At 70.0% G+C, this 57,671-nt stretch carries 42 protein-coding genes (2 of these 42 only partly in view); 27 read left to right on the top strand and 15 right to left on the bottom strand.

All coding sequences use genetic code 11. The features are described 5' to 3' along the window. The 6 genes from ACFU5V_RS16515 to ACFU5V_RS16490 form a co-directional block, all read left to right on the top strand. On the top strand, window positions 1-258 hold the 3' end of the coding sequence (locus ACFU5V_RS16515; protein ID WP_378700623.1) for a carbohydrate ABC transporter permease. 630 nt of this gene lie to the left of the window's left edge; the window shows 258 of its 888 coding nt (coding positions 631-888); its start codon lies off the left edge, out of view; it ends in the stop codon at window positions 256-258. Between the two features lie 90 nt (window positions 259-348). After that, window positions 349-1,554, top strand: a complete 1,206-nt coding sequence (locus tag ACFU5V_RS16510; RefSeq protein WP_378700620.1) for a low temperature requirement protein A — start codon at window positions 349-351, stop codon at window positions 1,552-1,554. Window positions 1,555-1,678: 124 nt separating this feature from the next. Beyond that, window positions 1,679-2,929, top strand: a complete 1,251-nt coding sequence (locus tag ACFU5V_RS16505; RefSeq protein ID WP_378700617.1) for a molybdopterin-dependent oxidoreductase — start codon at window positions 1,679-1,681, stop codon at window positions 2,927-2,929. Between the two features lies 1 nt (window position 2,930). Next, window positions 2,931-3,443: a hypothetical protein gene (locus ACFU5V_RS16500; protein WP_378700615.1), complete on the top strand. Its 513-nt coding sequence runs from the start codon at window positions 2,931-2,933 to the stop codon at window positions 3,441-3,443. 11 nt (window positions 3,444-3,454) lie between these two features. Further along, complete coding sequence (locus ACFU5V_RS16495; protein ID WP_378437320.1) at window positions 3,455-4,099, top strand: methyltransferase domain-containing protein; 645 nt, start codon at window positions 3,455-3,457, stop codon at window positions 4,097-4,099. 86 nt (window positions 4,100-4,185) lie between these two features. After that, window positions 4,186-4,854 (top strand): hypothetical protein, encoded by a 669-nt coding sequence (locus tag ACFU5V_RS16490; protein ID WP_378437318.1) that lies wholly within the window; start codon window positions 4,186-4,188, stop codon window positions 4,852-4,854. Between the two features lie 36 nt (window positions 4,855-4,890). Here ACFU5V_RS16490 and ACFU5V_RS16485 read toward each other — a convergent pair whose 3' ends face one another. Further along, window positions 4,891-6,297, bottom strand: a complete 1,407-nt coding sequence (locus ACFU5V_RS16485; protein WP_378700613.1) for a hypothetical protein — start codon at window positions 6,295-6,297, stop codon at window positions 4,891-4,893. Between the two features lie 20 nt (window positions 6,298-6,317). On the opposite strand from ACFU5V_RS16485, the gene ACFU5V_RS16480 reads away from it, so the two are divergent. From ACFU5V_RS16480 to ACFU5V_RS16460, 5 genes are read left to right on the top strand one after another with little or no spacing between them, the layout of a single operon-like run. Beyond that, window positions 6,318-7,124, top strand: a complete 807-nt coding sequence (locus ACFU5V_RS16480; RefSeq protein ID WP_378700611.1) for an S-methyl-5'-thioadenosine phosphorylase — start codon at window positions 6,318-6,320, stop codon at window positions 7,122-7,124. Next, complete coding sequence (locus ACFU5V_RS16475; protein ID WP_378700609.1) at window positions 7,121-8,188, top strand: NAD-dependent epimerase/dehydratase family protein; 1,068 nt, start codon at window positions 7,121-7,123, stop codon at window positions 8,186-8,188. The genes ACFU5V_RS16480 and ACFU5V_RS16475 overlap by 4 nt, the downstream gene beginning before the upstream one ends. After that, the gene (locus ACFU5V_RS16470) at window positions 8,181-8,843 is read left to right on the top strand and encodes a glycosyltransferase family 2 protein (protein WP_378700607.1); all 663 of its coding nucleotides are present in this window, start codon (window positions 8,181-8,183) and stop codon (window positions 8,841-8,843) included. Before ACFU5V_RS16475 ends, ACFU5V_RS16470 begins: the two co-directional genes overlap by 8 nt. Next, window positions 8,840-9,514 carry a DUF2064 domain-containing protein gene (locus tag ACFU5V_RS16465; RefSeq protein ID WP_378700605.1) on the top strand — a complete coding sequence of 225 codons (675 nt, stop codon included), beginning with the start codon at window positions 8,840-8,842 and terminating at the stop codon, window positions 9,512-9,514. The genes ACFU5V_RS16470 and ACFU5V_RS16465 overlap by 4 nt, the downstream gene beginning before the upstream one ends. 46 nt (window positions 9,515-9,560) lie before the next feature. Beyond that, window positions 9,561-10,730: an alpha/beta fold hydrolase gene (locus ACFU5V_RS16460; RefSeq protein ID WP_378700603.1), complete on the top strand. Its 1,170-nt coding sequence runs from the start codon at window positions 9,561-9,563 to the stop codon at window positions 10,728-10,730. Here the strand turns inward: ACFU5V_RS16460 and ACFU5V_RS16455 are convergent. Together ACFU5V_RS16455 and ACFU5V_RS16450 are read right to left on the bottom strand one after the other, a co-directional pair. Next, the gene (locus tag ACFU5V_RS16455; RefSeq protein ID WP_378700727.1) at window positions 10,699-11,598 is read right to left on the bottom strand and encodes a phosphatase PAP2 family protein; all 900 of its coding nucleotides are present in this window, start codon (window positions 11,596-11,598) and stop codon (window positions 10,699-10,701) included. The genes ACFU5V_RS16460 and ACFU5V_RS16455 overlap by 32 nt on opposite strands. Window positions 11,599-11,628: 30 nt before the next feature. Then, the gene (locus ACFU5V_RS16450) at window positions 11,629-12,414 is read right to left on the bottom strand and encodes a crotonase/enoyl-CoA hydratase family protein (RefSeq protein ID WP_378700601.1); all 786 of its coding nucleotides are present in this window, start codon (window positions 12,412-12,414) and stop codon (window positions 11,629-11,631) included. 79 nt (window positions 12,415-12,493) lie between these two features. Here ACFU5V_RS16450 and ACFU5V_RS16445 point away from each other — a divergent pair, with 79 nt between their 5' ends. The 3 genes from ACFU5V_RS16445 to ACFU5V_RS16435 are packed head-to-tail and all read left to right on the top strand — an operon-like array spanning window position 12,494 to window position 15,749. Further along, window positions 12,494-13,105, top strand: a complete 612-nt coding sequence (locus ACFU5V_RS16445; protein ID WP_378700599.1) for a TetR/AcrR family transcriptional regulator — start codon at window positions 12,494-12,496, stop codon at window positions 13,103-13,105. Beyond that, window positions 13,102-14,739, top strand: a complete 1,638-nt coding sequence (locus ACFU5V_RS16440) for an acyl-CoA dehydrogenase family protein (RefSeq protein WP_378700597.1) — start codon at window positions 13,102-13,104, stop codon at window positions 14,737-14,739. Before ACFU5V_RS16445 ends, ACFU5V_RS16440 begins: the two co-directional genes overlap by 4 nt. Next, entirely contained in the window at window positions 14,736-15,749 is a 1,014-nt protein-coding gene (locus ACFU5V_RS16435; RefSeq protein ID WP_378700595.1) for a crotonase/enoyl-CoA hydratase family protein, read from the top strand. The genes ACFU5V_RS16440 and ACFU5V_RS16435 overlap by 4 nt, the downstream gene beginning before the upstream one ends. A 79-nt stretch (window positions 15,750-15,828) precedes the next feature. Here ACFU5V_RS16435 and ACFU5V_RS16430 read toward each other — a convergent pair whose 3' ends face one another. Then, window positions 15,829-16,086, bottom strand: coding sequence for a hypothetical protein (locus ACFU5V_RS16430; RefSeq protein WP_378700593.1), 258 nt, complete (start codon window positions 16,084-16,086; stop codon window positions 15,829-15,831). Window positions 16,087-16,223: 137 nt separating this feature from the next. Here ACFU5V_RS16430 and ACFU5V_RS16425 point away from each other — a divergent pair, with 137 nt between their 5' ends. Then, window positions 16,224-18,047 (top strand): NAD(P)-binding domain-containing protein, encoded by a 1,824-nt coding sequence (locus ACFU5V_RS16425; RefSeq protein ID WP_378700591.1) that lies wholly within the window; start codon window positions 16,224-16,226, stop codon window positions 18,045-18,047. 99 nt (window positions 18,048-18,146) lie between these two features. Here the strand turns inward: ACFU5V_RS16425 and ACFU5V_RS16420 are convergent, their stop codons facing one another. After that, the gene (locus ACFU5V_RS16420; protein ID WP_378430100.1) at window positions 18,147-18,581 is read right to left on the bottom strand and encodes an SRPBCC family protein; all 435 of its coding nucleotides are present in this window, start codon (window positions 18,579-18,581) and stop codon (window positions 18,147-18,149) included. Window positions 18,582-18,590: 9 nt separating this feature from the next. Continuing rightward, window positions 18,591-18,890, bottom strand: a complete 300-nt coding sequence (locus ACFU5V_RS16415; RefSeq protein WP_005248611.1) for a DUF4193 domain-containing protein — start codon at window positions 18,888-18,890, stop codon at window positions 18,591-18,593. A gap of 460 nt (window positions 18,891-19,350) precedes the next feature. Between ACFU5V_RS16415 and ACFU5V_RS16410 the strand changes: the two genes are divergently transcribed. Further along, window positions 19,351-20,361, top strand: a complete 1,011-nt coding sequence (locus tag ACFU5V_RS16410; RefSeq protein WP_378700589.1) for an iron-siderophore ABC transporter substrate-binding protein — start codon at window positions 19,351-19,353, stop codon at window positions 20,359-20,361. A gap of 4 nt (window positions 20,362-20,365) precedes the next feature. Here the strand turns inward: ACFU5V_RS16410 and ACFU5V_RS16405 are convergent, their stop codons facing one another. The 4 genes from ACFU5V_RS16405 to ACFU5V_RS16390 form a co-directional block, all read right to left on the bottom strand. Next, window positions 20,366-22,750: a glutamate--cysteine ligase gene (locus tag ACFU5V_RS16405; RefSeq protein WP_378700586.1), complete on the bottom strand. Its 2,385-nt coding sequence runs from the start codon at window positions 22,748-22,750 to the stop codon at window positions 20,366-20,368. 135 nt (window positions 22,751-22,885) lie between these two features. Further along, window positions 22,886-24,856 carry a gamma-glutamyltransferase gene (ggt, locus tag ACFU5V_RS16400; RefSeq protein WP_378700584.1) on the bottom strand — a complete coding sequence of 657 codons (1,971 nt, stop codon included), beginning with the start codon at window positions 24,854-24,856 and terminating at the stop codon, window positions 22,886-22,888. A gap of 37 nt (window positions 24,857-24,893) precedes the next feature. Continuing rightward, the gene (locus ACFU5V_RS16395) at window positions 24,894-26,384 is read right to left on the bottom strand and encodes an FUSC family protein (protein WP_378700724.1); all 1,491 of its coding nucleotides are present in this window, start codon (window positions 26,382-26,384) and stop codon (window positions 24,894-24,896) included. A 221-nt stretch (window positions 26,385-26,605) separates the two neighbouring features. Beyond that, window positions 26,606-27,043, bottom strand: a complete 438-nt coding sequence (locus ACFU5V_RS16390) for a hypothetical protein (protein WP_378700581.1) — start codon at window positions 27,041-27,043, stop codon at window positions 26,606-26,608. Window positions 27,044-27,128: 85 nt separating this feature from the next. Between ACFU5V_RS16390 and ACFU5V_RS16385 the strand changes: the two genes are divergently transcribed. After that, window positions 27,129-27,803: a helix-turn-helix transcriptional regulator gene (locus tag ACFU5V_RS16385; protein WP_378700579.1), complete on the top strand. Its 675-nt coding sequence runs from the start codon at window positions 27,129-27,131 to the stop codon at window positions 27,801-27,803. A 28-nt stretch (window positions 27,804-27,831) separates the two neighbouring features. On the opposite strand, the gene ACFU5V_RS16380 is transcribed toward ACFU5V_RS16385, so the two are convergent. Further along, window positions 27,832-28,620 carry a putative protein N(5)-glutamine methyltransferase gene (locus ACFU5V_RS16380; RefSeq protein ID WP_378700577.1) on the bottom strand — a complete coding sequence of 263 codons (789 nt, stop codon included), beginning with the start codon at window positions 28,618-28,620 and terminating at the stop codon, window positions 27,832-27,834. A 236-nt stretch (window positions 28,621-28,856) separates the two neighbouring features. Here ACFU5V_RS16380 and ACFU5V_RS16375 point away from each other — a divergent pair, with 236 nt between their 5' ends. The 3 genes from ACFU5V_RS16375 (at window position 28,857) to ACFU5V_RS16365 (ending at window position 41,060) form a co-directional block, all read left to right on the top strand. Next, complete coding sequence (locus ACFU5V_RS16375; RefSeq protein ID WP_378700574.1) at window positions 28,857-39,431, top strand: SDR family NAD(P)-dependent oxidoreductase; 10,575 nt, start codon at window positions 28,857-28,859, stop codon at window positions 39,429-39,431. A 94-nt stretch (window positions 39,432-39,525) separates the two neighbouring features. Continuing rightward, a complete protein-coding gene (locus ACFU5V_RS16370) occupies window positions 39,526-39,939 on the top strand; it encodes a DUF732 domain-containing protein (RefSeq protein ID WP_378430092.1) in 414 nt (137 codons plus the stop codon). Window positions 39,940-40,094: 155 nt separating this feature from the next. Then, window positions 40,095-41,060 carry a pirin family protein gene (locus ACFU5V_RS16365; protein ID WP_378430091.1) on the top strand — a complete coding sequence of 322 codons (966 nt, stop codon included), beginning with the start codon at window positions 40,095-40,097 and terminating at the stop codon, window positions 41,058-41,060. Window positions 41,061-41,135: 75 nt separating this feature from the next. Here the strand turns inward: ACFU5V_RS16365 and ACFU5V_RS16360 are convergent, their stop codons facing one another. Together ACFU5V_RS16360 and ACFU5V_RS16355 are read right to left on the bottom strand one after the other, a co-directional pair. Further along, the gene (locus ACFU5V_RS16360) at window positions 41,136-41,486 is read right to left on the bottom strand and encodes a hypothetical protein (RefSeq protein ID WP_378439418.1); all 351 of its coding nucleotides are present in this window, start codon (window positions 41,484-41,486) and stop codon (window positions 41,136-41,138) included. Between the two features lies 1 nt (window position 41,487). Next, on the bottom strand, window positions 41,488-42,513 hold the full coding sequence (locus ACFU5V_RS16355) for a hypothetical protein (protein ID WP_378700572.1): 1,026 nt from the start codon (window positions 42,511-42,513) through the stop codon (window positions 41,488-41,490). A 204-nt stretch (window positions 42,514-42,717) separates the two neighbouring features. On the opposite strand from ACFU5V_RS16355, the gene leuA reads away from it, so the two are divergent. The 4 genes from leuA to ACFU5V_RS16335 all read left to right on the top strand — a co-directional run bounded on the left by leuA (window position 42,718) and on the right by ACFU5V_RS16335 (window position 52,889). Further along, window positions 42,718-44,526: a 2-isopropylmalate synthase gene (leuA, locus tag ACFU5V_RS16350; protein WP_276137407.1), complete on the top strand. Its 1,809-nt coding sequence runs from the start codon at window positions 42,718-42,720 to the stop codon at window positions 44,524-44,526. 170 nt (window positions 44,527-44,696) lie between these two features. After that, on the top strand, window positions 44,697-46,436 hold the full coding sequence (gene ctaD, locus ACFU5V_RS16345; protein ID WP_378439423.1) for a cytochrome c oxidase subunit I: 1,740 nt from the start codon (window positions 44,697-44,699) through the stop codon (window positions 46,434-46,436). Between the two features lie 416 nt (window positions 46,437-46,852). After that, window positions 46,853-52,339, top strand: coding sequence for a biotin carboxylase N-terminal domain-containing protein (locus tag ACFU5V_RS16340; protein ID WP_378700570.1), 5,487 nt, complete (start codon window positions 46,853-46,855; stop codon window positions 52,337-52,339). 169 nt (window positions 52,340-52,508) lie between these two features. Then, window positions 52,509-52,889 (top strand): SHOCT domain-containing protein, encoded by a 381-nt coding sequence (locus tag ACFU5V_RS16335; protein WP_378438087.1) that lies wholly within the window; start codon window positions 52,509-52,511, stop codon window positions 52,887-52,889. Between the two features lie 58 nt (window positions 52,890-52,947). Here ACFU5V_RS16335 and ACFU5V_RS16330 read toward each other — a convergent pair whose 3' ends face one another. Further along, on the bottom strand, window positions 52,948-53,841 hold the full coding sequence (locus ACFU5V_RS16330; RefSeq protein WP_378700568.1) for a LysR family transcriptional regulator: 894 nt from the start codon (window positions 53,839-53,841) through the stop codon (window positions 52,948-52,950). 72 nt (window positions 53,842-53,913) lie between these two features. Here ACFU5V_RS16330 and ACFU5V_RS16325 point away from each other — a divergent pair, with 72 nt between their 5' ends. Genes ACFU5V_RS16325 through ACFU5V_RS16315 form a run of 3 tightly spaced genes read left to right on the top strand, consistent with a single transcriptional unit; the run spans window position 53,914 to window position 56,813 of the window. Continuing rightward, window positions 53,914-54,831: an EamA family transporter gene (locus ACFU5V_RS16325; protein WP_378700566.1), complete on the top strand. Its 918-nt coding sequence runs from the start codon at window positions 53,914-53,916 to the stop codon at window positions 54,829-54,831. Window positions 54,832-54,856: 25 nt separating this feature from the next. Then, the gene (locus tag ACFU5V_RS16320) at window positions 54,857-56,110 is read left to right on the top strand and encodes a MurT ligase domain-containing protein (RefSeq protein ID WP_378438081.1); all 1,254 of its coding nucleotides are present in this window, start codon (window positions 54,857-54,859) and stop codon (window positions 56,108-56,110) included. Then, window positions 56,103-56,813 (top strand): type 1 glutamine amidotransferase, encoded by a 711-nt coding sequence (locus ACFU5V_RS16315; RefSeq protein WP_378700564.1) that lies wholly within the window; start codon window positions 56,103-56,105, stop codon window positions 56,811-56,813. Before ACFU5V_RS16320 ends, ACFU5V_RS16315 begins: the two co-directional genes overlap by 8 nt. A gap of 84 nt (window positions 56,814-56,897) precedes the next feature. Here ACFU5V_RS16315 and ACFU5V_RS16310 read toward each other — a convergent pair whose 3' ends face one another. Further along, on the bottom strand, window positions 56,898-57,671 hold the 3' portion of the coding sequence (locus ACFU5V_RS16310; protein ID WP_378700562.1) for a type IV toxin-antitoxin system AbiEi family antitoxin domain-containing protein. Its footprint extends 57 nt past the window's final position; 774 of the gene's 831 nt are visible here — the last part of the coding sequence; its start codon lies off the right edge, out of view — the gene reads right to left on this strand; the stop codon is at window positions 56,898-56,900.

Below are 57,671 nucleotides of genomic sequence, written 5' to 3'. Positions count from 1 at the left end.
GCACCGGGACTGTTCACCACCGCGATCCTCGCCTTCATCGCGTCGTGGAACGAATACCTGATCTCCAGTCAGCTGTCCAACGACATCACCCAGCCGGCCACCGTCGCCATCGCACAATTCGCGGGAAGCAAACCGCACGAGGAACCGTTCACGTCCGTGATGGCCGCGGGAACGGTCGTGACCATCCCGCTCGTCATCACCGTGCTGCTCCTGCAGCGCCGCATTGTGTCGGGCCTCACCGCGGGCGGCGTCAAGTAGAGCACCCGTGAGTACTTGTTAACCACCGGCGGTTAACAAGTACTCACGGGGGGTTTTGCCGCGCCGCGTTCCGGTGGCAGCATTCTTCCCGTGACCTTCGCCCATCGTCTGCGTCCCCGTCTCGTCGAAGAGCGAGCGTCGGTGTCGCCGCTCGAACTGTTCTTCGACCTCGTCTTCGTCTTCGCGCTCACCCGTGTCACCGACCTGATGGCCGAGGACCCCACCGGCGTCAATCTGCTGCGCGGCGCCCTCGTGATGGCCGTGCTGTGGTGGAGCTGGGTGGGGTACGCCTGGCTCTGCAACCTCGTGCGCGCCGACGAGGGCATCGTACGGGTCGTGATGTTCGGTGCGATGGGCGCCATGTTCGTCACCGCGCTGACCATCCCCGAGGCCTTCGACGACCTCGCGGGCGGACTCGACGGACCCGTCATCTTCGCCCTCGGCTACTTCGTCGTCCGGCTCCTGCATCTGGTGATGTTCTGGGTGGTCAGCCGCGAGGACCCGCAACTGCGCGGCCAGGTGCTCCGCTTCGCGCCCAGCATGCTGACCGGCACCGTGTTCCTGCTCGTCGCGTCGCAGCTCACCGGCACCGCGCAGACCGTCATGTGGATCCTGGCCCTCACCGGCGACTACCTCGGGACACTGGTCGGCGGGACCGACTGGCGATTGCGGTCGGTCAGCCACTTCGCGGAGCGGCACGGGCTCATCGTCATCGTCGCGCTGGGCGAGTCGATCGTGTCGATCGGCATCGGCGTCGCGAGCCTGCCGATCTCGTGGGCGATCATCGTCGCGTCCCTGCTGGGGCTCGCGGTGTCGGGACTGCTGTGGTGGTCGTACTTCGACGTCACGTCCCTGGCGGTGGAGCACGCGTTCGAGGAGGCAACCGGTGCACGTCAGATCAAGATCGCCCGCAACTGCTACAGCTTCATCCACCTGCCGATGGTGATCGGGATCGTGATGCTGTCGCTGGGTCTGAAGAAGATCCTGTCGTACGTCGGCGACGGCAACCATCACCGGCTGGTGGATCCGCTGTACGGCTGGCCGCTGGTGGCACTGTTCGGTGGCGCGGCGCTGTACCTTCTCGCGCTGGTCGCCTTCAAGGCGTACGCGACGAGGTCGGTGACCGTGCCGCGCGTCGTGACGGCGGTCGTGCTGATCGCGCTGCTCCCCGTCGTCTGGCACATCCCCGCGCTCGCCACCCTCGGCGTGCTGACCGCGGTTCTGCTCGCGATGATCGGATACGAGATGGTGCGCTACGACCAGCCCCGGGACGAGATCCGGCACGGCCACCCGTGAGTACTTGTCAACGCCCGGCGGTTGATAAGTACTCACGGGCCCGAAGGGCATACCCGTCCTGCACGGCGGCGGTACCGAATCACCTCTGAGGCTCGAGACGATCGAGCCGGAGGGATTGATCACGATGACCGACCACTCGCGCGGCCCACGGCTCCGCAGTCCACTGCGCGGACCATGGCTGACCTCGGTATTCGGACTCGTACTGCTCATCGGGCTGCCCGTCGTCATCGTCACCGGACTGCTCTCCTACATCGCGTATGGGCCCCAGTTCGGGCAGGCCCGCCCCGGCGACGTCGGCTGGCTGCACCTCCCGTATTTCGCGTGGCCCACCCGGCCGTCGTGGCTGTACCGGCTCACGCAGGGTCTGCACGTCGGGCTCGGACTGATCCTGGTGCCGATCGTGCTCGCCAAACTGTGGTCGGTGATCCCCAAACTGTTCGTGTTCCCGCCGGTACGGTCGCCGGCGCAGGCCCTCGAACGGCTGTCGCTGATCGCCCTGGTCGGCGGTGCGCTGTTCGAGATCATCACCGGCGTCCTGAACATCCAGTACGACTACATCTTCGGTTTCGACTTCTACACGGCCCACTACTGGGGCGCATGGGTCTTCATCGCCGGGTTCGTGACACACACGGTCCTGAAGGTGCCGCTCATGGTGCGGTCGCTGCGGTCCCGGTCGTTCCGGGAAGTGCTGCGCACGTCCCGCGCCGACACGCGGCCCGAACCGGCGGACGAGAACGGCCTCGTCGCCCAGGATCCCACTCCGGCCACGATCAGCAGGCGCGGCGCCCTCGCCCTGGTCGGTGGCGGCGCCGCACTGGTCGCGGTCCTGTCGGTCGGGCAGACCACCGGCGGGTTCCTGCGGGGCGCCGCGCTACTCCTGCCGCGCGGACGCTCGTACGGCGACGGCCCCAACGACTTTCAGATCAACAGGACGGCCGCGGCAGCGCAGATCACCCCGGAGCAGACCGGCGACACCTGGCGACTGTCGGTGGCGGGTGGCGCGACACCGGTGCAGCTGAGCCGAAATCAGCTACGCGCGATGCCGTCGCACACCGCGTCCCTCCCGATCGCATGCGTCGAGGGCTGGTCCACCGTCGAGACGTGGACGGGCGTGCGACTGCGTGACCTCGCGGACGTCGCCGGGGTGACGGCGTTCGGTTCGGCGAAGGTGACGTCGCTGGAGCGGTCCGGGGCGTTCAATCAGGCGGTGCTCACGGCCGATCAGGTGCGCGACTCCGACGCCCTGCTCGCCCTCGAGGTGAACGGCGCGGACATCTCCCTCGACCACGGCTATCCCGCGCGGATCATCGTCCCCGCGCTGCCCGGCGTCCACAACACCAAATGGGTGCAGTCCATCGAATTCCGGGAGTCGTGAGATGCGCCGATTCGCCCGCGTCTACGGAGCCGACCCACTGCATCTGCTGGCCGTGCTGTTCACGTTCGCCCTCGCCGGGTACGCGGTCTCGGTGGTGGGTCTGCCGAATCTGTGGAATCCGGACGTGTGGTGGAAGTCGATCGCCGTGTGGTTCCTCGGTGCGGTGATCGCCCACGACCTCGTGCTGTTCCCGCTGTACGCGCTCGCCGACCGGTCTTTGACGTCGGGGCTGGACGCGGTGCGAGGGCGGAGACGTTCGCGGTCCCGGACGGTTCCGGCGCTGAACTACATTCGCGTGCCGGCGCTCGCGTCCGGGCTGACGCTGCTGCTGTTCCTGCCGGGGATCATCGAGCAGGGCGCCGACGCGTATCTTGCCGCGACAGGGTTGACGCAGGAACCGTATCTCGACCGCTGGCTGCTGCTCAGCGCCGCGTTCTTCGCATTGTCGGCCCTTGCCTATGCCGCCCGACTTTCGCTGTCCCGCAAGGACGGCGACGCGGTGAGCTGGCCATGAGGAAACCCGGGATGACCACCGACCTCCTGCTGCGGCGGGCGTCGGCGGGGCTCCCGTGCTGGGTGCGTGACGCGCGGGGAACACGGCGCGCCCTGCCGCTCGACCGGTGGATGGGCGGCGACTCGGCGTCCCTCGCCGATCGGATGGCCGACCGCGTGATGCTCGCGGGATGTCACGGTGCGACCATCGATCTCGGGTGCGGACCGGGCCGGCTCACTGCCGCGCTCGTGTCCGCGGGCGGCAACGCCCTGGGCGTCGATTCCTCCGTCACGGCAGTGCAACTCACGATCCGCCGCGGCGGTGTGGCGGTGCACAGCGACATCTTCGCGCCGCTTCCGCGGTCAGGTAACTGGGACCGGGTGCTGCTCGCCGACGGCAACATCGGCATCGGCGGTGAACCCGTCCGCGTGCTCAGCCGTGCCCGAGAGCTGTTGCAACCGCGCGGAATTGTGATCGCCGAGGTGGATCCGCCGACCACGGCGGGGGTGCGCCGTGAACTACTGCGCTGGGAGACGGAGCATCTCGCCGGAGACTGGTTCGCCTGGGCGAGTGTGGGTGTGGCCGCCGTGTCGGAGGTCGCGCGTGTGGCCGGACTAGAAGTGATCGATGTTCTGCAGCATGCGAATCGGCACTTCGCACGGATGGAATGGGCGTGAGAAGTTCCCATCCGCCGGCGAAGTAGCGCCGAATACCTAGTGAACATCCACCCCTCCCCTTCCTCCGGAAAGGTTGTCTGATCATCATGTCGAACTATCGAAAAGCGCTCGTGGCCGCGGCCATCGGCGCCTTGTCACTGACTCCGCTGGTCGCGTGCTCGAGCAACGATTCGAGTGCATCCTCCAATATGAGCGCAGCAGCATCCTCCCAACCGGCACCCGTCGCCCAGGTCGACAACCTGACCGGGGTGAGTACCGCCGTCGCACTCGATCCCGGCTTCACCGGGGCGCTGACGACGCTCGGCCTCACACCCGGAGTGGTGGGCTCGGCAACCCTCGCCGACGGATCGGTCAGCTTCCCGATCACCGGCGGCAACGTCAAGTACTGGGAACCCGGCACGGTCGATCCCTATGTCCAGGGTGAGATCATGCACGACGGCAGCGGATTGTCGCTGGCGGCACCCGGCACGGTCGTCGAACTGACCGATTTCACGATCGATCCGGGCACGTCGCTCCTCACCGGAGACGTGAGCGTCAACGGTTCACCCGCGGCGACCGACGCCGTGTTGTTCGATCTCAACGGCCGCACGCTGAAGCCGCTGCAGACAGGACCGAACGACACGGCGATCCTGCAGGGCACCGAGGTCAAGATCTCGGCGGACGCTGCCGGCCTGCTGAACGAGACGTTCAAGACCGACGCCGTCACGCCGGGCCTTCTGGTCGGGATCGCCACCATCACGATCGCGACCACGTGACCGTCGGACCGACAGGAAACCCGGATGCGCCGGCCGTCACCAGTTGGTGAACAACAGATGGTTGACGGCCAGCGCACCGGCGGCCTGCACGGCGAGCCAGAACCGATGGCTACCGCGCGGCAGCAGCGCGGGGGCGGCGAGGAGCCACCATTCGAACGGCAGCCAGATCCGCTCGGTCTCCGCCTTGCTCAGCGCGCTCAGGTCGGCGATCACCACCGCGAGGAGCGCGGCGAGCACCAGGACGGGGACCGGCGAGCGCGCCCGCGACCAGGCGAACGTCCGGGGCAGTGCGGCGGGCACCGCCAACCCCACCGCGCAGACCAGCGACGCGAAGTTGGCCCAGCCCCAGTAGGCGAAGGGGCGGTCCGACGCGATGCCCTGGTAGTACCGTTCCTGCACCAGTTGGTAGCCGTCGAACCACCAGAATCCGCACAGTGTGAACACCGTGGCCACCGCGAGTGCGCCGATCAGTGCGAACGCCAACGGCCGGGCCGTGCGCGCGATCACCAGGACGGCGACCGCGGGAATCGCCATCAGCGTGAGCCCGTAGCTGAGGTAGACGCCGAATCCGAGCAGCACCCCCGCGCCCACGGCGACGAGCGCGGGGACCGGAACGGCGCGGGTCGCCGACAGCGCCAGCAGGGCGATCCCCCACGCCACCACGCCGGCAAACAGTGCGTCCGCCGACACCGCCACCCAGATCGCGGCGGGGGCGAGCACGAGGAACGGGGCCGCGCGGCGGGCCGTCGCCTCGTCACCCAGCGCCCGGACGGCGACGATCACCGCGGCACCGGCGCTCGACCCGACCGCGACGCACAACGCGGACGCCCACGCGCCGCCGTCGAGTCCGATCCGGTCGAGCCAGACGAACGCCAGCAGTGCACCGGGCGGGTGCCCGGACACGTGGGTGGTCCACGAATCGGGCTGCAGGTCCAGGATCCGGTCGGCGAAGCCCCGCAGCGTCGCCGGGATGTCCGTGACACCGGGGACCTCGTGCAGGTACTCGTCGGTGGAGGTCAGGCGGTCGACGAAGCCGCGCCGCCAGCCGTCGACCAGTGCGAGCGCCATCGCCCACAGGGCGGACCCGAGCCACACCCCGACTGTGAGGCGCCGCCACGACAGCGTCTGTGCCAGCCCGGGACCCCACACGACGACCGCCGCCGCGACGACGACGGCGACCGGGCTGCCCCACCCGAAATGCACGTCGCGGAACCCGAACAGCGGCGCAGCGTCCGCGAAATCCCGCACACTCTCCGCCGTCCGGTTGACGATGGGGGTGATCGTCTCGTTTCCGAGGTACGGGACGACGAACGCAACCACCACGAGGACCAGGGCGAGCCCGGCGCCGGCGACGTCGCGGTACAGGAAATTCCGCTCGCCGGTGCGCTGTGGGGATCCGATGACGTCATCTCCTTCGACGAAAGTCGCACTCGCGCCCAGCATAACGACGGAGGATGGAGCGTATGACCGCAACGAGTTCACCCGACCCGGTCCGCGCGGACGTCGCCGTGATCGGGGGCAGCGGCTTCTACTCGTTCTTCGACGAGGGAGCCGCGGAAGTCACGCTCGACACTCCGTACGGCAGCCCCAGCGCCCCCATCACAGTCGGCGACGTGGAGGGCAGGACGGTGGCGTTCCTCCCCCGCCACGGCACCCGGCACCAATTCGCTCCCCACACCATCCCGTATCGCGCGAATCTGTGGGCGCTGCGCACACTCGGCGTGCAGCGGGTGTTCGCACCCTGCGCCGCCGGCAGCCTCACCCCGGACCTGGGGCCGGGTGCGATGGTCGTGCCGGACCAGTTGGTCGACCGCACCAGCGGCCGCGCGCAGACGTACTTCGACGGCGGTGGCGTCCACGTCCAGTTCGCCGACCCGTACTGCGCCGACCTGCGCAAGGCCGCCGCCCGGCCGGGCACCGTCGAGGGCGGTGTGCTGGTGGTGGTCGAGGGACCGCGGTTCTCGACCCGGGCCGAGAGCCTGTGGTTCGCCCGGCAGGGCTGGACCCTCGTCAACATGACGGGCCATCCCGAGGCGGTGCTCGCCCGAGAGCTCGAGATGTGCTATGCCACCATCGCTTTGGTCACCGATCTCGATGCGGGAATCGAGGCCGGCGACGGGGTGCGGGCCGTGGACGTGTTCGCCGAGTTCCAGCGCAACCTCGGGCCGCTGAAGGCACTCGTGCAGTCCGCGATCGCCGCCGCCCCCGAAGGCCCCTGCGACGCCTGCCGCGTCCACGAGGGTGTGGCGCTGCCGATCGAGTTGCCATGACCGACATCCGCGTACTCCTCACGGGCGCAGCCGGTTTCATCGGCGGTCACGTCCACACCACGCTGATCGAGGCAGGTCACGACGTCGTCGCCGTCGACGCACTGCTTCCGTCCGCGCACGGCTCCGGCGCCGAACCGCCGGACGGTGTTCGGCGTGCGGACGTGCGTGACCTGCCTGCCCTGACCGAATTGCTCAGGGGTGTGGACGTGGTGTGTCATCAGGCCGCCGTCGTCGGCGCCGGCGTGGATGTGGGCGACGCCCCCGCTTACGCCAGCCACAACGATCTCGGCACGGCGACGCTGCTCGCCGCGATGCACGAGTCGGGTTGCCGTCGGCTGATACTCGCGTCGTCGATGGTCGTCTATGGGGCGGGCCGGTACCGCAACGGTCGGGGCGAGTTCGTGGAACCCGAACCCCGTCGCGTCGACGACCTGGACGCGGGAATCTTCGACGAGACGGACCCCGACACGGGTGAACCCCTGGAGTGGGCTCTCGTGGAGGAGAATTCGCCACTGCGGCCGCGGAGTCTCTACGCCGCGGCCAAGGTCGCCCAGGAGCACTACGCCCTCGCCTGGGCACTGGCCACCGGCGGTTCCGTGACTGCGCTGCGCTATCACAACGTGTACGGCGACCGTATGCCGCGCAACACCCCGTACTCCGGGGTGGCGGCGATGTTCCGGTCCGCCCTCGAGGCAGGCGAATCACCGCGTGTGTTCGAGGACGGCAGGCAGACGCGGGATTTCGTGCACGTCCACGACGTCGCGGCGGCGAACCTGGCCGCGGCCCGGGCAGCGCTGCCGGGGTTCACGGCATTCAATGTGTGTTCGGGACAACCGATCACGATCGGCGAGGTGGCCGCGGCGCTCGCGCGCTCGTACGGCGGACCCGAACCCGTCGTCACCGGCGAGTACCGCCCCGGCGACGTCCGGCACATCGTCGCCGACCCCCGGCTGGCCCGGGAGCGACTGGGGTTCCGGGCGCAGGTCCTGCCCGCCGAGGGGATCGCGGTGTTCGCGCACGCACCCCTGAGGGACGCGGCGCCGGCAGGACCTCCCCGTGTCTGAGCGCGCGCCGATCTCGCCGCGGGACGTCACCGTCGTGATCCCGTGCCTGAACGAGGCCGGTTCCCTGCCCGGCGTGCTCGCCGCGGTGCCGCCCGGCTACCGGACGGTGGTGGTGGACAACAACTCCACCGACGACACCGCCGCGGTCGCGGCCGCCCACGGAGCGTCGGTGGTGCGGGAGCCCGTCCCGGGATACGGTTCCGCCGTGCACGCCGGGGTGCTGGCGGCGCAGACCATGGTGGTCTGCGTGCTGGACGGCGACGGCTCGATGGACCCCGGCGACCTCCCCCGGCTGGTCGCCGCCCTGGACTCGGGCGCCGACCTCGCCGTGGGGCGGCGACGGGGAACGTGGCCGCTGCACAGCAGGGTCGGCAACGCCGTCCTCGCCGCACGGCTCCGGCGCCGGTACGGGCTGCCGATCCACGACCTCGGCGCGATGAGAGCCATACGTAGGCAGGACCTTCTCGATCTGGGGGTCGACGACCGCAGGTCCGGCTACCCGCTGCAGCTCCTCGTTCTCGCGGGCCGCGCCCACTGGCGGGTCGTGGAGCGGGACGTCACGTATCGCCCGCGCACCGCGGGCACGTCGAAGGTGTCGGGTTCGTTGAAGGGCACCGTCGTCGCCGTCCACGACTTCTGGAAGGTGATCGGGTGACCCTCGACGTCACAGTCCTCGTGGTCGCGAAGGCTCCGGTGCCCGGCTTCGCGAAGACCCGGCTGGCTCGGGACGTCGGCGATGCCAGGGCCGCCGGCCTCGCCGCCGCGTCACTGTTGGACACGCTCGACGCCGTCGCCGCTGCCGGGGTCGCGCAGCGGGTGGTGGCGATGACCGGCGACCTCGGCCGCGCGGTCCGGGGCGGCGACATCGCCGCGACGTTGAGCAGGTTCACCGTGGTTCCGCAGCGGGGTGACAGTTTCGCGGAGCGGTTGGTGAACGCCCACGCCGACACATTCGGCCGTTTCGGGCTGCCGATTCTCCAGATCGGAATGGACACACCACAAGTGACGGCGGGATTGCTCGCCGATTCGGCGGACCTCCTCACCGAGCGGCGGGGCCGATGCGCTCTCGGCCTCGCGGAGGACGGCGGGTGGTGGATCCTCGGCGTGCCCGACGCGGCTTCGGCGCGGGCGATACTTCCGGTTCCCACATCGAGCCCGGACACCGGGCGCCTCACCCGGGCGGCGCTGCTCGCAGCCGGCGCCGAGGTGCTGTCGCTGCCGACGCTCCGCGACGTCGACTACGCAGCCGACGTCGCGCCGGTCGCCGCGCTCTGCCCGGATTCCAGCCGCTTCCGCCGTGAGTACTTGTTAACCGCCGGACGTTAACAAGTACTCACGGGCGGCGGAGCCGCCACGCGTACCCTCGGAGTAGATGTCGGAGAGAATCACACGCCATCCGTCCACCGTGACCGACTGGAGCGACGACCGCCGCAAGGCGCGACTGCATGCGACGCGGCTCGGTCACCGGTGGCAGAAATTCGGCCGCACCAGGCGCTTCCTCGCCGCCGTCGCGCTCGGCACCGTTCCCCTGCTCCTCGCCGGCGGCCAGTACTGGGTCCACGACGTCCAACCCGAACGCCAGCGGCTCGCACTGACCCAGCCGCAGATCCACGAGGTGTACGACGCGCAGTCGCCCACCGACCACGACACCGCCGTCGTCGACCTCGTCGGCCTCGGCAACAAGGACGCCACCGACACGGCCAGGACGCTGTCCTCGTTCGACCGCATCGGGCGGGTCTGGGCGGTCCAGTACGACAACGGCGGCATCGACACCAAGGTGATCAGCGAGTTGATCGCCGCCCGCGCCGCCGACGAAGGGATCGACAACGTCGTCCTGTCCGGGCACAGTATGGGCGGCGTCGTCGCACTGGAGGTGGCGCAGCACATCTACGAGGACACCGACGCCAACCTCATCGGCGTGGTGCTCGACTGCACGCCGGTGGACCTGCACGCCGTCCGGGCCGGGAGCCGGGACAGTGGCGAGGACATGCTGCGGTGGATCGGCTGGCTGCCCGGCGCGCGGGAGAGCCGGACGATGCGCGTGCTGGTGGAGACCGCGGCCCGGCAGAGCAGATTCCTGGACACGAAGTCGGACTGGTATCCACACGTCGACGTCGACGAATTCCGCGACGTCCTCGACGAGGTCCTCACCGAGAAGGTCCTGTCGGAGGACGTCGCGAGCAACGGGCTGATCGAATCGCAGTTCAAGACGATCGTCGCGTCCGGCGCCATCGACAATCTGAAGTCGCTGGCGGTGGAGTCGGACGACAAACCACGACCGGGGATCGTCTTCGTCCGTCCCCGCGCGGGCTGGCGGGATGCGGTGGTCGACGTCGACTACACGCAGAAGATCCTCATCGAACAGTCCGGCGGGACCGACGGCGCACTGCTGGTGGCAAAGCTCGACGGAACCGGCCACGCGAACCCGAACCAGCAACCGGTCGCGTACAACGAGGCGATCGTCAAGCGCATCCTGCCGTTCCTCCGCGCCACGCTCGACGAGGTGTCGGTCACCAGCGACGCCTCGGGTGGCCGACGGTGAGATCTCGGCCGGGCAACGTCGTCGTGTGGGATTCCCACGCCCGCGCCAGGAGGATCGCCAGTCCCAGATACGCCCATCCCGCCAGCACGTCCACCACGTAGTGCTCGCCGCCGTAGACCAGGACGAACGCCATGGCGACCGGGTACGCGGCCAGCAGCGCTCGCGACCACAGATTCTTCGCGAACGGCCACAACGCGACCGCCACCAGCAGCGCGAACGCGGCGTGCAACGACGGCAGCGCGGCGACCGGATTGCTCTGCGCCTCCAGCCACCGCGTGCTGACATCCGTCGGGACGACACCGAATCCGAAGCCCGCGACACGACCCACGCTGCCGGAGATCACGTCCCCCTCGGCGGCCAGCCACGGCGGCACGGACGGCAGCAGGATGTACGTGACCAGCCCGAGGTACGACAACAGCAGCACCCGTCGCATGTACCCCGACCACACGTCGCGCGAGTGCACGTAGAAGACGGCCGCGAGCACCCACGGCACGAGGAAGTGGCTGGTGTAGACGATCCCCGTGAGCAGCGTCCACCACGGCAGCTCACCCGTCGGAGGCAGCAGAGTCTCCTGCAACCACACAGTGGGGATCGTGCCGCCGAAGAGCCAGCTCTCCACGGTCACCAGTTCCTGCGCCCGCACAGGCATCCCGAGGTGGTGGGCGACACCCCGGCTGAGGTCGTAGACGACGAGGGCAGCGATGAGCGGCAACCAGTCCCACACGACCCGCACGTGGTCCCGCCACGGCCGGTCGATCGTGAACGCGATCAGGCCCGCGACGATCCACGTCGCCTGATAGATACGGTCGGTGGGCAGCCCCACCGTGAAGATCGTGACGGCCAGCGCGAGCAGGTAGGCGACCCACACCGCCCGTGAGTACTTGTTAACCACGGGCGGTTAAGAAGTACTCACGGGGGCGGCATCACCGTGCCTGCCCGCCCCGGCGGCGAAGCGTGCGGCGCCCTCGACCGTTCCGTTGGCCAGAGAGATTGCGCCGTGCCGGAATTCGTTCAGCAGCGCCTGCTCCTCGGTGAGCCCGGACTGCTCGAGCAGCGACAGCCGGTCCTGCCGCAGGCACATCTGGGGCAGGCCGGCGATCTCGGCGGCCAGTTGCCGGGCCGCGGTGAGCGCCTCCCCCGCCGCGACCTTCCGGTTGATCAGCCCCATGCTCAGCGCTTCGTCGGCGTCGACGGGCCGCCCGGTGAGGACGAGGTCCATCGCGCGGCTCTCGCCGATGAGCCGCGGCAGGCGGACGGTGCCGCCGTCGATGAGCGGCACCCCCCAGCGGCGGCAGAACACTCCGAGGACGGCGTCCGCGCCGGCGACCCGCAGGTCCGCCCACAGCGCGAGTTCGAGTCCACCCGCCACCGCGTGCCCGTCGATCGCGGCGATCACCGGTTTCGACAGCCGCATTCGGGAGATGCCCATCGGTGCGTCGCCGTCGGGTGCCACCCGGTTCCCGCTACCGGAGCTGATGGCCTTGAGATCGGCTCCGGCGCAGAATGTTCCGCCCTCGCCGTGCAGCACGGCGACGGACGCGCCCTCGTCCGCGTCGAAGGCGCGGAAGGCGTCGGCGAGCGCCTCGGCGGTGGGCCGGTCGACGGCGTTGCGGACTTCGGGCCGGTTCAGGCTGATCGTCGTGACCGGGCCGTCCGTGCGGACGAGTACCACGTCGGAAGTCATCGCATGCGCCTTTCCTTGCCGGTGTAGCCGACGCTAGCACCCTTGACGCAAGAACGGAACGGGTGTTCACTCCTTGGGTATGGCCTACCGGCGCACACCCGCGGTCCAGGAACGCCTGGACGCTCTCCGCACCACCCTCCTCGACTCCGCGATCGGGCTGATCGCCCGCGACGGGTACGCGGGGTGCTCCATCTCCGCCGTCGCCGCGGAGGCCGGCGTCGGCACCGGCACCGTCTACCGGCACTTCTCGAACAAGGGTGAACTGTTCGCGGAAGTGTTCCGCATCGTCTGCAGTCGCGAGGTGAGCGCCGCCGTCGAATCCGGCAACACCGCCCGTGCCGCCGAGGGTCGTTGCGTCGCTGCCGTTTCCGCCTCTGTCGCGACTTTCGCCGAACGCGCGCTGCGCGCACCCACCCTGGCGTACGCACTGCTCGTCGAACCCGTCGACCCGCAGGTCGACACGGAACGCCTGCTGTTCCGCGAGTCGTTCCGCGACGCCCTCGCGGTGGCGATCGCCGGCGCCGTCGAGGCCGGGGAGATCCCGGACCAGGACGCGTCGGTCACGGCCGCCTGCATCGTCGGTGCCATCGGCGAAGCACTGATCCTGCCCCTCGCCCGCGGCGCCGCCGACGCCGCGATCATCCCCGCCCTGCTCACGTTCACCCTTCGATCCCTCGGGAGCCCGACATGAGTGCCACTCACGAGGTCGTCAACCAGGTACCGCCGCTGATCAACTTCGACGCCGCCGACTACGCACCGATTCTCGAAGCGCTGCAACGCGAAGGCGCCCACGACGCGCTCGAAGAATTGCACGACGTCGGACGCCTCGCCGGGAGCGAGGAGGCGCAGAGATGGGGCGACCTCGCCGAGGCGCACCCTCCCGTCCTGCGCACCCACGACCGCTACGGCAACCGCATCGACGAGGTCGAGTACGACCCGGCCTACCACCAGCTGATGACCACCGCCGTCGAGATGGGCCTGCACGGCGCACCGTGGGCCGACCCGCACCCGCGCGCCCACCTGGTACGGGCCGCGAAGATGGCGGTGTGGGGCCAGGTCGACGCCGGCCACGGCTGCCCGATCTCCATGACGTATGCCGTCGTCCCCGCCCTCCGGCACAACCGTGAGCTGGCGGAACGGTACGAACCGCTGCTCACCGCACGGGTCTACGATCCGGCGCTGCACCCTCCGCTCACGAAGGCAGGGCTGATCGCCGGGATGTCGATGACGGAGAAGCAGGGCGGCTCCGACGTCCGCGCGGGCACCACCCGCGCCGTGCCGCAGTCCGACGGCAGCTACCTGCTGACCGGGCACAAGTGGTTCACGTCGGCGCCGATGTCCGATGTGTTCCTGGTGCTGGCCCAGGCACCCGGCGGACTGTCGTGCTTCTTCCTGCCCAGAGTCCTGCCGGACGGGACCCGCAACCGAATGCACCTGCAGCGCCTCAAGGACAAGCTCGGCAACCACTCCAACGCCAGCAGCGAGGTCGAGTACGACGAGGCCGTGGCCTGGCTCGTCGGCGAGGAAGGTCGCGGGGTTCCGACGATCATCGAAATGGTCAACATGACCCGCCTCGACTGCACGATCGGCACGGCCACCGGCATGCGGGTCGGCACCGCGCAGGCCGCGCATCACGCGGTGCACCGCAGCGCGTTCGGCGCCCACCTCGTGGATCAGCCGCTGATGCGGAACGTGCTCGCCGACCTCGCCGTCGAGTCGGAGGCGGCTACGACCGTCGCACTGTGGCTGGCCGCGCTCACCGACCGGGCGACCGCGGGCGACGAGCACGCGAACACCCTCCGCCGCATCTCGCTGTCGGTCAGCAAGTATTTCGTCTGCAAACGCGGGCCGATCCATGCGGCCGAGGCTCTGGAATGCCTGGGCGGCAACGGGTACGTGGAGGAATCCCGGATGCCGCGGCTGTACCGGGAGGCGCCCCTGCTGTCGGTGTGGGAGGGCTCCGGCAACGTCGCCGCCCTGGACACCCTGCGCGCGATGGCCAAACAGCCGGAGACGCTTCAGGTGTTCTTCGACGAACTCGATGCGACCGCGGGCGCCGACGCGCGACTCGACGCCGCCGTCACAAAGCTGAAGTCCGGTTTCGGCGACGTCGGCACGCTCGAGCACCGGGCGCGGCGAATCGTCGGCGACATGGCGGTCTCCCTCCAGGGTTCGCTGCTCGTCCGCCACGGGCACCCGGCGGTGGCCGACGCGTTCTGCGTCAGCCGGCTGTCCGGCGACTGGGGCACCGTGTTCGGCACACTGCCGACCGGCGTCGACACCGCCGCCATCATCGACCGCGCCACCCCCAAGGTGGGGTCATGACCGACCACGCCGGCACCCGCCCGGCCGCCTGGCGCGACGGCTGGGACGAGGGCGCAGACTCCCTGTTCGCGGGTCGCGAGCCGGATCGGGCCGACGAGCCGGAGTACCGGACCCTCACCTACGAGGTGACCGGACGCATCGCCCGGATCACGTTCGACCGGCCGGAGCGCGGCAACGCGATCACCGCCGACACCCCCCTCGAACTCGCCGCGACCGTCGAACGCGCCGACCTCGACCCGCGCGTGCACGTGATCCTGCTGTCGGGTCGGGGGAAGGGGTTCTGCGGCGGATACGACCTGGGCGTCTTCGCCGAGAACAGCGGCGGCAGCGGCGGACAGCCCGGCGCGACGACGGGCACCGTGCTCGATCCGATCGTGCAGGCGCGCAACCACGATCCGTTCACCAACTGGGATCCGATGGCCGACTACGCCATGATGAGCCGGTTCAACCGCGGCTTCGCGAGCCTGCTGCACGCGAACAAGCCGACCGTCGCGAAGATCCACGGATTCTGCGTGGCAGGCGGCACCGACATCGCGCTGTACTGCGACCAGATCGTCGCCGCGGACGACACGAAGATCGGCTATCCCCCGACCCGGGTGTGGGGTGTGCCGGCCGCCGGCATGTGGGCGCACCGCCTCGGCGACCAGCGGGCGAAACGACTCCTCCTCACCGGCGACTGCATCACCGGCCGGCAGGCGGCCGAGTGGGGGCTCGCCGTGGAGTCGGCGCCCGCGGACGAACTCGACCGTCGCACCGAGGACCTCGTCGAGCGGATCGCGCAGATGCCGATCAATCAGCTGATGATGGTCAAACTCGCGCTGAACAGCGCGCTGCTCGCGCAGGGCGTCGCCAATTCGACGATGGTGGGCACCGTCTTCGACGGCGTGTCCCGGCACACCCGCGAGGGTTATGCGTTCCAACTACGCTCGGCCACCGCCGGATTCCGTGAGGCCGTCCGCGAACGCGACGAGCCGTTCGGCGACCACAAGCAGTCCCGTCCGGGACGCTGATCCACTCCGCAACCACCGGTCGCCTCACGGTTCGGTGCGCGCGGACGCGGCCGCGGCCCGTGCCATGAGCAGGTTGCGTTCACGCCGGGTCGGTGCGGTGGCCGCGGCGTCCAGATGGAGACGGGCCAGCCGCGGATCGTCCCGCACCGCGTCGAGGGCAGCGAGCGCCGCCCTCGAACACCACCCGCGCCCCGGCGCTCGTCGGCTTCAGACCCTGCCCGTCGAGCATGATCCCTGCGTTCACCAAGTCCTCGTTGTTCGCGCTCATCGCGGCGAGCATCGCCTCCGTCGGGGCGATCTTGTCTTCGTCGGCTCCGGCACCCTCGATCATCACCATGACATCAGCCGTGAGTACTTCTCAACCGCCGGCGGTTAACAAGTACTCACGGGGGCGATTGCAACACGATGCAACGCTTGCCGCCCAGCCCCGACCGGCGTGTGCTGTATGTCACATACCGAGCGAAGGAGAGGTACATGACACAGACGGTCCAGCCGACCGAGGTGCAGACGACCCTGACCCCCCAGGAACGCGTCGACCTGTGGTTGGCGAGCTTCGAATCCGCTCTCGCCGCACGCGACGTCGATCGCGCCGCGGGCATGTTCGCCGTCGACAGCTTCTGGCGGGACCTGGTGGCGTTCACCTGGAACCTCAAGACCGTGGAGGGGCGCGACGCCGTCGCCGCGATGCTGCACGCACGCCTCGAAGACACCGACCCGACGAACTTCCGCACCACCGAGACCCCCGACGAGGCCGACGGCGTCACGTCCGCGTGGATCGAATTCGAGACCGCGACGGGCCGCGGCAAGGGGCACCTGCGGCTGAAGGACGACGAGGCGTGGACGTTCCTCACCACCATGCAGGAATTGAAAGGCCACGAGGAACGCCGAGGACGGAACCGCGTCAAGGGCGCCGTCCACGGCTCCGGCGGCGACACCCAGAGCTGGGCGGAGAAGCGGGAGATCGAGGAGCGAGAACTCGGCTACACCCGGCAGCCGTACGTTCTCGTGATCGGCGGCGGCCAGGGCGGCATCGCGCTCGGCGCACGGCTGCGCCAACTCGGGGTGCCCGCCATCGTCGTCGACAAGAACGAACGCCCCGGCGACCAGTGGCGCAACCGCTACAAGTCGCTGTGCCTGCACGACCCGGTCTGGTACGACCACCTGCCGTACATGCCGTTCCCGGACAACTGGCCGGTGTTCGCGCCGAAAGACAAGATCGGTGACTGGCTCGAGATGTACACGAAGGTGATGGAGATTCCGTACTGGGCGTCCACCACCTGCACGTCCGCGAAGTTCGACGAAGGGACGAAGGAGTGGACCGTCGTCCTCGACCGCGACGGCGAAGAGGTGGTGCTCCACCCGAAGCAGTTGGTGCTCGCCACCGGCATGTCGGGCAAACCGAACGTTCCGACGTTCCCGGGCCAGGACGTCTTCCGCGGCGAACAGCACCACTCGAGCCGGCACCCCGGTCCGGACGCCTACGCCGGAAAGCGTGTCGTCGTCGTGGGAGCCAACAACTCGGCGCACGACATCTGCAAGGCGCTCTTCGAGACCGGCGCCGACGTGACGATGGTGCAGCGGTCGTCGACGCACATCGTGAAGTCGGATTCGCTGATGGACCTCGGCCTCGGCGACCTCTACTCGGAGCGCGCGCTCGCCGCGGGCATGACGACGGAGAAGGCCGACCTCACGTTCGCGTCGCTGCCGTACAAGATCATGCACGAGTTCCAGATCCCGGTCTATCAGAAGATCGCCGAACGGGACAAAGACTTCTACGAGCGACTCGAAAAGGCCGGTTTCAAACTCGATTTCGGTGACGACGGTTCCGGTCTGTTCATGAAGTACCTGCGCCGCGGGTCCGGCTACTACATCGACGTCGGCGCGTCCGAACTCGTCGCGGACGGCAGCATCCACCTCGTGTCCGGACAGGTCGACCACCTCAGCGAGGACGCCGTGGTTCTCACCGACGGCACCGAGTTGCCCGCCGACCTCGTCGTCTACGCCACCGGATACGGGTCGATGAACGGCTGGGCCGCCGACCTCATGGGCCAGGAAGTGGCCGACAAGGTCGGCAAGTGCTGGGGTCTCGGCTCCGACACCACCAAGGACCCCGGGCCGTGGGAGGGCGAACAGCGCAACATGTGGAAGCCCACCCAGCAGGAAGCGCTGTGGTTCCACGGCGGCAACCTGCACCAGTCGCGGCACTACTCGCTGTACCTCGCCCTGCAGCTCAAGGCACGGCACGAGGAGATCCCGACACCGGTCTACGGGCTGCAGGAGGTGCATCACCTCAGCTGATCGGTCCCGGCGTACCGCGGGCGCCTCGCATCGTGCGGGGCGCCCGCACTGTGTGCGTCCAGACACGGGGCGCGTCCAAACGCGTTGTGCGGCGGATTCTTACCTCGCCTCGAGGACCCCGGTCATCTGTTTGACGGTCTTGGCCGCGAGGACCTCGAACGCGAGACGGGCGGCGGGGTCGGCGAAGCGCGCGAGACCGGTGAATTCGAGATGCGCGCGGTACGTGATCGACGTCGAGGCGTCGTCCACCTTCTCGAACGACAGGTCGTCCGACGTGACCGCGGCTCCGTTGCGACCCTCGAAGACGACGTGATCGGGGTCGTCGCGGGTCATGCGGTAGGTGAGTTCGGTGGTGCGCCCGAAGAACGACGACACGTTGTGCCATTCGGTGCCCACCGCCACCGGACCGGGCGTGGTCTGCTCGCACTTCTCGGTCCCGGGATCCCAGGCCGTGGTGTTCGCGAAGTCACGCAGGTATGCGACGACTTCCCCGAGCGGTGAGGCGACGGTGAACGTTCTGCTGACGTCGGCCACGCGGGCCTCCTATGCGCAGTCGCGGCAGATCAGCTGCCCGCCCTCTTCGGACGCGAGACGCGAACGATGATGGACCAGGAAGCAACTGCTGCAAGTGAATTCGTCGGCCCTCTTCGGGACGACGCGGACCGTGAGTTCCTCACCGGACAGGTCGGCGCCGGGCAGTTCGAAGGACTCCGCCGTGTCGGTCTCCTCGACGTCGACGACGGACGACTGCGAGTCGTTCCTCCGTGTCTTCAGTTCTTCGAGCGAGTCCGCGGCGAGTTCGTCGTCGACGGTAACCCGTGGTGCGTCGTAGTCGGTTGCCATGACTTCCTCCCTTTGGCTCATGTTCCCCGTGTCGTGAAATTCCACACTTGCGGGGCACGGTTGCTAGACAACGCACCGATCCCGCATTTTGTTCCCGGGCAGCCGCAGCTGCCCTGTGATTGCGGGATGCCCGTTCCGGGTACCACTCAATCAGCCGATCGGAAGGTGGTCTGTCGATGACGAGTGCACGCGACGAGCTCGGCAATCCCGTGCCCGACCCGGAGCCGGTGCCGCCGTCACCGGGCCCGGCTCCCGTGCCGCCGACGCCGACTCCGCCGCACCCGTTTCCGCCGGAGCCGGGTCCGGAACCCGCACCTCCCGAGCCGGGACCGCAGCCGGGTCCACCGGGGCCGACGCCCCCGGGTCCGCCGATTCCCGAGCCGACTCCCCCGTACCCGCCACAGATGCACGGTCCGACCCACTCCCTGTAGGTTAGCCTCACCTACAGGGAGGTATGTGGATGCGAACGCTCAACCGTCGCAAGTTCCTGACCGTCACCGCCGGGGTCGGCATGGCCGCCGTCGCCGCAGCGTGCTCGTCCGGCACCGAAGCCGGCGCCGAAGGCGACACCCGCACGGTGACGCACAAGAAGGGAACGACCGAAGTCCCGGGCGACCTCCAGCGGATCGTCACCGTCGGCTACTCCGACCAGGACACGCTCCTCGCGTTCGGGCGCACACCGGTCGGCGTCACCGACTGGTACGGCGACTACCCGGACGCCACCTGGCCCTGGGCCCAGGACGCGCTCGGCGGTGCGCACCCCGCAGTCTTCAACCGCGGACAATTCACCGGGGAGGCGAACTTCGCGTACGAGGAGATCGCGAAACTCGGCCCCGACCTGATCCTCGCGCTGTACATCGACGTCGACGACGACGCGTATCAGCGACTCTCGGCCATCGCGCCCACCGTGACGACATCTCCGGACTACCCCGATTTCGGCATGCCGTGGCAGGACGCCGTCCGCATCGTCGGCACCACCCTCGGCGAGGACCGGAAGGCGGATCAACTCGTCGCCGACGTCGACGACCTGGTCGCGCAGCAACGCGCCGCCCACCCCGAATTCGAGGGCAAGACGGTCGCGGTGGCCGAACTGGGCGACGCCGGCTCGTTCTACGTCCGCTCCCCGAACGACCCGCGGTCACGCCTGATGACGTCGCTCGGGTTCGTCGTCCCGGAGCAGATCACGCAACTCGCGGGCGACCAGGACGCGTTCACCATCAGCAAGGAACAGCTGAACATCCTCGACGTCGACGTCCTCGTCTGGAACGTGGGCAGCAGCCCCGGCGCCGAAGCGCAGATCACCGCGGACCCCGTCTATCAGTCGCTGCCGGTGGCGAAGGCCGGACGAGCCGTGTTCGTCGACGACCCCACCGTCTCCGGCGCGCTCACCTGGGGCACCGTCCTCAGCCTCCCCTACGCCGTCGACGCCCTCGTGCCGAAACTCGCGGAGGCCGCCGCCAAACCGGCCTGACCATTCACTCCGACTCGTCTTCGAGCCGGGTGAGCGCGACCAGCGTCCGGACCCCGTGCACCATGGCGCGTTCGTCGAGGTTGAACCCCGGTTGGTGCAGCTCCTGGGGTGTGCCGATGCCGTCCCACACCCCGAGCCTGGCCATCGCGCCCGGAACCTTCTCGAGGTACCAGGCGAAATCCTCGCCGCCGCTGGACTGATGCGCCTCGCCCAGGTGATCGAAACCGACGACCGATTCGATCGCCTCCCGCAGATCGGCGGTGCAGTCGGGATCGTTGACGACGGGCGGGACACCCTGCCGGTAAGAGAGTTCGTACCGCACGTTGTACGGGGCGAGCAGGTGGCAGATCGCGTCCGTGACCAGCGGTTCGAGCGAGGCCCACGTCTCGCGGGACGCGCTGCGGAGGGTCCCGACCAGTTCACCCGACTCGGGCACGGAGTTCGCGACCTGCCCGGCGGCCACCTTGCCCCACGTGAGGACGGTCGCGGTGCGGGCGTCGATGCGGCGGTCGAGCACGGACGCGAGCCCGGTCACCAGGACGGCGGCGGCGTGGATCAGATCGCCGGTCAGGTGCGGTCGCGCGGTGTGCCCGCCCGACGACCACAACCGCACGGTGACGGCGTCGTTGGACGAGGTGATCGGCCCGGTCCGGGTGGCGAGCTTGCCGACTTCGAGGTGCGGGTCGCAGTGCAGTGCGAAGATCTTCGACACCCCGTCGAGTGCGCCAGCGGCGATCGTGTCGACGGAGCCGCCGGGTGTCGTCTCCTCGGCGGGCTGGAAGATGAGCCGCACCCGGGTCGGCGGCGGGTACTTCACGAGGACCGACGCCGCCCCCATCAGCATCGTGGTGTGCGCGTCGTGACCGCAGGCGTGCGACACCCCGGGGACCGTCGACTCGAACGGCAGGCCCGTCGTCTCGGCGACCGGCAGTGCGTCGAGGTCGGCGCGCAGTGCGACGCACTCACCCGTCTCCGGGCCGAGGTCGCACCACAGGCCGGTGCCGCCGGGCAACACGACGGGTTCGAGGCCGAGACCCATGAGGTGATTGCGCACGATTCCGGTGGTCCGGCGTTCCTCGAACGACAGCTCCGGATGCGCGTGCAGATCCCGGCGCCACTCGATCAGCTTCTTCTCGTCGAGCTCCGTCGACTCCGTCCACGTCATGTCGGCGGTGTCGGCGCGATCCCACAGCCGGGCGCTCCAATACCGCCGGGTCCGGCGAGCACCGATCGAGGTCGGGTCCGTCCGAAGCGGCGCGGGCGGCACCTCCACCTCGGGGAGGTGCTCGGTGCGGCCCGCCGTCTCCGCGAGCAGCAGGTCGACGACGTCGGTGAGCCGGCCCCGGCGAGCGAGCGCGTGCCGCTGCCGCGCCGCGGAACTCCCGTGGGCGGACGCCTCCGCGGACAACTCCAGCACGGTGTCCCAGTCGCCTGCCTGCTCGAGCTGCGGTCGCAGCGAGTTCACGAAGTCGCCGACGAGGTCCGACGCGGGACGCGCCTGCGGAAACCGCACGTCGACCAACTCCCCCTCCAACCCCGACCGCGCCGCCCGCCACAACGCCGCCCGCGTCAGGGTCGGGACCACCTCGACGCCCTTCGTCCCGGCGCGCAGACCCTCCACCTCGCGTTCGACGAGCGCCCGGAACAGGGCGGCGACGAGCACGACCGTGTCCAGCCGCGGGCAGCTGTCGCACACCCGCAACTCCAGGGTCGGAAGCTTCACCGACGGCCGGACGTCGAAATACGCCATGCCGGGGTCGCTGATCACCCCGCTCGCGACCAGGTCGTCGATCAGGGCGCCGTATTCGACGGCCGAGGACACCGGCGCGGCCGGACCGGTGCTCGGCCAGCGCAACCACAGAAGCGTCCGCGCACTGGCATAGCCGGTGTCGGCCCCGTCCGACCGGAACGGCGAACTCGCGCTGAGCGCCAGGAGGACGGGCATGTGCGGAGCGACGCGGTGCGCGACCTGCACGGCCTCGTCACGGTCGGGCAGGTCGACGTGAACCTGGGTACCGCAGATCAGCTGCTCGCGGGCGAGCACCTGATAGTCCGCGAGCATCCGCCGGTAGCGCTGCGTCCCCGTCACGTGCATCTCGGCGGGCAACGACAGCGGCATCGAGCCCGCGGCCGCGACCCCGATCCCGAGCCCCTCGGCCGCGTCGATCAGCACCGTCCGGTGCCGCTCCAGATCGCTCCGCAGGCCGTCGAGGTCGGCGTACACACCGCTGTTGACCTCGACGACACACTGCTGGAGTTCGTCGACGTACACGTCGTCGGGAAGTCGTGCCAGTAATTCCGGCGCGCGGGTGGTCAGGCGCCGGGTCTTGCGATCGATGAGATGGAATTCCTCTTCGACCCCCACTTTCCGTGGGTCGCTGGCGAGCACGATGGGCCTCTATTTCCCTGGGTCACCCTCGGAATGGTCGAAGAACGCCCAGGTGCCGTCCGGGGGATCGTTCACATCGCTGTTCGCCATGGTCGATGGGTTCCCCGCCGGTGGAGGTCTGAACCATCGGATGGATTATCCCGTCCCGTCACCCATCACCGCGCCCTCGCGCCGCGGGTCCGCGCCGCCGACCCACCCCGAGTCCTGGCGCTGCAGCGCACTGAGCCCACTGGACTGCGGTGCGACCGACACCTGGTGACCCATCGCCCGCAACTGCACGATCAACGGGTCGGCGGCGCCGTCGTCGACCGCGTCGATGTTCGGATGCTCTCCGCCGACGCCGGTGACCGGGGTGTTGGCCGCCCCGAAGTCGACCGCCGACACGGCCTGCTGCGGGTTCAGGCCCCAATCCAGCATCCCCACGAGCGTTTTCACGACGAACTGGATGATCACCGAACCGCCCGGCGAGCCGGTCGCGAACTGGACGTCGCCGCGTGAGCCGTCACTGCCGCGGTCGAAGACGAGTGTCGGCGCCATCGAACTCCGCGGCCGCTTTCCCGGTTCGACGCGGTTGGCGAGGGGCGCCCCGTCGGGTCCGACCGGCTGGGCCGAGAAGTCGGTGAGCTGATTGTTGAGCACGAAGCCGTCCGTCATGTGGAACGAGCCGAACGCCGATTCCACCGTCGTCGTCATCGATGCGACGTTGCCGTACCGGTCGGCGATCGAGATGTGGCTGGTGCCGTGTTCCTTGTCCTGCGGTTGCACACCGAGCGGAACGGGCCCGAAGTTGCCGGGTTGCGCGGTGCCCATGCTCCTGCCCGGATCGATGAGGCCGGCCCGCTGCTTCAGGTAGTCCTCGTTCAGCAGTGTGTCGAGGGAATTGCCGGGCAGCGGAACGAAATCGGAGTCCGCGACGTATTTGTCCCGGTCGGCGTACGCCAGGCGCTCGGCCTCGGAGATGAGGTGCACGGCCTCCGCCGTCGGCTTTCCGCCGTTGTCGTCGAGGTTCGTCGGCCCGTACTGCGACAGGTCGAAGTTCTCCAGGATGCCGAGCGTCGCCGCGACCGCGGTGCCGCCGGACGACGGGTTCGGCATGCCGCAGATCTCGTGGTCGCGGTACTGCGTGCACAGCGGTGTCCGCTTCTTCGCCTGGTAGTTGGCGAGGTCGTCGAGGGTCATCTGGCCGGGGGTGCGGCCGCCCGACGCCGTCGCCGTCGCATCGACGATGCCCTGCGCGATCGCCCCGGTGTAGAAGGCGTCGGCGCCGCCCGCGGCGATCGCTCCGAGCGTCTTGGCCATGGCCGGGTTCGTCAGTTTCGTCCCGGCCGGCTTCGGGCTGCCGTCGGGGTTCAGGAAGTACGCCTTCGACGCCTCGTCGACGGCCAGGTCGGGCGCGGACGCGGCGATCTGCCCGGCCATCCGCGGGCTGATCTCGAGCCCCTGGTCGGCGAGGGAGATGGCCGGGTCGAACAGCTCCCGCCACGCGTCCCGCCCGTGGTCGCGGTGCGCCATCTCGAGCATCCGCACCACGCCGGGCACGCCGATCGACCGTCCGCTCGCGCGGGCGTCGGGCCTGGGCTCGGTGCGGTCGGTGTCGCTGATCCAGCGGAGGTAGTTCTCCGTCGCGGCCATCGGCGCGACCTCCCGCCCGTCGTACGCCTCGACACTGTTCTGCCCGGCGTCGTAATAGAGCAGGAACGCTCCGCCGCCGATTCCGGAGGACTGCGGTTCGACGAGACCGAGAACGGTCTGGGCCACGATCAGCGCGTCGGCGGCCGTCCCGCCGTCCCGCAGCACCTCGCACGCGGCCTGCGTCGACACCGGATTGGCGGTGGAGACCGCATACGACGCGGTGGTCACGGGCGTCATCCCGGAGCGGTACACGGTGGCGATCTCGGGGTTGGTCGCGAGGTTCTGGGTGGTCGGCGCCGGGCCGGGCGGTGGCGGCGCCTTGGAGACCGGGGTGCCGTTCGGAACGTCCGCGCACGTGGCCGCCGGATCGCTCTGCGGTTCCTCGTCCGACGAACACGCCGCCAGCACCCCGACGCAGAGAGCCGCGGCCAACGAGGCCCGAAATACTGTTCCGATTCCCGTCACAGGACCCATCACCGAACCCTAACAGCGGGAATCCGGCGACGACCGGCTAAAGGCGAGGTCCGAAATGCCGGGTGAGGATTCGGTACCCGAGCTCGTGCAGATGATGGTGCTCGGGCCACCGGTCGCGGGTCCACGCCGGGTCGGTGTGAGCGGCCGTGATCGCGGCGGTCGTGGATGCGTGCAGATCGAACTCGAGGTCCCGGCAGAGTTCGGCGACGGCACCCGGTTCCCGGGCGTCGCCGAGCCGCCCGATCGTCGCGGCCACCTGCTCGTCCGCATCGCTCAGGATCCGCCGGTACGAACCGGGGAGCACCGTCCACAACACCACCAGCGCCACCGCGACACCGAGCACGGTCTCGACGAGCCGGTCGCGGGACACCGTCATCAGGTCCACGTGCGTGCCGCGGCTGCCGAGCACCAGGGCGAGTGGGGTGATGAACACCATCGCCAACCCGTAATTGCGGACGAGGAACGCCTCGATCCCCGCCATCAGACCCGCCACCACGAGGACCAGCACCGCCGCGGGCAGGTCCAGCGACGACAGCACGGCGAGCACGACCAGTCCGAGCACCGTTCCGAAGAACCGGTGCAGCCCGCGGTACGTCCCCAGCACCCGGTCCGGTCCCTGGTGCAGGATCATCGCCGCGGTGATCACCGCCCAGTCCGGTCTGCCGACACCGAACGCCAGCGCCAGCAGACCAGCCGCGGGGCACGCGACCAGCAGTCGCGCGACGATCGTCCACGACCGGCCGCGGAGATGCGACGCCCGGCGGAGCCGGTAGCGGATCGACGGCCGCGGCAGCGGGACCTGCGGCCGCAGGTCGTCGTCGTCCGACGCGTGGTCCGCGTCGACACCGTCCACCGTCGCCGCACACCGCAGGTGCGCCGCACGCAACGTGCGGGTCAGCCGGTGATCCCGGCCCACGAGGGCGGCATCGTGGAGGCATTGCCAGGCGGCGTGCAGCGACCGCACCGCGTCCCGCCGGGAACCTGGCGAGGACCCGTCGGAGAGCGCGGTGTCGACTGCCGCGACCGCGCCCGCGACCGCGGCGCGCTCGGGCGTGCGGGGACGAACCTTCAGCCCCGACATCGACACCAGCAACGCCGACGCCGCCCCGGCCACCGCCCAGGCCGTTACCTCCGCCACGGAGACACCGAGCGCGGGCAGCGCGGACGCGATCTCCACGGTGAGCAGCGGAAGGAAGGCGCCCGGCGCACCGAGTCGCAGTCCGTCGACGACGAAGGCGCAGACGGCGACGACGAGGGTCATCGTGAGGACGAGCGCCATCCCCCACAACGCGGACCCACCCGCCACCGTCGCGTCGTGCACGAGTGCGCCGACCGCAGCGCCCACCCCGGCCAGGAACACCATCACGGCGGCGGCGATCGACACCACCCGCCACCGCACCCGGTACGCCCGGCCCTCGCCGTAGACGACGGCGAACGCGCCCAGGGTGGCGGTCGCCGCGACAGCAGAATGTCCGAGGGCGACCCCCGCCAGCGCGGGCAGGCCCACGGCCACGCCGGCACGGACCACGCCCGGCCAGCGTCGGCCCAGCTTGGGCACCCCGAGAAGCAACGACCGTGCCGGGGCCGGCGCAGGGATCGGCGCACCGTGATCCCGCGACCCGGTTCCCTGATCCTGCGCACCTACCGACACGACCACTCACCCTACGAGCGCTCGCGTCACTCGAAACAGTCGATGAGGTGCATCTCACGTGCGGTGCGCGGCACCTCACGTGCGGTGCGCGGCACCGATCAGGTGTGCGGGCGGTGGAGCGGGCGCCCGTACTCGGCGGCGAGCAGGCCGAGGGCGACGGCACCGGCGAGCAACCCGAAGTCGCGCAGTGCGACGTCGTAGTAGCCGGACAGTGTGAGCAGGTTGACGATGATCCCGGCCAGCCAGGCGGCGACGACCCAGGCGCCGATCCGCGGTGCCACCGCGACGACGATTCCGGCGATCACTTCGATCACGCCGACGGCGTACATGCCCTGCTGCGCGGTTCCCGGCAGGATGTCGTCGATCCACGGCGCCAGGTACTTCGGCCAGTCGGTGAGCCAGTTCGTGAACTTGTCGAGCCCGAACAGGATCGGTGCCACCGTGAAGACCGTGCGCAGCAGGAGAAAGGCCTGGTAGCCGGGGTCGGACAGGGTGTGCGAACCGTGGCTGACCTGGTGGGGTGTGTTGGTAGCCATGATGACTCCTTCTAAAAACGATATTCTTTGACTATAGAATTGGCCGCTCGATTTAGTCAACGATTCTCGGTTTTACAATGGGCTCATGGATGCCACACCACGCTCGGACGTCTCCGCCGTCTCCGCCCTCGGCGAGCCGGTCCGCAGGCAGGTGTACGACCACGTGCGCACACAGCCGTCGCCGGTCAGCCGCGACGACGTCGCCGAAGCGCTGGGGCTCGCCCGCTCGACGTCCGCGTTCCATCTCGAGAAGCTGGCCGACGAGGGGCTGCTGGCGGTCGAGTTCGCGCGGCGGGGCGGGCGCTCGGGGCCGGGCGCGGGACGGCCCGCCAAGCTCTACCGGCGGTCCGAGCGCGAATTCTCGGTGCATCTTCCCGAACGTGCGTACGCACTGGCCGGCGAGTTGCTCGCGCGGGCGATCGAAGACGCCGAGGCGACCGGTGCCTCACCGCGCGACGCCCTGGCCGCGCGGGCGCACGACTTCGGTCGCGGCCTCGGCGCCGACATCGGCTGCTCGGACGACGACCTGGTGGCGGCGCTCGCGGGGTGCGGGTACGAACCGCGCAGCGGCGACGCGGCCATCGTGCTGCTCAACTGCCCGTTCCATGCGCTCGCCCGGCAGCACACCGACATGGTGTGCGGAATGAACCTCGCACTGTTGTCCGGACTGCTCGACGGTGCAGGCTGCGAGGACCGCCGCGCCGCGCTGGCCCCCGCCGAGGGGTACTGCTGCGTGCGGATCGACTCCCCACGTGAGTGACAAGGTGTGCCCGGGGACGCTTTGCCGCTCACCTGGGGGTGGTGCCGACGACGACGGTGGCATCCACCTCGTCGGACGTCTCGATCCGGGTGCTGAGCCCGGCCGCCGCGAACGCCTCGGCGGTGAACGGGGCCTGACTCGCGCTGGTCTCGATCAGCAGATGGGCACCCGGCGCGAGCCAGTCGCGCGCCCCGGCGGTCACACGCCGCTGGATGTCGAGCCCGTCGGCGCCGCCGTCGAGTGAGACCCGCGGCTCGTGGCACCGCGCCTCCGGCGGCATCAACCTGATCGCATCGGTGGGCACATACGGGGCATTCGCGACCAGGACGTCGATGCGTCCCCTCAGCGCGGTGGGCAGCGGCGTGTACAGGTCGCCCTCGAACACCCGGCTCGGTTCGGCGAGGTTGCGCCGCGCGCACCGGACCGCGGCGGGGTCGATGTCCACCGCATACAACTCGATGCCGTCGAGGGTGTCGGCGAGCGCGGCACCCACCGCCCCCGAACCGCAGCACAGGTCGACGACGACGGCGTGCGGGCACGCGAGGGCCGCCGCCTGCTCGACGAGGAACGCGGTGCGCCGCCGCGGCACGAATACCCGCGGATCGACCTCGATCCGGAGCCCGCAGAATTCGGCCCAGCCGAGGACGTGTTCGAGGGGGACGCCTGCGACGCGGCGGTCCAGCATCGAGGCGAGTTCGTCCGACGTCCGTGCGGCGGAGACGATCAGGCGCGCCTCGTCCTCGGCGAACACACAGCCGGCGGCGCGCAACCTCGTGACGAGGACGAATTCGAGGGACGGTGAGAGAGACACTGACATGGGAGGGCCTTACGGATCCTGCTCGGAGTCGCCACACTACCGACGGCGGTGGCCGCCGGAAGCCGAACAGCCGGAATCGGCATACACCGGAGCGCCGGTGGGTATCCCCTGGGCGTGCCGGCCTGACCAGGTGGATCGGTCGTCGGCGAAGCTCAGACCGCTCCTTCCGCATCGTGACCGCGGATACAATCGAGGTTTCCGCGCTACGTACGGCGGATCTCGGATAGGACCTCGATATGGCCGATCAGGCGAAGCTCCTCGACTATCTGAAACGAGTCACCGCGGACCTCTATCAGGCGCGGGAGAAGCTCCGTGAGGTCGAGGGCGTCAGCCGCGAACCGATCGCCGTCATCGGCATGGGCTGCCGGTTCCCCGGCGGTGTGCGGTCGCCGCGGGACCTGTGGCGGCTGGTCGAGTCCGGCGCGGACACCGTCGCCGGGTTCCCCGAGGACCGCGGCTGGGGCCTGGCGGATCTCTACGACCCGAAGGCCGAGCAGGCCGGTAAGACGTACACGGTGCAGGGCAGTTTCCTCGACGACCCCGCCGGGTTCGACCCGGAGGTGTTCGGCATCTCGCCGCGCGAGGCGCTGGCGATGGATCCGCAGCAGCGGCTTCTCCTCGAGACGAGCTGGGAGACGTTCGAGGACGCCGGCATCGACCCGCGGTCGGTGCACGGCCGGCAGGTCGGCGTCTTCACCGGGCTGTCCGGCATCGATTACGCGGCGCGGGCGGGCGGGATGCCGCCCGAGGATCTGGAGGGTTACTTCATCACCGGCAACGCGATGAGCGTCGCGTCCGGCCGGGTGGCGTACAGCTTCGGATTGAACGGTCCCGCGATCACGGTGGACACCGCGTGCTCGTCGTCGTTGGTGTCCATCCACCTCGCCATGCAGGCGCTGCGCAGCGGCGAGTGCGAGCTGGCGCTGGCGGGCGGGGCGACGGTCATGGCGACCCCCGCGGTGTTCGTGGAGTTCAGCCGCCAGCGCGGACTGGCCCGCGACGGGCGGTGCAAGGCGTTCTCCGCCGCAGCGGACGGCACGGCGTGGGGTGAGGGTGCGGGGATGGTCGCGCTGGAACGACTGTCCGACGCGGAACGCAAGGGTCGCCGGATCCTGGCCGTCATCCGGGGCAGCGCGGTGAATCAGGACGGCGCCAGCAACGGACTGACCGCACCGAACCGGCAGGCGCAGGAGCGGGTGATCGCGCAGGCGCTGGCGAATGCGGGGCTCGGCCCCGGCGACGTCGACGTGGTCGAGGCGCACGGCACGGGCACGAAACTGGGGGATCCGATCGAGGCGTCCGCCCTCCTGGCCGGTTACGGCCGCGAGCGCCCCGCCGACCGGCCGCTGTGGCTTGGCTCGGTGAAGTCGAATCTCGGGCACACCCAGGCGGCGGCGGGCGTCGCCGGGGTGATGAAGATGATCATGGCGATGCGGCACGGTGTCCTGCCGAAGACGCTGCACGTGGACCGGCCGACCCCGCACGTCGACTGGTCCGCCGGTGCGGTGTCGCTGCTCACCGAGAACCGGGAGTGGCCGGAATCCGACCGTCCGCGCCGGGCCGCGGTCTCGTCGTTCGGCATCAGCGGCACCAACGCCCACGTCGTGCTGGAAGAGGCGCCGCCGGTCGAACCTCTACCCGCCGAACCACCCCGTCCACCTGACGAAGTCGTCGCCTGGTTCGTATCGGGACACACCGAGCCCGCACTCCGCGCGCAGGCCGAGCGGTTACGCGAGTACGTCAGCGGCCGTCCCGACCTGACGCCCGCCGCGGTGGCCGGCGCCCTGCTGGGTTCCCGGGCCACGTTCGATCACCGTGCCGCCGTGATCGGCACGCAGCCCCACGCCCTGCTGAACGGTCTCGACGCGCTCAGCCGCGGCGCGCCCAGCGCCGACGTGGTCACCGGCGTGGCGCTGGAGGCCGGCGACCGGCCGGTGTTCGTCTTCCCCGGCCAGGGTTCGCAGTGGGTGGGCATGGCCACCGAACTGCTGGACACGTCACCGGTGTTCGCCGACACTGTGCGGGAATGCGCCGAAGCACTGGCTCCGTACACGAATTTCTCGCTGCTGGACGTGCTGCGCGACCGCGATCCCGCCGCGCTCGACCGGGTCGACGTGGTGCAACCGGCACTGTTCGCGATGATGGTCGGGCTCACCGGGCTGTGGCGGTCGCACGGCGTCGAACCCGCGGCGGTCGTCGGGCATTCGCAGGGCGAGATCGCGGCCGCGTATGTGTCGGGGGCGCTGAGTCTTTCCGACGCGGCGCTCGTCGTGGCGGCCCGCAGCCGGGTGATCGGCGCGTCGGCCCGGCGGGGCGGCGGGATGGCGTCGGTGACGCTGCCCGCGGACCTCGTGCGGGAGAAGATTCAGCCCTGGGCCGGGGCCGTCGAGGTCGCGGCGATGAACGGTCCGTCCGCGACCGTGATCTCCGGCCCCGTCGACGCCCTCGACCTGCTGATCGCACAGTTGCAGGGCGACGGCGTCCAGGCCAGGCGGATCGCGGTGGAGTACGCGTCGCACTGCGCGGACGTGTCCGTGTTGAGGGAGCCGATTCTCGACGTCCTCGCGTCGATCACTCCCCGCCGCTCGCGGATTCCGTTCTACTCGTCGGTGACCGGTGGCGTGCTGGACGGCACCGCACTGGACGCCGACTACTGGTACCGCAATCTGCGACGGACCGTCCGGTTCGAGCAGGCGACGAGATCACTGGCAGCGGACGGCTACCGGTTGTTCGTCGAGTCGTGCAGCCACCCCGTTCTCACGGTGGCGTTGCAGGAAACGCTCGACGCGGCGGGCGTCGCCGGCCGCGCCGTCGGCACGATCCGCCGCGACCGCGCGGGGCTGCGGCAGTTCACCGCCGCGCTCGCCGAGGCGCAGGTCCACGGACTGCACGTCGAGTGGGACCGGGTGGGCTGGGCCCGGCACGACGACCGGCAGCAGTGGGTGAACCTTCCCACATACGCCTTCCAGCATCGCCGCTACTGGCTGGAGAGCCCGGTTCCGCAGGGCGATTTCGCGTCCACGGGCATGGAGTCGGGCGGGCACCCGATGCTCGCGGCATCGGTCGAACTCGGCGACGGCCGAGGCGCCGTGTTCACGGGTCTGCTGTCGCCCCAACGCCTTCCCTGGCTGAGCGATCACGGCGTCGAGGGCACCGTCATCCTGCCGGGCACGGCGTTCGTGGAACTCGCCCTGCACGCGGGGAACCGCGTCGGGTGCGGCCGGCTCGAGGACCTCGCCATCGAGGCACCCCTGGTGATCCCCGCCGAGGGCGAGGTGGCGTTGCAGGTGAGCGTGCTCGCCGACGGCGAGGCGGGCCGGTCCACGGTGGCGGTGCACTCCCGGCCCGCGGATGCCGCGCCGGACACGCCGTGGACCCGGCACGCCACCGGCACACTCACGGTCGCCGTCGACACCGCCGGCGCCTTCGAACAGCAGTGGCCGCCCGCCGACGTCACGCCGATCGACGTGCGGGGCCTGTACGACGCGCTCGACGACGCCGGCTACGAGTACGGCCCGGTGTTCCGCGGTCTGAAGGCGGCGTGGCGCCGCGGCGACGACCTGTACGGCGAGGTCCGGCTGAGCGGAGAGGACCCGGCCGCCGCGGTCGCGGGGTACGGGATCCATCCGGCGGTGCTCGACGCGGCGCTGCACCTGATCGCGCTCGGAGCCGCGGACACCGGCATCCGGCTGCCGTTCGCCTGGGACAGGGTGCAGCTGCACGCCGTCGGCGCCACCGCCCTGCGCGTGCACGTCACCACGATCGGGCCCGAGCGTTACCGGGTCTCCGCGTACGACGCGGCGGGCAGACCGGTGTTGACCGCCGAGTCGCTGGCGCTGCGGCCGCTCGGCGACGCGGGCGTGCCCGCCGCCCGGGTCCGCGACAGCCTGTACCGGGTGGAGTGGATGCCGGTGGGTGCGTCGAGCACGTCTGCCGCGGACCTGATGCCGCTCGACGAGGCGCTGGCGGGCGGTGCCCCGGACGGTCGCGTGCTGTGGCTCGACCGTGCGCCGGGCGACGAGCCGGACGTGCCTGCCCGGTCGCACGCCGCGGCGGAGTCGACGCTGCGGGCGGTCCGGTCCTGGCTCGGCGACGACCGCCTGGCCGAGACCCGGCTGCTGGTGACGACGCGGCTCGCGGTGGCGGTCCGGGACGACGACCCGGTCGACGACGTGTCCGCCGCGCCCGCGTGGGGGCTGATCGGCGCGGTGCAGAACGAGCACCCGGACCGCATCACCCTCGTCGACCTGGACGCGGCGGCCGGTGAACGGTCCGATCCCGCGCTGCTGTCCATGGCGTTGGCCTGCAACGAACCTCAGCTGGCCGTCCGGGACGGGGTGCTGCTGGCGCCGATGCTCGCCGCGGTGACGCCCGCGACGGCCGCGCCCGACGAGGGCCCCGCCACGTTCGGCTCGGACGGCACCGTCCTGATCACCGGCGGCACCGGCACCATCGGCAGGCTGATCGCCCGGCATCTCGTCGCGCAGCACGGGGTGCGGCGGCTGGTGCTGACCGGGCGGCGCGCGCTCGACGCCGAGGCGGCGGACGAACTGCGGGCCGAGTTCGCCGAGTCGGGAACGGAAGTCGACGCCGTCGCCTGCGACGTGGCCGACCGCGACGCGGTGGCCGCGCTGCTCGACGGCATCCCCGACCTGTCCGGCGTGATCCACGCGGCCGGCGTGCTCGAGGACGCCACCGCCGCCACCCTGAGCGCGGAGCAGTTGCACGCGGTTCTCCGCCCGAAGGTGGACGGCGCCTGGAATCTGCACGACCTCACCCGGGACCGCGACCTGTCGGCGTTCGTGCTGTTCTCCTCGGCGGCGGGTGTGCTCGGCGGCGCGGGACAGGCGAACTATGCGGCGGCGAACGTCTTCCTCGACGCACTCGCCCAGCACCGCCGCGCCCGCGGGCTGCCCGCGACATCCATGGCCTGGGGGCTGTGGGACCGGCCCAGCGGGATGACGTCCCATCTGAATGCGGCCGACCTGGACAGGTTGCAGCGCAACGGCATCGACACCATCAGCCCGGAGGCGGGGCTGGCGCTGTTCGACGCCGCACTCGCCGTGAACCGGCCGTTGATCGTGCCGGTCCGGCTGTCGACGCGCGCCTCCCGATCCGAGGGCGAGTCGCTGCCGCCGATCCTGCGCCGGGTGCTCGGGGTTCGTCGTCGCCGCGCCGCTGCCGCCGATTCCCCGACCGGACTGGCCGAGGAGTTGCGCGCACTGGACCCGGGAGAGCGGCACAGCCGGGTGCTCGACATCGTCACCACCCACGTGGCGGCCGTGCTCGGTCACGAAGGCAAGGAGGCGATCGACCCGGAACGTGCGTTCAAGCAACTCGGTTTCGACTCGCTGACCGCGGTGCAACTGCGCAATCAGCTGACGACCGCCACCGGTGTGCGACTGGCCGCGACGGTGGTGTTCGACCATCCCACCGCGGACGCGCTCACCCGGGAACTGGTGTCCCGACTGCTCGGGGACGAGGCGGCTCCGCAGCCGGCGGGCCCGACGCGGGCCCGGCGGGACGACGACCCGATCGTGATCGTCGGGATGGCGTGCCGCTACCCGGGCAAGGTGTACAGCCCGGAGGACCTGTGGCGGCTCGTCCGCGACGGTCGCAACGCGGTGGGCGCGTATCCGCACAACCGGGGCTGGAATCTCGACGAGGTGTACGACCCCGACCCGAACCGGCCCGGCACCACGTACATGAAGGAGGGTGGGTTCCTCTACGACGCAGACGAATTCGATGCCGCGTTCTTCGGTATCAGCCCCCGCGAGGCGATCGCGATGGACCCGCAGCACCGGCTGCTGCTCGAAAGCGCGTGGGAAGCGTTGGAACAGGCCGGGATCCAGCCGACCGCACCCGGGCTCACCGACACCGGTGTGTTCGTCGGGCTGATGGGCGGCGACTACGGCTTCCACCTGATGACGCAGCGCAACGTCGACGCCGAGGGCTATCTGATGACGGGGACCAGCAACAGCGTCGCGTCCGGCCGGATCTCCTACACGCTCGGCTTCACCGGTCCCGCGGTCACCGTGGACACGGCGTGCTCGTCGTCGCTGGTGGCGATGCATCTCGCGGCGCGGGCACTGCGCGACGGTGAATGCACGCTGGCGCTGGCCGGCGGCGCGACGGTGATGGCCACACCCGGTGTGCTGGTCGAGTTCAGCCGCCAGCGCGGGCTCGCCTCGGACGGGCGCTGCAAGCCGTTCTCCGACCGGGCCAACGGCACCGGCCTCAGCGAAGGCGCGGGAATGGTGGTGCTGGAACGGCTCAGCGACGCCCGGCGCAACGGGCACCGGGTGCTGGCGATCGTCCGCGGATCCGCGGTCAACCAGGACGGGGCGTCCAACGGGTTGACCGCCCCGAACGGGCCGTCCCAGGAACGCGTCATCCGCCAGGCTCTGGCCGACGCCGCGCTCGGCCCCACCGACATCGACGCCGTGGAGGCACACGGCACCGGCACCACGCTCGGCGACCCGATCGAGGCGCAGGCGCTGCTCGCCGCGTACGGGCAGGGCCGGGAGGGCCGGCCACTGTGGCTCGGTTCCGTCAAGTCGAACATCGGCCATTCCCAGGCGGCGGCGGGCGTCGCCGGCGTGATCAAGATGGTGATGGCGATGCGGCACGGGGTGCTGCCCCCGAGCCTGCACGGCGACGTCCCCACCCGGCACGTCGACTGGACCGCGGGCGAGGTGTCGCTGCTCGGCGAATCGGTTGCGTGGCCGGACACCGGGCGGCCCCGGCGGGCGGCCGTGTCGTCGTTCGGGATCAGCGGCACCAACTCGCACATGATCCTCGAGCAGCCACCCGAGGACGCGGTAGCGGAGGCCTCGCCGTCGTCGTCGCCACTGGTGTGGGTGCTCTCCGGAAAGACCGGCGACGCGTTGCGCGCGCAGGCCACCCGGTTGGCGGAATTCCTCGACACGACCGAGACCGAACTTCCGGACCCGGCCGACCTCGCCTATTCGCTGGCCACCACCCGATCCGGTTTCACGCATCGCGCCGCGGTGCTCGGGGAAACGCTGGACGACCTGCGCGACGGACTGGCTCGCATCGTCACGGAACGTCCCGGCGGCAACGTCGTCACCGGGACGAGCGCCCGCGGCAAGACTGCGTTCATGTTCACCGGCCAGGGCGCGCAGCGCATCGGCATGGGCCGCGGTCTCTACGACGCCTACCCGGTGTTCGCGACGGCGCTGGACGAGGTCTGCGCCGTCCTCGACGAGCACGTGGAAACCCCGGTGCGGCAGGTGATCTGGGACGAGGACGACGGCGCGAAGCTCGACAGCACCGAATACACCCAGCCCGCCCTGTTCGCGATCGAGGTCGCGCTGTACCGGCTGCTGCGGGAGTGGGGCATCACCCCCGACTACCTGATCGGCCATTCGATCGGCGAGATCACCGCGGCCCACGTCGCGGGCGTGTTCAGCCTGCCCGATGCGGCTGCCCTGGTCGGTGACCGGGGACGGTTGATGCAGTCCACCAAGCCGGGTCTGATGATCGCCGTCCGGGCACGCGAGGAGGACATCCTGCCGCGGATCGACGGCCGCGTCGATCTCGCGGCCGTCAACGGCGCCGAATCCGTGGTCCTCGCCGGCGGCGAACGCGACGTGCACGCCGTCGCCGCCGAACTGTCCGCCGCCGGACTGAAGACCACGAGCCTGCGGGTCGAGCGGGCCTTCCACTCGACCCTGATGGATCCGATCCTCGACCAGTTCACCGCCGTGCTGTCCAAGCTGACGGCGCAGCCGCCGAAGATCCCGGTCGTCTCCAACGTCACCGGACGCGTCGCCACCGCCGACGAACTCGTGTCGCCGGAGTACTGGACCCGGCACATCCGGCAGACGGTGCGGTTCCACGACGGTGTTCGCGCCCTCGACGAACTCGGTGTCACCCGCCTCGTCGAAGTCGGTCCCGGCGCGACCCTGGCGGCACTCGCCGCCGAGGTCGTCCCGAACACGATCGCCACGCTGCCCGGGCACGAGAACGAACCCCACGGGATCATCGCGGCGGTCGCCGCCGCGTACGTGCAGGGCGCACCGGTCGACTGGGATCGGGTGCTGCCCGGCCGGCGTCGCATCGCCCTGCCCACGTACGCATTCCAGCGCCGCTCCTACTGGCCGACGGCGGCCGCCCGGAACACCGGCGACCCGACCGAACTGGGGCTGACCGCGACCGATCATCCGCTGCTCGGTGCCGCGGTGACCCTCGACGACGACGCGATCCTGTTCACCGGACAGCTGTCGCTGCACCGGGATCCCTGGCTCGTGTCACCGTCGGTCGACGACGGCGACTCCCCGTCGGCGGGCGAGGCACAGATAGTGCTGCCCGCGGTGCCGGTCGAACTCGCCCTGCACGCGGCCCACCACGTCGGTCTCGACCACATCGACGAACTCACCCTGCACCATCCGCTCGTCCTCCCCACGTCGGGGCTGGCCTCGATCCGCGTCCTCGTGTCGCCGCCGGACACCACCGGGGCACGCACCGTCACCGTGTCGTCGAAGTCGGGCGACACCGACAGCCCGGACAGCTGGGTTCGGAACGCGTCGGCGAAGATCGACGACGTCGTCGGCTCGTCCACCACAGTGCCGCAACACGATCCGGGCGACACCGAAACCGAGGTGCGGCTCGGGGACGGCGTCGACACGAGCGGGTTCGGCATCCACCCGGTGCTGCTGCAGGCCGCGATCGAACCCCTCCTCGGGTGGGACGGCTGGCCGTCGACCTGGTCGGGAATCCGCCTGCACACCGTCGGCGCGGACGCGGTGACCGCCCGGTTCACGCCCGGCGACGACGGGAGGCATCGCGTCGCCGCCGTCGACCCCGCCGGTGAACCGGTGCTGACCGTCGAGGCGCTGCGCGTGGCGCAGAGGACGGACGACGGGGGCCGCCCGGCGTCGCTGCGACTGCACCGGACCGCCTGGATCCGGGTGGAGGCCGCGCCGTCCGGGCCTCGCGGACCGGTGGTCGTGCTCGGCGCCGACGGGTTCGGCGACCCGGGCATCGGATCGACGTTCCCGGGGTACCCCGACCTGGAGTCGTTGCGGACCGCGATGGAGTCCGGGCCGGACGAGGAGGACCGGCGTCCGTGGACGGTGCTGGTCGGGTGCGCGACCGACGGCGACCACGGTCCGGACGCGACCCACGAACTGTGCGCGCGCGTGCTGCGACTGCTGCAGGACTGGCAGGACGACGAGACGTTCGCCGACAACCCGCTCGTGATCGTGACCCGCAACGCCATGGTCACCGACGACGGGCACGACCACGACGCTCGCCCCGACCTCGCGGCCGCGGCGGTGTGGGGCCTGGTGGGCTCCGCGCAGAACGAGAACCCGGACCGGTTCGTGCTGATCGACCTCGACGACGCGTCGGACGCCGAGGCCGCGATCACGTCGGCACTGGCAAGCCGGGAACCGCAGGTGGCAGTCCGGAACGGCACGCTGTGCGCACCGCGGTTGCGGCGGATGCCCGCCGTCGACGAACCGACGACGTTCGATCCCGCCGGCACCGTGCTGGTCACCGGCGGCACCGGCACGGTCGGGTCGCTGATCGCCCACCACCTGGTGACCGGGCACGGGGCCCGGCACCTGCTACTGACCAGCAGGCGCGGACCCGACGCCGAGGGCAGCGGCCGGCTGCGCCGCGAACTGAGCGAACTGGGCGCCGAGGTGAGCATCGTCGCCTGCGACACCGCGGACGAGTCGGCGGTCGCCGGGTTGCTGGCGGGGATCCCGTCCGAGCATCCCCTGACGGCGGTGATCCATGCGGCAGGGGTGATCGACGACGGCACCCTGGCGTCGCTGACACCCGAGCGACTCGACACGGTGCTGCGGCCGAAGGTCGACGCGGCCTGGCACCTGCACCGGCTGACCGCGGACAGCGACCTGCGGGCGTTCGTCGTGTTCTCCTCGCTCGCCGGCATCCTCGGGGCCCCCGGGCAGGCGAACTACGCGGCCGCGAACATGTTCCTCGACGCGCTCGCCCACCACCGCCACGCCCTCGGGCTGCCCGGACTCTCGATCGCGTGGGGCATGTGGGCGACACCGAGCGCCATGACCGACAACCTCGGTGCCATCGACCTCGCCCGCGCCCGCCTCAGCGGGATGGTGCCGATGCCCGCAGCCGACGGCCTGGCGCTGTTCGACAGCGCGCTGGCGGCCGGTGCCCCCACCGTCGCGGCCGCGCGGTTCGACCACTCCGGTTCGGCCGCACCGTACGTTTCCCCACCGCTGCGGGGCCTGATCCGGGAATCGCGCCCGCACGCCGCGGGATCGGACTCGGTCGTGACCGGGCCGAACGGGTCGGGGCCGTCGGACTGGTCGCAGCGACTCGCCGACCTGTCGATCGCCGAGCAACGGCACCTGATGCTCGACCTCGTGCGGGGCGGGGCCGCCACCGTGCTCGGCTACGACGCGTCGGACTCGGTGGACCCCGACCAGGCGTTCAAGGAACTCGGCTTCGATTCACTCGCGGCCGTCGCGCTCCGCAACCATCTCGGCGCCGCCACGGGCCTGCGGCTGCCGCCGACCATGGTGTTCGACCACCCGAGTCCGCGGGCCGTCGCCGAGTTCCTGCGTTCGGAACTCGTTCCGGATCCGATGTCGGTGGCGCTCGCCGACGTCGACCGGCTTCGCGCCACCATCGCCGAACTCGGCGACGACGCCGAGGCGCGGTCGGCCATCGCGCAACGCCTCGGAAGCCTCCTGGCCGAGGTCGGAACGTCGGACGACGCGCATGCCGCCGCGGTCGACAAGATTCACGCCGCGACGAGTGAGGAGATCCTGGACCTGATCGATCGCGGTCTCTGACCGGGAACAGCGTGGGTGCTCGCCGCCGGGAACACCGCCCCCGCAGGCGATACGATCGTCGCCGTCACAGGCCTCGAAAGGAATCACACGCCCCATGCGCCGCACCCTTGCTCTGACCGCCCTCACCGTCTGCTCCGCGGCACTCCTCACCGCCTGCGGGGGTGGCGACACCGACACCGCAGCATCCGAGACGACGTCCGCCTCGGCGTCCGTGGCGGCGCGGACGACCGCCGCCACCGCCCCCGGCAGCCGCGTCTTCTCGGTCGCCGACGACCCGCAGACGGCCGCCGACTACCTGGCCTACCTGCGCGCGAACAACCAGACCGTCACCGACGACGACCTGGCGGTCCATCAGGCCGGCGAGATCTGCACCGCACTCGACGCGGGCAAGCCCCTCGATCAGGTGCGTGAGGAGTGGACGCCGATGCTCACCAACGACGGCGTCTACCCGTACATCATCGGCGCGATCACGCGGTACTGCCCGGACCACGAGAACGTCCTCAACTAGTAGGCGCTTCGCGCCCGTGCGTGGTTGACGAGTCTCTGCACTCGCCGGCCACGCACGGGCGGCGGAGCAGCCCTGTGGGAATACCTGGACGCAGCGGGTGTTACACACCATGAAGTAGTTGAACAATCAATTACCTGAGTACGAGGAGACACCCCATGCCAGCCGTGACGGTCGACAACATCCTTGCCCTGCCGCGTATCGACGCACCTGCTCCCGGCGCCGTCGACCGCCCGGTCCGTTCGCTCACCACCGCACCCGTCGGGTACGAGGGTGAAGGCTTCCCGGTGCGCCGCGCGTTCGCCGGCATCGACCTGCCGGCCCTCGACCCGTTCATCCACATGGACCAGATGGGCGAGGTCGACTACGCACCCGGTGAACCCAAGGGCACCCCCTGGCATCCGCACCGCGGCTTCGAGACGGTCACCTACATGATCGACGGCATCATGGAGCACCAGGATTCCAACGGCGGCGGCGGCACCATCGGTGGCGGCGACACCCAGTGGATGACCGCGGGCGGCGGCATCCTGCACATCGAGACCCCGCCCGAGCATCTGGTGACGAGCGGCGGCCTGTTCCACGGCGTCCAACTGTGGGTGAACCTGCCGCGCGACAACAAGATGGCCGCACCCCGCTACCAGGACATCACCGGCGCGAAGGTGGCCCTGCTGTCCTCGCCGGACGGCGGCGCCCTCGTTCGCGTGATCGCCGGTGACGTGGACGGTCACCACGGTCCCGGTTCCACCTACACGCCGATCAGCCTCGTCCACGCGACGGTCGCGCCGGGTGCGAGCCTGACGCTGCCGTGGAACCCCGAGTTCAACGCGCTCGCCTACGTCCTGGCGGGCGACGGACTCGTCGGTGCGGAGCGCCGTCCGATCCGCATGGGTCAGACGGCCGTCTTCGGACGCGGTGACACCCTGACGATCGCCGCCGCCGACACGCAGGATTCGCGGACCGAGTCGTTCGAGGTGTTCGTCCTCGGCGGCAAGCCGATCCGCGAGCCCGTCGCGATGGCCGGACCGTTCGTCATGAACACCAAGGCCGAGGTGCTGCAGGCGTTCGAGGACTTCCAGGCCGGTCGCCTGGGTTCCGTTCCCGCAGCGCACGAAACGCTCGCCTGACGGGTACGTGAGCGGCAAAGCGTGCGCGAGCACACTTTGCCGCTCACGTGCCGGAAGCCGCAGCGCGACAACCGGTCAGGGGCGCCGTATCTTCGCGTCGATGCGGTGGATGCGCAGGTCGTGCGGCGGGATCCGGAACGTCTCGACCACCCGGACCGTCGCGAGGGTGCGGCCGAGGAGTCCGGCGTCCAGGAGGTAGTCGACGGTGACGTCGTCGCCGTCGACCGTCCACACGCAGTCGCGGATCGCCCGGATCACCCGGTACTGGGGACCGCCGGACAGGCTTCGGCGCAGGTGGTTTCCGGAGAATGCCGTCTTCAGCCCCATCTCGTACCGCACGGCCCGGGGCTCGATGGGCACCGCGTTGCCGTCGTGGCTGAGCAACGCGTCCAGGTAGGCCCGGGCGACATCGACCTGTGTGTTCATCTCAGTAGTCGAACACTTCGGTCGCGGCGAGCACCAGCGTTTCCGCGTCGTCGCAGCTCGGTGCGGACGCCGCGACGGACGCCGTCAGCCGGTTGCCGATCTTGTCCCGTTCGCTCACCGGGCTCGACGGCAGGTTCGTGTCGAACACCGCCCCCGGATAGAAGTAGTAGTGGCAGTCGATCGCGTCCCGGAAGTAGGTGAACGTCTCGCCGTCGAGTTCGACGGTCTCGGGGCCGCCGGCCTGCGACGGTTCCGGCGACAGCGCCAGTTGCACGGACGCCTCGGCGCCGCCGCGGAGTGTCAGGAGGCATTCGTAGGGGCGGCTGCCGGGGGTGAACGTCTCGACGCCCCGCCCGGGCAGCTGCTCGACCACCCGGCACGGATCCTGTTGCGTGAGAGGGATGTCCGAAGGCGCAGATGCCGGGGACCCCAGCCTGCCCACGACCGAGCCGAGCACCGTGCGCGCCTCGGCGCAGTCGTCGCCGGCCGCGGAGTCGCCCGTCCCGCCTGCCCCGTCGAGGTACGACACGTGCCCCCAGCGACCGGGGGCAGCGCCGTCCGCCGCGCCGGGAACCGGCGGCAGCGAGAAGTAGAGGGTGCACGTGCCCGGGAATGCACCGACTGCGGGACGCACCTCGATTCCCGACGTCGTCACCCCCGCACCGGTTTCTTCGGTGGGTGCGCGTTCGCCGACCGTCACCTCGACCCAGACGGGGTTGGCGGGTGTGCCGCGGGGAGGCACCAATTCGGCGTGGCAGGTCGACAGGTCGCCGACGGGCCCGAACGCGGTGACCTGCCCGAACGAGGCGACCAGATCCCGGTCGAGCAGTCCGCACGGTGCGAGGTCGCGGGCCGCGGCGGCGACGGCCAGCTCCGCGCGGGTGTGCTCGCTGACCGGCAGGCCGTAGACGGGCTCGCCTGTCCCGGCGACACGCGGCGCCCCCGTGACGACGCCGGAACACGACACCAGCAGCACCGCGAAAACGGCGGCCACCAGTGGTGATACCACCGTCGCGCTGCGGCCCACCGCTGTCTCCTCACTCGGACTTCGAACCCCGGCACGCGGACGACGGTGCCCGGAGTACAGTGCTGAGTATGCAGCGCGCACTCCTCCTTGGTTGCCGCGACGGGGTCTGATCCAGACTGGCTTCCCGTCGCGGGGTTTCTCGTGCGCCGGTCGACACAGCCGTTGGACTCCCGACAGTCCACATCGAACCTGGAGATCAATCCCATGTCCCCCGCTGACGCCTTTACCTCCGGAACGCGCACCATCACGCCGCCTTCCAAGCCTGCTCCCTCCGATCAGCCGGAATGGAACACGCAGAAGAATTCGTCGATGCCGACGTTCCGCTACCGCTCCTTCTCCGAGGAAGTGGAGCCGGTGTCGCTGCCGGACCGCACGTGGCCCGACAAGATCATCGACCGCGCCCCGCAGTGGTGCGCCGTCGATCTCCGTGACGGCAACCAGGCGCTGATCGACCCGATGAGCCCCGCCCGCAAGCGCCGCATGTTCGAACTGCTGGTGCGGATGGGGTACAAGGAGATCGAGGTCGGCTTCCCGTCGGCGAGTCAGACGGACTTCGACTTCGTCCGCGAGATCATCGAAGACGGAGCGATTCCGGACGACGTCACCATCCAGGTGCTCACGCAGTCCCGGCCGGAACTGATCAAGCGCACGTTCGAGGCCTGTGAGGGCGCGAACAAGGTGATCGTCCACTTCTACAACTCGACGTCCGTCCTGCAGCGCCGGGTGGTGTTCAAGGCCGACCGCGAGGTGATCAAGAAGATCGCGACCGACGCGGCGACCCTGGCCCTCGAAGAGGCGAAGAAGTACCCGGACACGCAGTGGCGCTGGGAGTACTCCCCCGAGTCGTACACCGGTACGGAACTCGAGTACGCCAAGGAGGTGTGCGACGCCGTCACCGAGGTGCTGCAGCCGACGCCGCAGAACCCGGTGATCCTGAACCTGCCCGCCACCGTCGAGATGGCGACGCCGAACGTGTACGCCGACTCCATCGAGTGGATGCACCGCAACCTGGCCCGCCGCGACTCGGTCATTCTGTCGCTGCACCCCCACAACGACCGCGGCACCGGTGTGGCCGCCGCCGAGCTGGGTTACCAGGCCGGCGCCGACCGCATCGAGGGCTGCCTCTTCGGTAACGGCGAGCGCACCGGCAACGTCTGCCTGGTCACTCTCGGACTCAACATGTTCACCCGCGGCGTCGACCCGCAGATCGACTTCTCGAACATCGACGAGATCCGCCGCACCGTCGAGTACTGCAACCAGTTGCCCGTCCACGAGCGCCACCCGTATGGCGGCGACCTCGTGTACACGGCGTTCTCCGGCAGCCACCAGGACGCGATCAACAAGGGCCTGGACGCGATGAAGTTCGACGCCGACTCGCAGGACGCGGACGTCGACGACATCCTGTGGGCGGTCCCCTACCTGCCGATCGACCCGAAGGACGTGGGCCGCACGTACGAGGCCGTGATCCGCGTCAACTCGCAGTCCGGCAAGGGCGGCGTCGCGTACATCATGAAGGCCGATCACGGGCTGGTGCTGCCGCGTCGTCTGCAGATCGAGTTCTCGCAGGCCGTCCAGCGGATCACCGACGGCGAGGGCGGCGAGGTGTCGCCGAAGGAGATGTGGGACGTCTTCCACGAGGAGTACCTGGCTCCGATCACGCCGCTCGAGCGGATGAAGCAGAAGGTGACCGCGGCCGAGGAGGACGGCGGCACCGACTCCATCACCGCGACGGTGAAGGTCGACGGCAAGGAGCACGAGATCTCGGGTTCGGGCAACGGCCCGCTCGCCGCGTTCGTCGACGCGCTCGCCACGATCGACTTCGACGTGCGTGTCCTGGACTACTCGGAGCACGCCATGTCGGCAGGCGACGACGCCCAGGCGGCCGCGTACGTCGAGTGCGCGGTGACCGCTCCCGACGGACGGAACACCGTGGTCTGGGGTGTCGGCATCGCGACGTCGATCACCACCGCGTCGCTGCGCGCCGTCGTGTCGGCGGTCAACCGGGCGCACTGACCGCTTCCGCTCCACCGCTGCCGCAGGCGCGCATCACGCGCACCTGCGGCGGCGTCGTTTCCGGACCCTGTTTCGGGGCTCGGAAACGGCTCTCTCCGGGCAGCGGGTGACTACCCTGGTAACGGAGTCCACACCGGACCCGAACCGCCTCGGACCCTTCGGGGGGCGTCGTGAACCTGGCATTTCAACAGCATCTTCCGGTCCGTCCGTATCCGGCCCGGCGCCGCCCCAAGGGTGGCTTCTTCTACAAGATGATCACGACGACGGATCCCAAGGACCTGGGGATCCTGTACCTGATCACGTCGTTCGCGTTCTTCATGGCCGGCGGTCTGATGGCGCTGCTGATCCGCGGCGAACTCGCGGTCCCGGGTCTGCAGTTCCTGTCGAACGAGCAGTACAACCAGTTGTTCACGATGCACGGCACGATCATGCTGCTGCTGTATGCGACGCCGATCGTGTTCGGTTTCGCCAACTACATCCTGCCGCTGCAGATCGGCGCCCCCGACGTCGCGTTTCCCCGCCTCAACGCGTTCAGTTACTGGGCGTTCCTGTTCGGCGGGACCATCGCGATCGCGGGGTTCGTCACCCCGGGCGGTGCCGCGGACTTCGGCTGGACGGCGTACTCGCCGCTGACGAGCGCGCTGCATTCGCCGGGCGTCGGCGCCGACCTGTGGATCATGGGGCTGGCGCTGTCCGGCCTCGGCACCATCCTCGGCGGGGTCAACATGATCACCACCGTCATCTGCCTGCGGGCGCCGGGGATGACGATGTTCCGGATGCCGATCTTCACGTGGAACATCTTCGTCACCAGCATCCTGATCCTGGTCGCGTTCCCGATCCTCACGGCCGCGCTGATGGGTCTGTTCGTCGACCGGCACCTGGGCGGGAACCTGTACGACCCGGCGACCGGCGGCGTGCTGCTGTGGCAGCACCTGTTCTGGTTCTTCGGCCACCCGGAGGTGTACATCGTGGCGCTGCCGTTCTTCGGCATCGTCACGGAGGTGTTCCCGGTGTTCAGCCGCAAGCCGGTGTTCGGGTACAACGGGCTCGTCTACGCGACGATCGCGATCGCGGCCCTGTCGATCGCCGTGTGGGCGCACCACATGTACGCGACCGGCGCGGTGCTGCTGCCGTTCTTCTCGTTCATGACGTTCCTGATCGCGGTGCCCACCGGGGTGAAGATCTTCAACTGGGTCGGCACCATGTGGAAGGGTCAGCTGACGTTCGAGACCCCCATGCTGTTCTCGCTCGGTTTCCTCATCACGTTCATCTTCGGCGGCCTCACCGGCGTCATCCTCGCGAGCCCGCCGCTGGACTTCCACGTCACGGACAGCTACTTCGTGATCGCCCACTTCCACTACGTGCTGTTCGGGACGATCGTCTTCGCCACCTACGCCGGCATCTACTTCTGGTTCCCGAAGATGACCGGACGCATGCTCGACGAACGCCTCGGCAAGTGGCACTTCTGGACGACGTTCACCGGGTTCCACGGCACGTTCCTCGTCCAGCACTGGCTCGGCGCGGAGGGGATGCCGCGCCGCTACGCCGACTACCTGCCCTCGGACGGCTTCACCGTCCTCAACTCGGTGTCCACGGTGTTCGCGTTCGTCCTCGGGGCGTCGACGGTGCCGTTCGTCTGGAACGTCTTCAAGAGCTACCGGTACGGCGAGGTGGTGACGGTGGACGACCCGTGGGGTTTCGGCAACTCCCTCGAGTGGGCGACGAGCTGCCCGCCGCCGCGGCACAACTTCACCGAGCTGCCGCGCATCCGCTCCGAGCGGCCGGCGTTCGAACTGCACTATCCGCACATGGTCGACCGGATGCACCGCGAGGCGCACGTGGGATTGCGGGGCGCGGTGGCGCACGCGACCGAACCGGCCGCCGTCGACCCGAAGGTGAACCCTCGGTAACTTCGGTGTGAAAGTTCCCGTCGGCGAAAACAACTCGAAAAACCGGACGAAACCGACTCTGTGACAACGGGTTGCAGACAACTCGCCGAAGGACGCCCAGCTCGCCGGAATTCCGGTCTCCTTACTCTCTCGTAGGGTCGACACGCAAGTCCTTGAAGACTTGACAAGCGGATCGAGGCCTCGCAGAAGTTACGCGCGGGTACATATTTTCGACGTTATGCTCGCATTCCCCGAGCATCGGTCCTGCAACGACGCAGGTCCGACGATCGCGTTCGGGGCGCCCCTGGAGGTAGTCAAGCGGGTTGTGCAGGGGTGCACGTGTCCGCGAAGGCGGCACCCAGTCCTCGGCGGACATGGCCTTGGCCATCGAAACACTCTGCGGATCAATGAGTTTTACGGAAACGGAGCGATAACAGATGTTCAAGCGAATAGCGATAGTGAACCGCGGCGAGGCGGCCGTCCGCCTGATTCGTGCCGTGCGCGAACTGAACGCCGAGCACAACTACGGCATCCGCACGATCGCCCTGCACACCGAGGCGGAACGTCGCGCGATGTTCGTCCGGCAGGCCGACGAAGGTGTGTGCTTGCGCACAGTCAAGACCGGCACCGCCTACCTCGACCACACCGAGCTCGCCCGCGCGCTGCGCGAGAGCAAGGCCGACGCCGTGTGGGTCGGCTGGGGCTTCGTCGCCGAGGATCCCGCGTTCGTGGAGGTCTGCGACCAGCTCGGCATCACGTTCATCGGCCCGCCCGCCGAATCGATGCGCCTGCTCGGAGACAAGGTCGAGGCCAAGCTCCTCGCCGAGAAGGTGGAGGTCCCTGTCGCGCCGTGGAGCGGTGGCCCCGTCGCCACCCGCGCCGACGCCCGCCGTCACGCCCAGGCCATCGGCTACCCGCTCATCATCAAGGCCCGCTCCGGTGGTGGCGGACGCGGTATCCGCAAGGTGTGGTCGGAAGACGAACTCGAACTCGCGCTCGAACGCACCCAGGGTGAGGCCCAGCGGTCCTTCGGCGACCCCGTCGTGTTCATCGAGCGGCTCGTCACCGACGCCCGCCACGTCGAGGTCCAGGTCATCGCCGACAAGCACGGCAACGTCTGGGCTCCCGGCGTCCGCGACTGCTCCATCCAGCGCAAGAACCAGAAAGTGATCGAGGAGTCCAGCTCCCCGCTCCTCACCGACGAGCAGTCGCAGAACCTGCGCAGCGTCTCCGCCGACCTCGTGCGCGCTGCCGGTTACCACGGCGCCGCCACGGTCGAGTACCTGTACCAGCCGGAGCAGAAGTCCTTCACCTTCCTCGAGGTCAACACCCGGCTCCAGGTGGAGCACCCCATCACCGAGGCCACCACCGGCATCGACCTGGTGAAGCTGCAGATCCTCGTCGCGAACGGCGAGCCCCTGGTCGGCGACTGCCCGTCCGAGTTCGGTCACGCCGTCGAGGCCCGCCTCAACGCGGAGGACGCCGCCAACGGCTTCGCCCCCGCACCCGGCGCCGTGCAGCTGCTGAAGTTCCCGCTCGGCTCCGGTCTCCGCGTCGACACCGGCATCGCCCAGGGCGACGTCATCCCGCCCGACTACGACTCGATGGTCGCCAAGGTCATCGCCTGGGGTCGCGACCGGTCCGAGGCTCTCGCCCGGCTCCGCACCGCACTGCGCGAGACCACCGTCGTTTTGCAGGGCGGCACCACCACGAAGTCGTTCCTCCTCGAACTGCTCGACCGCGAAGAGGTCATCTCCGCGTCCGCGGACACCGGCTGGCTCGACCGCACCGGCGTCGGTAGCGTCACGACGCCCACCAAGGTGGCCGACGTCGCACTGATCGCCGCCGCCATCGACGTCTACGACGCCGAGGAGAAGCTCGAGCGGGAGGCGTTCCTCTCCTCCGCTCGCGGTGGACGCCCCCGCGCCGGCCACGCCATCGGCCGCAAGGTGGAGCTCAGCTACCAGGGTCAGGCCTACGGCCTCACCGTCACGCAGGTCGGCGCCCACACCTACCGCGTCGACGGCGACAGCCCCGACGTCGAGGTCGAGGTCGATCGGCTCAGCGAATTCGAGAGCCGCCTCGTCGTCGGCACCCGCCGCCACCACGTGGTGTCGGTCGCCGGCCGCGCCCAGTACCTCGTCGAGGTCGACGGCATCAGCCACCAGATCAGCCAGGACGAGGCCGGCGTCGTCCGCGCACCCGCCCCGGCGGTCGTGGTCGCGGTGCCCGTGTCCGTCGGCGACGAGGTCGAGGTCGGCGACACGCTGGTCGTCCTCGAGAGCATGAAGATGGAGACGGCCGTCCGTGCGCCCGTCGCGGGCCGGGTCCGCGAAGTCCTCGCGATGGTCAACTCCCAGGTCGACGCCGGAACCGCACTGCTGCGCGTCGAGGAGACCGCGGAGGAGTCCGCCGCTCCGAAGTCGCCGCGCGTCGAATTCGCGGTCGCCGTCCCCGCCTCGAAGGGCGACGTCCGCACCGACGCACTCGAGCAGATCGACGCCCTCGGCGCCCTGCTCACCGGTTACGACGTCAGCGCGAAGCGGGCCGGCGTGCTCCTCGCCGACTACGAGAAGCTTCGCGCCGAGATCGCCGGCGACGCGGACCTGGTGCAGGCGGAACTCGCCCTGCTGAACACGTTCGCCGACATCTGCGAGATCGGACGTAACCGTCCCACCGCAGCCGAGGAGGACGGTGACGAGCGCGTTCACAGCCCGCGCGAGCACTTCCACACCTACCTCCACACCCTCGACGTCGAACTCGAGGGTCTGCCGGAGTCGTTCACGACCCGGCTGTCGCGGGCGCTGCGTCACTACGACGTCACCGACCTCGAGCGCAACGGCGAGCTGGAGGAGGCGGTCTACCGCCTGTTCCTCGCGCAGCAGCGCATGGACAACCAGGTTCCCGTCATCGCCGCCCTGCTCGACCGGTGGCTGAACGACGGCAACGCTCCCGGCCGCGCACCCAGCGGACTCGGCGAGGTCCTGGACCGGCTCATCACCGCCACCCAGGTCCGTTACCCGGTGATCGGCAACGTCGCCCGCAACGTGCGGTTCCGGTTCTTCGACGAGCCGCAGATCCGCAAGGCCCGCGAGCAGGTCTACGACGGTGTCCGCGGCAGCCTCGAATACCTCGCCGAGAACCCCGGCGCGGCGGACTACCAGGAACGCCTCGAGGCCCTGGTCGCCACCCCGCAATCGCTGACCGAACTCCTCGGACAGCGGATCGCACGCAAGAGCACGACCGTCGGCCCACTGCTCGAGGTCGTCACCCGGCGCTACTACGACATCCGCACGCTCGAGGACGTCACCGCCTTCGAACGCAACGGACGCCGTTTCGTCACCGGCAACTTCGACCTGCTCGGCGAGCGCCTGAACCTGGTCTCCGCCGTCGGCGAGTACGCCGAACTGCCCGGCGCGCTCGACGAGATCGGTGCCGTCGCCTCGGAGAACCCCGAGAACCTCGTCCTCGACCTCTACCTGTCGTGGACGGCGCCGCCCGCCGACCCGGACACCATGTCCGAGGACCTCCGGAAGGCACTGACGGCGCTGCCGCTGGCCGCGACCTGCCGCCGCGTCACGGTGTCCGTCTTCGGCGGAACCGACGTCGACGTCCGCAAGTTCACCTACCGCCCGGACGCAGGCGTCCTCGCGGAGGAGAAGCTGATCCGGGACATGCACCCGCTCACCGGCCAGCGACTCGACCTGTGGCGTCTGAAGAACTTCGACGGCACCCGCCTCCCCGCGGCCGCCGAGACGTTCCTGTTCAACCTGGTCTCGCGCGACAACCCCACCGACGAACGCCTCATCGCGCTCGCCGAGGTCCGCGACATCACGCCGGTCCGCAACGAGGACGGCCAGGTCATCGGTGTTCCCGCCGCGGAACGCGTGCTGCAGTCGTGCCTCGACGGCATCCGCCGGGCGCAGGCCACGCGCGGCAGCAAGCGCAAGCTCGACGCCAACCGCGTCGTGCTGTACGTGTGGCCGAAGATCGACGTCCCCGTCGAGGATCTCGAGGCGTTCGCCCGGGTCGCGGCACCGCTCACCGCGGGCGCCGGCCTCGAGGAGATCACCGTGATCGCCCGCCTCCAGGGCGAGCCCGGCACGGAGTCGCGGGAGAAGGCTCTGCGCTTCTCCTACCGCACCGGCGCCGGTGTGGTCGTCAAGGTCACCGAACCGCCGACCGAGCCGCTGCAGCCGCTCGACGCGTACACGCAGAAGGTCCGCAGCTCCCGCGCCCGCGGCACCGTCTACCCGTACGAGCTGATCCCGCTGCTCACCGGCCGCGACGGCAGCTTCGTCGAGCACGACCTGGACGAGTCGGGCCAGCTGGTGCCCGTGGAGCGTCCGTTCGGCCAGAACAAGGCCGGCCTCGTCGTCGGTCTGGTCACGGCCCGCACCGACCGGCACCCCGAGGGCATGACCCGGGTCGCGCTGTTCGGTGACCCGACGAAGGCACTGGGTACCGTCGCGGAAGCCGAGTGCGCCCGCCTCGTCGCCGGTGTCGACCTGGCCGAGAAGCTGGGTGTTCCCGTCGAGTGGTTCGCGCTGTCGTCCGGCGCGACGATCTCCATGGACAGCGGCACCGAGAACATGGACTGGGTGTCTCGCGGTCTGCGTCGCCTCATCACGTTCACGCAGAACGGTGGCGAGGTCAACGTGATCGTGGCCGGCATCAACGTCGGCGCGCAGCCGTACTGGAACGCCGAAGCCACGATGCTGATGCACACCAAGGGCATCCTCGTCATGACGCCCGACAGCGCCATGGTGCTCACCGGCAAGAACTCGCTCGACTACTCGGGTGGCGTCTCGGCCGAGGACAACTTCGGCATCGGTGGTTACGACCGCGTGATGGGCCCCAACGGTGAGGCGCAGTACTGGGCGCCGAACCTGCCCGCCGCGTGCGAGATCCTGTTCGCACACTACGACCACGCGTACGTCGTTGCCGGAGAACGCTTCCCGCGCCGGGCGCAGACCAGCGACCCGATCGGGCGCGACGTGCGGTCCTTCCCGCACATCCACCCGTCCAGCGACTTCACCACGGTCGGCGACATCTTCTCCGCGGAGACGAACCCGGAACGCAAGAAGCCGTTCGACATTCGCACGGTGATGCGTTCGCTCGTCGACCAGGACCACACGGTGCTGGAGCGGTGGGCCGACATGGCGGACGCCGACACATCCGTCGTGTTCGACGCGCACCTCGGCGGATACCCGGTGAGCGTCATCGGCATCGAGTCGCGGGCCATCGCCCGTAAGGGATGGTCGCCGGCCAACGGTCCCGACCAGTGGACCGCGGGCACGCTGTTCCCGCAGTCGTCGAAGAAGACGGCCCGGGCGATCAACGCCGCCAGCGGCAGCCGCCCCCTGGTGGTGCTGGCCAACCTGTCCGGTTTCGACGGTTCCCCGGACTCGCTGCGGCACATCCAGCTCGAGTACGGCGCCGAGATCGGCCGCGCCATCGTCAATTTCGACGGCCCGATCGTGTTCTGCGTCGTGTCCCGCTACCACGGTGGCGCGTTCGTGGTGTTCTCCGGAGCACTGAACGACAACATGGAGGTGCTGGCGGTCGAGGGCTCGTTCGCCTCGGTCCTCGGTGGTGCCCCCGCCGCGGCCGTCGTGTTCACCCGTGAGGTCAACTCGCGGGTGGCGGCGGACCCGTCGATCCGGGAGCTCGAAGCCAACCTGGCGGGCGCCCAGACCGACGCCCAGCAGGCTCACCTGCGGGTGGAACTGGCGGCCCAGCAGGCCGCGGTGCGGAACGAGAAGCTCGGTGAGGTCGCGGCCGAGTTCGAGGCCGTGCACAACATCCAGCGGGCACAGCGGGTCGGCTCCGTCGACGCCGTCATCCCCGCCGTGGAGCTGCGTCCGTACATCATCGGTGCGGTCGAGCGCGGCATGCGCCGGGCGGTCGAAGCCGGCAAGTAGTTTCCACCCGAACGGCCGCGGCACCTACCCGGTGCCGCGGCCGTTCGGCGTTTCACCGGCCCTGGGCGCTGCAGTCGGCCTGCATTTCACCTGTTTCGGATGACGCGGGCGCCCTGACCCGGTGCGATAGTCAGCGCAGAGTGAATTCGACTGTGAATGGAGCGCTGCTATGGACTCTTTCTGGGACTTTCTCTGGGTGATCATCGTCACCTTCGGCTTCGTGGCCTACCTGATCCTGTTGTTCTCCATCATCACCGACCTGTTCCGCGACCATAAGACGTCGGGCTGGGTGAAGGCGATCTGGATCGTCTTCCTGTTCTTCGTCCCGCTGCTGACCGCGCTCGTGTATCTCATCACCCGGAGCAAGAGCATGGCCGAGCGGTCGATGGCGGCCGCGCAGGAGGCGAAGCAGGCGCAGGACAGCTACATCCGTTCCGTCGCAGGCAAGTCCTCGGCCGAGCAGATCGCGGACGCGAAGGCTCTCCTCGACGCCGGCACCATCACGCAGGAGGAATACGAGACGCTGAAGGCGAAAGCGCTGAGCAGCTGAGCGCCCGCCCCGACGAAGGCCCGCCCGCTCGGCGGGCCTTCTTCCGTTTCCGGCCCCTTCACTCCGCGATCCGGGCCGCGACGTCCCGGAACGCCTGCAGCACGGTGGCGACGGCGGGAACGTCGTCGGCCGCGGGTCTGCGCGCCAGTTCGTAGATGCGGGCGGCCCGCACCCCGGCCAGGGGAAGCTGGACCACGGCGCGGCTGGTCACCGCATGCCGGGCCAGCAGCGCCACGCCGTGACCGCCGGCGACGAGTTCCTCGATGACCCGGAAGTCGTTGATGCGCATCGCCACGTGCGGCTGCACACCGGTCGCGGCGGCCACCGACATCAGCACGTCGTCGACGGGGAACCCACCGCGCACACTGATCCACCGCTCGTCCGCCAGCTGGTCCGGGCGGACCGCATCCTGTCCGGCGAGCGGATGGCCGGGCGGCAGGATGAGGTCGATGGGCTCGCGCATCAGCGGCTCGGTCGTCACCCGCGGCGACGACGTGTCCGGGGCCCGCTCGTCGCGGTGGGTCAGCACCACGTCGTAATCGGCGAGCAGTGCGGGCACCGCGGCCGCGGGCAGGTCCTCGTCCCGCGCCTGCACATCCACCCCGCTGCCCGCGAGCGCGTCCAGCAGTCCGGGCAGCAGCAGCGCGGCACCGGACGGGAACAGCGCCACCCGCACCCGGCCGCGCGGCGAACCGCGGTAAGCGCTCATCTCCGCCGCCGCGCGGTCCAGGGCGGCCACGACGTCGTCGGCGCGGACGACGAGGGCCTGACCGGCATCGGTGAGCCGCAGCCGGCGGCCCGCAGGCTCGAGCAGCGTCACCCCGGCCTCCCGCGAGAGGATCTTGAGCTGCTGCGACACCGCCGACGGCGTCATCGACAACGCCCGCGCGGTCGCCGCCACCGTCCCGCGATCCGCCAGCTCGCGGAGCACACGCAACCGGGTCGCGTCCATGTAGCAAAACTACATCGATGGTGCACTTTTATGCGCTTGTCCTGATTGTTTCCCGCCCTCACGATGGAAGGCATGACCTCCCGCGACCGGCTGCTCGGACTCACCGTCGTCGTGCTCTGGGGGCTCAACTTCCTCGCCATCCGCGCCGGCCTCGACCACTTCCCTCCGTTCTTCTTCGCGGCGCTGCGATTCTTCGTCATCGCGATCCCGGTGATCCTGTTCGTTCCCCGTCCACAGGTCCCGCCGAAGTGGCTGCTCGTGTACGGCCTCGGGTTCGGCGTCGGCCAGTTCGCGTTCCTGTTCTGGGCCATGCACGTCGGGATGCCGACCGGGCTGGCGTCGCTGGTGCTGCAGTCCTCGGCGCCGTTCACGGTGCTCCTCGGCGCAGTCCTGCTGCGGGAGCGGCTGCGGCCGACGCAGGTGGGCGGACTGATCGTGGCGATGGCCGGGATGACCCTCATCGGCTGGGACCGCGCCCAGCACGCCGCGCTGCTGCCGGTGGCCCTCACCCTGCTCGCGGGACTGTCGTGGGCGCTGGGCAACATCGGCAACCGCAAGGCCGCGTCGGACCAGCCGATGCGCCTGATGCTGTGGATGTGCGTCATTCCGCCGCTGCCGATGCTGGCGCTGTCGCTCGGGGTGGAGGGCCCGTCGGCGGGCTGGGACTCCCTGACGTCCTCGCTGCACGGCACCGGCCCGCAGGCGCTCGCGGGCCTCGCCTACATCGTGATCCTCGGCACGGTCGCGGGCTCCGGTCTGTGGACGGCGCTGCTCAGCCGCTACCCCGCCGGGACGGTCGCGCCGTTCTCGCTGCTGGTCCCGATCGTCGGGATCGGGGCGTCCTGGCTGGTGCTGCACGAGGAGCCGAGCGCCCTGTCGCTGATCGGCGGGGCCGTCGTCATCGCCGGTGCCGCCGCCACCCAGGTGAGCGCCACAGTGCGCCCGAGCGCACTTTCGCACTCACGTGCGCCCGCGCGAGTCGGCGTCTGACCGGACCCTGTGCAAAACTCGCGGAGTGAGTACTGGAACTGGGATCACGACGCGCGGCAAGGTCGCCCTGCGCGCAGCGGCCGCGGCCTCGTGGGCGTCGCAGAAGGCCGGCCGCGGCAAGGGCTCGATGATCGGCGGCCTGATCGCCCTCAAGATCGACCCCACACTGATGGAACAGCTCGGCGCACACCGGCGCACCGCGGTGATCACCGGCACCAACGGCAAGTCCACCACCACCCGGATGACCGCGGCGGCGCTGTCCACCCTCGGTGAGGTCGCGACGCAGGCGGACGGCGCCAACATGGACGCCGGCATCGTCGCGGCGCTCAGCACCCGCGTCCACGCGCCCCTCGCCGCCCTCGAGGTCGACGAACTGCACGTCCCGCACGTCAGCGACGCCGTCAACCCCGAAGCCCTCGTTCTGCTCAACCTCAGCCGCGACCAGCTCGACCGCGTCGGCGAGATCAACATGATCGAACGCAAACTCCGCGCCTGCGTCGCCGCGCACCCGGAGTCCGTCGTGATCGCCAACTGCGACGACGTCCTCGTCACCTCGGTCGCCTACGACGCCAAGAACGTCGTCTGGGTCGCCGCGGGCGGCGGCTGGGCCAGCGACGCCGCCAGCTGTCCGCGCACCGGCGAACCCATCGTCTGGGAGGGCTCGCACTGGCGCAGCACCGGCTCCGACTTCGCGCGCCCCACCCCCGACTGGTGGCTGGACGACGAAAACCTGTACGGGCCCGACGGTCTGAAGATCCCGATGACGCTCGCCCTGCCCGGGCGCGCCAACCGTGGCAACGCCGCGCAGGCCGTCGCGGCGGCCGTCGCGATGGGCGCGAAGGCGGAGGACGCGGTCGCCGCCGCGGCCACCGTGCGAGAGGTCGCGGGCCGCTACAGCACCGTCGAGGTCGGATCGCACTCCGTGCACATGCTGCTCGCCAAGAACCCCGCCGGCTGGCAGGAAGCGCTGTCGATGATCGACCCCACCGTCGACGGGCTCGTGATCGCCGTCAACGGGCAGGTCCCCGACGGCGAGGACCTGTCCTGGCTGTGGGACGTGCGGTTCGAGCACTTCGAAGGCGTCAAGGTGGTGGCGGCCGGCGAACGCGGCACCGACCTGGCCGTCCGCCTCACCTACGCCGGTGTCGAGCACACACTCGACCCGAACCCGTTGCGGGCCATCGCGTCCTGCCCACCCGGACGCGTCGAGGTGCTCGCCAACTACACCGCTTTCCGCGACCTCAACACCGCCATCGCGAAGGAGGCGCGCAATGCCTGACTCGACCGTCCGCATCGGCCTGGTGCTGCCCGACGTGATGGGCACCTACGGCGACGGCGGCAACGCCCTGATCCTCCGGCAACGGCTGCGGATGCGCGGCTACGACGCGGAGATCGTCGAGATCACCCTGAACGACCCGGTCCCGGAGTCCCTCGACGTGTACACGCTCGGCGGCGCCGAGGACTCCGCGCAGCGCCTCGCCACCCGGCACCTCGCCAAGTACCCCGGACTGCAGAAGGCCGCCGAACGCGGCGCCCCCGTCCTGGCGATCTGCGCCGCCATCCAGGTGCTCGGCAACTGGTACGAGACGTCGAGCGGCGAACGCGTCGACGGTGTGTCGATGCTCGACGTCACCACGTCCCCGCAGGCGACGCGGTCCATCGGCGAGGTGATCACGACACCACAAATGGACGGCTTGACGCAGCCGCTGACGGGGTTCGAAAACCACCGCGGCGGAACCACACTCGGCGCCGACGCCCGCGGCCTCGCCCGGGTCACGCACGGCGTCGGCAACGGCGTCGGGGACGGGCTCGAAGGCGTCGTGCAGGGTTCCGTGATCGGCACGTACATGCACGGACCCGCGCTCGCCCGCAACCCCGAACTCGCCGACCTGCTGTTGAAGCGGGCGCTGGGCGTCGACAAACTCGCGCCCCTCGACCTGCCCGAGGTCGAGCAGCTGCGCCGGGAGCGCCTGCGCGTCTAGGCACGTGAGCGGCAAAGCGTCGTCCCGCACTCTTTCCCACTCACCTGCGCAGGTGAGTGGGAAAGAGTCCCCGGGCACGCTTTCTCACTCACGTGGGCAGGCGGGACAGCGGTGCGTCGTGTCGGCCCAGCCCTCGCGGACCAGCACCCGGCGCACCTCCTCGAACACCCCGCACGGGTCGCGGGTCGTCTCGTCCCACCCGTAGACCAACCGCGGACGGTCGGCGAGTTCCGCGGCATTGTCACGCCGACGGTCACGGAAGCGGGACTGCCGGCCGCTGTGGTACTGCTGCCCGTCGAGCCGGACGATCAGCGGGACTCCCGTCGGGCTGTAGTCGACGTCCTCGTACAGAATGCGGCCGTCCACGACGTGCGGCATCTGGCGTTTCCCCGTCGGCAGTCCGTGCGACCTTTCGACGTCGAGCGCGTACCGGTGCTCGAGGACGGATTGGACGCCGTCGCCGAGCAGCGTCACGGCGTCGGCGATGTCGGTCGCGTGCCGGTACGGGCGCCGCAGCTCCAGCTTCCGGCGGAGGGCGTCGACGTGAACCTTGCCGTTGGTCGCAGCTTCGATCAATTGCGCGGCCGCTTCCTTCGGGGTTGGCTCGGACGCGGCGAGGTCGATGATCGTATCGGCCTTCGACGTTCGGGGTTGGCGGAACGGGACGGCGATGTGCCCGAATGCCCGGGACCGATGGACCACGACGCCGCCGTAGAGAAGCGCGGCGGACAGGGTCATCGGGCGCGTGAGCGGGCCGTTGGTCACCGCGATGACCCGGGGTAGCACCCTCAACCATTGGCCGGTGACCACCCGGTGCCGCAGCGCGGTGGCACTGACGCCGTGCGCCCCCAGTTGTGC

The organism is Rhodococcus sp. NPDC057529 (assembly GCF_042802055.1).
Taxonomy (GTDB): domain Bacteria; phylum Actinomycetota; class Actinomycetes; order Mycobacteriales; family Mycobacteriaceae; genus Rhodococcus_F.
The sequence above is the reverse complement of the archived record's forward strand: the minus strand, read 5'-3'. Positions and strand labels throughout refer to the sequence as shown.

Bases quoted from the DNA above. Each gene is read 5' to 3' on its own strand.
- ACFU5V_RS16445 (WP_378700599.1), top strand. From the start codon at position 12,494: ATGGCCTACCGGCGCACACCCGCGGTCCAGGAACGCCTGGACGCTCTC.
- ACFU5V_RS16480 (WP_378700611.1), top strand. From the start codon at position 6,318: ATGACCGCAACGAGTTCACCCGACCCGGTCCGCGCGGACGTCGCCGTG.
- ACFU5V_RS16495 (WP_378437320.1), top strand. From the start codon at position 3,455: ATGACCACCGACCTCCTGCTGCGGCGGGCGTCGGCGGGGCTCCCGTGC.
- ACFU5V_RS16460 (WP_378700603.1), top strand. From the start codon at position 9,561: ATGTCGGAGAGAATCACACGCCATCCGTCCACCGTGACCGACTGGAGC.
- ACFU5V_RS16415 (WP_005248611.1), bottom strand. From the start codon at position 18,890: ATGGCAACCGACTACGACGCACCACGGGTTACCGTCGACGACGAACTC.
- ACFU5V_RS16380 (WP_378700577.1), bottom strand. From the start codon at position 28,620: ATGTCAGTGTCTCTCTCACCGTCCCTCGAATTCGTCCTCGTCACGAGG.
- ACFU5V_RS16340 (WP_378700570.1), top strand. From the start codon at position 46,853: ATGTTCAAGCGAATAGCGATAGTGAACCGCGGCGAGGCGGCCGTCCGC.
- ggt (WP_378700584.1), bottom strand. From the start codon at position 24,856: ATGGGTCCTGTGACGGGAATCGGAACAGTATTTCGGGCCTCGTTGGCC.
- ACFU5V_RS16505 (WP_378700617.1), top strand. From the start codon at position 1,679: ATGACCGACCACTCGCGCGGCCCACGGCTCCGCAGTCCACTGCGCGGA.
- ACFU5V_RS16330 (WP_378700568.1), bottom strand. From the start codon at position 53,841: ATGGACGCGACCCGGTTGCGTGTGCTCCGCGAGCTGGCGGATCGCGGG.
- ACFU5V_RS16425 (WP_378700591.1), top strand. From the start codon at position 16,224: ATGACACAGACGGTCCAGCCGACCGAGGTGCAGACGACCCTGACCCCC.
- ACFU5V_RS16440 (WP_378700597.1), top strand. From the start codon at position 13,102: ATGAGTGCCACTCACGAGGTCGTCAACCAGGTACCGCCGCTGATCAAC.
- ACFU5V_RS16375 (WP_378700574.1), top strand. From the start codon at position 28,857: ATGGCCGATCAGGCGAAGCTCCTCGACTATCTGAAACGAGTCACCGCG.
- ACFU5V_RS16430 (WP_378700593.1), bottom strand. From the start codon at position 16,086: ATGGTGATGATCGAGGGTGCCGGAGCCGACGAAGACAAGATCGCCCCG.
- ACFU5V_RS16335 (WP_378438087.1), top strand. From the start codon at position 52,509: ATGGACTCTTTCTGGGACTTTCTCTGGGTGATCATCGTCACCTTCGGC.
- ACFU5V_RS16370 (WP_378430092.1), top strand. From the start codon at position 39,526: ATGCGCCGCACCCTTGCTCTGACCGCCCTCACCGTCTGCTCCGCGGCA.
- ACFU5V_RS16450 (WP_378700601.1), bottom strand. From the start codon at position 12,414: ATGACTTCCGACGTGGTACTCGTCCGCACGGACGGCCCGGTCACGACG.
- ACFU5V_RS16365 (WP_378430091.1), top strand. From the start codon at position 40,095: ATGCCAGCCGTGACGGTCGACAACATCCTTGCCCTGCCGCGTATCGAC.
- ACFU5V_RS16360 (WP_378439418.1), bottom strand. From the start codon at position 41,486: ATGAACACACAGGTCGATGTCGCCCGGGCCTACCTGGACGCGTTGCTC.
- ACFU5V_RS16475 (WP_378700609.1), top strand. From the start codon at position 7,121: ATGACCGACATCCGCGTACTCCTCACGGGCGCAGCCGGTTTCATCGGC.
- ACFU5V_RS16315 (WP_378700564.1), top strand. From the start codon at position 56,103: ATGCCTGACTCGACCGTCCGCATCGGCCTGGTGCTGCCCGACGTGATG.
- ACFU5V_RS16500 (WP_378700615.1), top strand. From the start codon at position 2,931: ATGCGCCGATTCGCCCGCGTCTACGGAGCCGACCCACTGCATCTGCTG.
- ACFU5V_RS16490 (WP_378437318.1), top strand. From the start codon at position 4,186: ATGTCGAACTATCGAAAAGCGCTCGTGGCCGCGGCCATCGGCGCCTTG.
- ACFU5V_RS16410 (WP_378700589.1), top strand. From the start codon at position 19,351: ATGCGAACGCTCAACCGTCGCAAGTTCCTGACCGTCACCGCCGGGGTC.
- ACFU5V_RS16435 (WP_378700595.1), top strand. From the start codon at position 14,736: ATGACCGACCACGCCGGCACCCGCCCGGCCGCCTGGCGCGACGGCTGG.
- ACFU5V_RS16385 (WP_378700579.1), top strand. From the start codon at position 27,129: ATGGATGCCACACCACGCTCGGACGTCTCCGCCGTCTCCGCCCTCGGC.
- ACFU5V_RS16390 (WP_378700581.1), bottom strand. From the start codon at position 27,043: ATGGCTACCAACACACCCCACCAGGTCAGCCACGGTTCGCACACCCTG.
- ACFU5V_RS16485 (WP_378700613.1), bottom strand. From the start codon at position 6,297: ATGCTGGGCGCGAGTGCGACTTTCGTCGAAGGAGATGACGTCATCGGA.
- ACFU5V_RS16325 (WP_378700566.1), top strand. From the start codon at position 53,914: ATGACCTCCCGCGACCGGCTGCTCGGACTCACCGTCGTCGTGCTCTGG.
- leuA (WP_276137407.1), top strand. From the start codon at position 42,718: ATGTCCCCCGCTGACGCCTTTACCTCCGGAACGCGCACCATCACGCCG.